The organism is Halomonas sp. 25-S5, assembly GCF_029889845.1.
Lineage (GTDB): Bacteria > Pseudomonadota > Gammaproteobacteria > Pseudomonadales > Halomonadaceae > Halomonas.
Map to the genome: position 1 here is coordinate 54,991 of NZ_JARANV010000015.1, position 42,484 is coordinate 97,474.

At 67.8% G+C, this 42,484-nt stretch carries 35 protein-coding genes, 4 tRNA genes and 1 riboswitch (1 of these 40 cut by a window edge); of the genes, 13 read left to right on the forward strand and 26 right to left on the reverse strand.

What is annotated here, in order from left to right:
* The 7 genes from OP498_RS11730 to uvrY form a co-directional block, all read right to left on the reverse strand.
* Positions 1–269, reverse strand: partial view of an FUSC family protein gene (locus tag OP498_RS11730; RefSeq protein ID WP_280553646.1) — the beginning only. Its footprint begins 892 nt before the window's first position; 269 of the gene's 1,161 nt are visible here — the first part of the coding sequence; it begins with the start codon at positions 267–269; its stop codon lies beyond the left edge, outside the window.
* Between the two features lie 58 nt (positions 270–327).
* Positions 328–414 (reverse strand) — tRNA-Leu (locus OP498_RS11735).
* Between the two features lie 33 nt (positions 415–447).
* Positions 448–521 (reverse strand) — tRNA-Cys (locus OP498_RS11740).
* A gap of 130 nt (positions 522–651) precedes the next feature.
* A tRNA-Gly gene (locus OP498_RS11745) sits at positions 652–726 on the reverse strand.
* A 61-nt stretch (positions 727–787) separates the two neighbouring features.
* On the reverse strand, positions 788–1,339 hold the full coding sequence (gene pgsA / locus OP498_RS11750) for a CDP-diacylglycerol--glycerol-3-phosphate 3-phosphatidyltransferase (RefSeq protein ID WP_280553647.1): 552 nt from the start codon (positions 1,337–1,339) through the stop codon (positions 788–790).
* A gap of 66 nt (positions 1,340–1,405) precedes the next feature.
* Positions 1,406–3,220, reverse strand: a complete 1,815-nt coding sequence (uvrC, locus tag OP498_RS11755) for an excinuclease ABC subunit UvrC (RefSeq protein ID WP_280553648.1) — start codon at positions 3,218–3,220, stop codon at positions 1,406–1,408.
* A gap of 68 nt (positions 3,221–3,288) precedes the next feature.
* Positions 3,289–3,936, reverse strand: coding sequence for a UvrY/SirA/GacA family response regulator transcription factor (gene uvrY / locus OP498_RS11760; protein WP_280548175.1), 648 nt, complete (start codon positions 3,934–3,936; stop codon positions 3,289–3,291).
* 227 nt (positions 3,937–4,163) lie between these two features.
* Between uvrY and OP498_RS11765 the strand changes: the two genes are divergently transcribed.
* The 3 genes from OP498_RS11765 to OP498_RS11775 all read left to right on the forward strand — a co-directional run bounded on the left by OP498_RS11765 (position 4,164) and on the right by OP498_RS11775 (position 9,167).
* Positions 4,164–4,239, forward strand: a tRNA-Ala gene (locus tag OP498_RS11765).
* 190 nt (positions 4,240–4,429) lie between these two features.
* A complete protein-coding gene (locus tag OP498_RS11770; protein ID WP_280553649.1) occupies positions 4,430–7,948 on the forward strand; it encodes a DEAD/DEAH box helicase in 3,519 nt (1,172 codons plus the stop codon).
* Between the two features lie 115 nt (positions 7,949–8,063).
* On the forward strand, positions 8,064–9,167 hold the full coding sequence (locus OP498_RS11775) for a DUF4236 domain-containing protein (protein ID WP_280553650.1): 1,104 nt from the start codon (positions 8,064–8,066) through the stop codon (positions 9,165–9,167).
* A 32-nt stretch (positions 9,168–9,199) separates the two neighbouring features.
* On the opposite strand, the gene OP498_RS11780 is transcribed toward OP498_RS11775, so the two are convergent.
* The 7 genes from OP498_RS11780 to argF form a co-directional block, all read right to left on the reverse strand.
* Positions 9,200–10,249 carry a proline racemase family protein gene (locus OP498_RS11780; protein WP_280553651.1) on the reverse strand — a complete coding sequence of 350 codons (1,050 nt, stop codon included), beginning with the start codon at positions 10,247–10,249 and terminating at the stop codon, positions 9,200–9,202.
* Positions 10,246–11,379 (reverse strand): zinc-binding dehydrogenase, encoded by a 1,134-nt coding sequence (locus OP498_RS11785; protein WP_280553670.1) that lies wholly within the window; start codon positions 11,377–11,379, stop codon positions 10,246–10,248. Before OP498_RS11785 ends, OP498_RS11780 begins: the two co-directional genes overlap by 4 nt.
* Before the next feature lie 133 nt (positions 11,380–11,512).
* Positions 11,513–12,316, reverse strand: a complete 804-nt coding sequence (locus tag OP498_RS11790) for a thiazole synthase (RefSeq protein ID WP_280553652.1) — start codon at positions 12,314–12,316, stop codon at positions 11,513–11,515.
* Positions 12,316–12,525, reverse strand: coding sequence for a sulfur carrier protein ThiS (gene thiS, locus OP498_RS11795; RefSeq protein ID WP_280548169.1), 210 nt, complete (start codon positions 12,523–12,525; stop codon positions 12,316–12,318). Before thiS ends, OP498_RS11790 begins: the two co-directional genes overlap by 1 nt.
* On the reverse strand, positions 12,522–13,619 hold the full coding sequence (gene thiO / locus OP498_RS11800; RefSeq protein ID WP_280553653.1) for a glycine oxidase ThiO: 1,098 nt from the start codon (positions 13,617–13,619) through the stop codon (positions 12,522–12,524). The genes thiS and thiO overlap by 4 nt, the downstream gene beginning before the upstream one ends.
* Positions 13,620–13,681: 62 nt before the next feature.
* Positions 13,682–13,804, reverse strand: a riboswitch (TPP riboswitch).
* A gap of 81 nt (positions 13,805–13,885) precedes the next feature.
* Complete coding sequence (locus OP498_RS11805; RefSeq protein ID WP_280548167.1) at positions 13,886–14,191, reverse strand: hypothetical protein; 306 nt, start codon at positions 14,189–14,191, stop codon at positions 13,886–13,888.
* Positions 14,192–14,556: 365 nt separating this feature from the next.
* Positions 14,557–15,477 (reverse strand): ornithine carbamoyltransferase, encoded by a 921-nt coding sequence (gene argF, locus OP498_RS11810; RefSeq protein WP_280548166.1) that lies wholly within the window; start codon positions 15,475–15,477, stop codon positions 14,557–14,559.
* Between the two features lie 191 nt (positions 15,478–15,668).
* On the opposite strand from argF, the gene grxD reads away from it, so the two are divergent.
* On the forward strand, positions 15,669–16,013 hold the full coding sequence (gene grxD / locus OP498_RS11815; protein ID WP_280548165.1) for a Grx4 family monothiol glutaredoxin: 345 nt from the start codon (positions 15,669–15,671) through the stop codon (positions 16,011–16,013).
* Between the two features lie 119 nt (positions 16,014–16,132).
* Here the strand turns inward: grxD and rnt are convergent, their stop codons facing one another.
* Positions 16,133–16,801: a ribonuclease T gene (gene rnt, locus OP498_RS11820; protein WP_280553654.1), complete on the reverse strand. Its 669-nt coding sequence runs from the start codon at positions 16,799–16,801 to the stop codon at positions 16,133–16,135.
* 143 nt (positions 16,802–16,944) lie between these two features.
* On the opposite strand from rnt, the gene OP498_RS11825 reads away from it, so the two are divergent.
* The 3 genes from OP498_RS11825 to OP498_RS11835 all read left to right on the forward strand — a co-directional run bounded on the left by OP498_RS11825 (position 16,945) and on the right by OP498_RS11835 (position 19,742).
* On the forward strand, positions 16,945–18,165 hold the full coding sequence (locus OP498_RS11825) for an argininosuccinate synthase (RefSeq protein WP_280548163.1): 1,221 nt from the start codon (positions 16,945–16,947) through the stop codon (positions 18,163–18,165).
* 81 nt (positions 18,166–18,246) lie between these two features.
* A complete protein-coding gene (locus tag OP498_RS11830; RefSeq protein ID WP_280548162.1) occupies positions 18,247–18,561 on the forward strand; it encodes an HlyU family transcriptional regulator in 315 nt (104 codons plus the stop codon).
* Positions 18,562–18,614: 53 nt separating this feature from the next.
* Complete coding sequence (locus OP498_RS11835) at positions 18,615–19,742, forward strand: DUF294 nucleotidyltransferase-like domain-containing protein (RefSeq protein ID WP_280553655.1); 1,128 nt, start codon at positions 18,615–18,617, stop codon at positions 19,740–19,742.
* A gap of 88 nt (positions 19,743–19,830) precedes the next feature.
* Here the strand turns inward: OP498_RS11835 and OP498_RS11840 are convergent, their stop codons facing one another.
* The 9 genes from OP498_RS11840 to metG form a co-directional block, all read right to left on the reverse strand.
* The gene (locus OP498_RS11840) at positions 19,831–22,557 is read right to left on the reverse strand and encodes a sensor histidine kinase (protein ID WP_280550489.1); all 2,727 of its coding nucleotides are present in this window, start codon (positions 22,555–22,557) and stop codon (positions 19,831–19,833) included.
* A 23-nt stretch (positions 22,558–22,580) separates the two neighbouring features.
* Positions 22,581–22,769, reverse strand: a complete 189-nt coding sequence (locus OP498_RS11845) for a hypothetical protein (protein ID WP_280550491.1) — start codon at positions 22,767–22,769, stop codon at positions 22,581–22,583.
* Between the two features lie 2 nt (positions 22,770–22,771).
* Complete coding sequence (locus OP498_RS11850; protein WP_280553656.1) at positions 22,772–24,841, reverse strand: exonuclease domain-containing protein; 2,070 nt, start codon at positions 24,839–24,841, stop codon at positions 22,772–22,774.
* Positions 24,841–25,212, reverse strand: a complete 372-nt coding sequence (locus tag OP498_RS11855) for a response regulator (RefSeq protein WP_280553657.1) — start codon at positions 25,210–25,212, stop codon at positions 24,841–24,843. Before OP498_RS11855 ends, OP498_RS11850 begins: the two co-directional genes overlap by 1 nt.
* Before the next feature lie 263 nt (positions 25,213–25,475).
* Positions 25,476–25,745 carry a hypothetical protein gene (locus tag OP498_RS11860; RefSeq protein ID WP_280553658.1) on the reverse strand — a complete coding sequence of 90 codons (270 nt, stop codon included), beginning with the start codon at positions 25,743–25,745 and terminating at the stop codon, positions 25,476–25,478.
* Positions 25,746–25,824: 79 nt separating this feature from the next.
* Entirely contained in the window at positions 25,825–26,580 is a 756-nt protein-coding gene (locus OP498_RS11865; protein ID WP_280553660.1) for a YdcF family protein, read from the reverse strand.
* Positions 26,581–26,704: 124 nt separating this feature from the next.
* Positions 26,705–27,340, reverse strand: coding sequence for an endonuclease III (nth, locus tag OP498_RS11870; protein WP_280553661.1), 636 nt, complete (start codon positions 27,338–27,340; stop codon positions 26,705–26,707).
* Between the two features lie 180 nt (positions 27,341–27,520).
* Positions 27,521–28,318: an RnfABCDGE type electron transport complex subunit B gene (locus OP498_RS11875; protein ID WP_280553662.1), complete on the reverse strand. Its 798-nt coding sequence runs from the start codon at positions 28,316–28,318 to the stop codon at positions 27,521–27,523.
* Positions 28,319–28,327: 9 nt separating this feature from the next.
* Complete coding sequence (metG, locus tag OP498_RS11880; RefSeq protein WP_280550476.1) at positions 28,328–30,370, reverse strand: methionine--tRNA ligase; 2,043 nt, start codon at positions 30,368–30,370, stop codon at positions 28,328–28,330.
* A 496-nt stretch (positions 30,371–30,866) separates the two neighbouring features.
* On the opposite strand from metG, the gene OP498_RS11885 reads away from it, so the two are divergent.
* On the forward strand, positions 30,867–31,244 hold the full coding sequence (locus OP498_RS11885; protein WP_280550473.1) for a hypothetical protein: 378 nt from the start codon (positions 30,867–30,869) through the stop codon (positions 31,242–31,244).
* Positions 31,245–31,477: 233 nt separating this feature from the next.
* On the opposite strand, the gene thiI is transcribed toward OP498_RS11885, so the two are convergent.
* A complete protein-coding gene (thiI, locus tag OP498_RS11890) occupies positions 31,478–32,953 on the reverse strand; it encodes a tRNA uracil 4-sulfurtransferase ThiI (RefSeq protein ID WP_280553663.1) in 1,476 nt (491 codons plus the stop codon).
* A gap of 211 nt (positions 32,954–33,164) precedes the next feature.
* Positions 33,165–33,446, reverse strand: a complete 282-nt coding sequence (locus OP498_RS11895; protein WP_280553664.1) for a hypothetical protein — start codon at positions 33,444–33,446, stop codon at positions 33,165–33,167.
* Positions 33,447–33,883: 437 nt separating this feature from the next.
* Here OP498_RS11895 and OP498_RS11900 point away from each other — a divergent pair, with 437 nt between their 5' ends.
* From OP498_RS11900 to OP498_RS11920, 5 genes are all read left to right on the forward strand, one after another.
* Positions 33,884–35,791: a TolC family outer membrane protein gene (locus tag OP498_RS11900; protein ID WP_280553665.1), complete on the forward strand. Its 1,908-nt coding sequence runs from the start codon at positions 33,884–33,886 to the stop codon at positions 35,789–35,791.
* Positions 35,792–35,881: 90 nt separating this feature from the next.
* Positions 35,882–38,053, forward strand: coding sequence for a type I secretion system permease/ATPase (locus OP498_RS11905; RefSeq protein WP_280553666.1), 2,172 nt, complete (start codon positions 35,882–35,884; stop codon positions 38,051–38,053).
* Positions 38,053–39,480, forward strand: coding sequence for an HlyD family type I secretion periplasmic adaptor subunit (locus tag OP498_RS11910; protein WP_280553667.1), 1,428 nt, complete (start codon positions 38,053–38,055; stop codon positions 39,478–39,480). Before OP498_RS11905 ends, OP498_RS11910 begins: the two co-directional genes overlap by 1 nt.
* Positions 39,480–40,085, forward strand: a complete 606-nt coding sequence (locus tag OP498_RS11915) for a response regulator transcription factor (protein WP_280550462.1) — start codon at positions 39,480–39,482, stop codon at positions 40,083–40,085. Before OP498_RS11910 ends, OP498_RS11915 begins: the two co-directional genes overlap by 1 nt.
* Positions 40,086–40,252: 167 nt before the next feature.
* Positions 40,253–42,484: retention module-containing protein (locus tag OP498_RS11920; RefSeq protein WP_280553668.1), on the forward strand; the 2,232-nt coding region annotated here is incomplete at its 3' end.

The window sequence follows — 42,484 nt, forward strand, 5'->3', positions numbered from 1 at the left end:
GGCAGCGGCAGCAGGATCAGCAGCAGGCCCCAGCCGGCACCGAGCAGGGTGCCCAGCAGGCGCTGGCGCCCCTTGTCGAGCACGCCGCCGATGTGCGGCAGGTTGCCCATCACCATGATGGTGCTGACCAGCGCCCAGCCACTGTGCTGGATGGCAAAGAACTCGATGACGGCGAAGGTGAGGCACAGGGCCAGCATGATGCGCAGCACATGCAGCTTGCGCCGATGCTGGTAATTGACGTAGGGGTCGCGCAGGCGCGGCAGAATCATGTCATGGCGTCCCGTTTGAGGGTCGCGCCCGACGCTTGCCGGAAGGGTGCGGGAAATCTGGTGCCCGGAGCCGGGCTCGAACCGGCACGGTGTTGCCACCGAGGGATTTTAAGTCCCTTGCGTCTACCAATTTCGCCATCCGGGCGGCACGGTTCCGAGCGGGCAGCTAGGGGGATGATGGAGGCTGGAGTCGGAATCGAACCGGCGTGCACGGAGTTGCAGTCCGCTGCATAACCACTCTGCCATCCAGCCTCATGAGTCGTGCCATTCGTGGGGAATGGAGCGGGAAACGAGATTCGATGGGGCTGCCATCAGTCGGACCGGCGCACCGGCTCGCGACCCTCGCAGTCGCACGCATTGACTCTTGTTACTTCTTCGAGTCTGGAGCGGGAAACGAGATTCGAACTCGCGACCCTCGCCTTGGCAAGGCGATGCTCTACCACTGAGCTATTCCCGCCTGACTCGAGAGCGAATTATACGGATAAGTCGGTGACTGTCAAACACTTTTCGCCACCCCCTCAGCGCATCGAGCTGCTCAGGTGCGGCCATGCCGACTTGAGGTAGAGGAACATCGACCACAGGGTCAGCAGCGCCGCCAGATAGAGGGTCGCCACGCCCAGCAGGGCCAGGGGAGTGCCGGGGGTGAAGGCCAACAGCACCAGCAGGGCGACCATCTGCAGGGTGGTCTTGACCTTGCCGATCCACGAGACCGCCACCTGGCCGCGCTTGCCCATCTCGGCCATCCACTCGCGCAGGGCCGAGATGACGATCTCGCGGCCGATGATCACCAGTGCCGGCAGGGTCAGCCAGATGGCCTCGTAGCGCTCGATCAGCAGGGCCAGGGCCACGGCCACCATCAGCTTGTCGGCCACCGGGTCGAGGAAGGCGCCGAAGGGCGTGGATTGATCCCAGCGCCGGGCCAAGTAGCCGTCGAGCCAGTCGGTCACCGCGGCCAGCGCGAACAGGGTGGCGGCCAGTGGCATGCTCCAGGCGAAGGGCAAGTAGAACAGCACCACCAACAGCGGAATGAAGAGGATTCTGGCCAGGGTGAGCAGGTTGGGTATGTTCATCGCGAGGTGCAGTCCTTGCCTTGGGAGATACCGGAAACCCCCTCATTCTATCCGTCGGGGCCCAACTCATCCATGCAGGGCGCGATGAATCGTCTCGGCCATTGTGGCGCTGATGCCGGGGACCCGGGCCAGCTCCTCGCGGCTGGCCTGCCTGACCCCCTGCAGGCCGCCGAAGAAGCGCAGCAGCTCGCGTCGGCGGCGCGGCCCCACGCCCGGAATGTCCTGCAGGGTGGACGTGCGCCGCGTCTTGTCGCGCCGTGCCCGATGGCCGGCGATGGCGAAGCGGTGCGACTCGTCGCGAATGTGCTGGATCAGGTGCAGGGCCGACGAGGCGCCGTCGAGGTCCAGGCGGCGATCGACGGTCTCGACGAACAGCGTCTCGAGCCCCGCCTTGCGCGTGGTGCCCTTGGCCACGCCGAGCAGGGTGACGCCGCTGACGCCCAGTTCGGCGAACACCTCCCGGGCCATGTTCAGCTGCCCCTTGCCGCCGTCGACGATCAGGATGTCCGGGCGTTCGCTTTCGCCCTCTTTGATCCGCTTGAAGCGGCGGGTCAGTGCCTGGCGCATGGCGGCATAGTCGTCGCCGGCGGCCACGCCCTCAATGTTGAAGCGCCGGTAGTCGGACTTGCGCGGCCCGTTCTCGTCGAACACCACGCAGGAGGCCACCGTGGCCTCGCCATGGCTGTGGCTGATGTCGAAGCACTCCAGGTGGCGGGGGGTGTCCTCGAGTTTCAGGGCCTCGCGCAGGGCCGCGAAGCGCTTCGAGAGCTGGGTCTGGCTGGCCAGTTGGCTGGCCAGTTGCTGTTCGGCATTGGTGCGGGCCAGCTCCCGCCACTGGGCGCGATGGCCGCGGACCTGGCCGGTCAGGCGAATGCGCTTGCCGGCGCGTTCGCCGAGTGCCCGGGCGATCAGGTCGGCATCCGGTACCGGGTGGCTGGTGATCACCTCCGTCGGAATCTCCCTTGCCTGGCCCAGGTAGAACTGGCTGATGAAATCGCCGAGCAGCGCCTCGGGGCCCAGGTCGAGCCCGTTGGCCGGGGCATGGTGCCGGGCCCCCAGCAGGCGGCCCTGGCGTACCGTGAGCACCGAGATGCACAGCGCCCCGGGGCGGCTGGCCAGGGCGAAGACATCGGCATCGCCGCCGCCGGTGTCGACGAACTGGCGCTGCTGCATCTGGCGCAGGTGCTGGACCTGGTCGCGCAGCCGGGCGGCTTCCTCGAAGTCGAGGCGCGCGCTGGCGGCCTCCATGGCGTCACTCAGCTCGCGGGTCACCGCATCGCTCCTGCCCTCGAGGCACATCACCGCATGCTCCAGATCGCGTCGATAGTCCGCCTCGCTGATATGGCCCACGCAGGGGGCGCTGCAACGCTGGATCTGGTACTGCAGGCAGGGCCGGGTGCGGTGGGCGAAAACGCTGTCCTCGCAGTTGCGGATACGGAAGATCTTCTGCATCAGCGACAGGCTCTCACGCACAGCGCCGCTGCTGGGGTAGGGGCCGAGGTAGCGGCCGTCGTCGCGGCGCACCCGGGCGCGCTTGTACTCCAGGGCGGGGAAGGGGTGGCGATCGGTGACGAAGACGAAGGGGTAGGACTTGTCGTCGCGCAGCAGGATGTTGTAGGGCGGGCGCAGCTCCTTGATCAGCGTCTGCTCGAGCAGCAGGGCCTCGGTCTCGCTGTTGGTTACCGTCACCTGGATATCGGCGATGCGGCCGACCAGGGCCTGGGTCTTGGTGTTGAGCGCCCCGCGAAAGTAGCTCGCCAGGCGTGCCTTGAGGCGACGCGCCTTGCCGACATAGAGGGTCTCGCCGTGCTCGTCGAGCATGCGGTAGACCCCGGGGGATTCGCTGACGCTGCCGAGGAAGTCGCGGGAATCGAAGCTCATGGAAACGGCGTGCCGGGAACGGGAAGCGGAACCCCCATTCTACCAGATCGGGACCCTCGGCAAGGCGCTCAGTCGGCGTCGCTGAAGCCGTCGACCAGGCCGTGGCGCAGGCCGAGGTGGGTCAGCTCCACGTCGGAGGTCACGCCGAGCTTCTCGAAGATCCGGTAGCGATAGGTGTTGACGGTCTTGGGGCTTAAGAACATGCGGTCGGCGATGTCGGCGACGCGCTGGCAGTTGACGACCATCAGCGCGACCTGGAGTTCGCGCTGGGAGAGCTGGTCGAAGGGATTGTCCGTCGCATCGATGCGCGACAGCACCAGCCGCTGGGCGATCTCGGGGCTGACATAGCGCTTGCCGCCGAACACGCAGTGGATCGCCTCGACCATCTCGTCGTGCTGGCAGCCCTTGCTGATGAAGCCATGGGCCCCGGCCTCGAGCAGGCGCTGGGCAAAGGTCTCCTCGATGAAGGCCGTCAACACCAGGATGCGGATGTCGCTGGCGAAGCGGTTTATCTTGCGGGTAGCCTCCAGGCCGCCGATCCCCGGCATGCGGATATCCATCAACACGATGTCCGGTTCGAGCTTGCGCGCCTTGGTGATGGCCTCCTCGCCATCGGCGGCTTCACCGACCACGCGGATCCCACGCTCGGCATTCAGCAGGTGGGCGATGCTGATCCGTACCAGGTGATGGTCATCGGCGACGAGAACCCTGATCAACGCAGACGCTCCTGAAAACGTGGTGGGTGAGTGCCGTTCCGAGACGGGTCCTGGCGAAGAGGTCGCCAACAAGCCGGCCGGCACGAAATCAGTCCCGTTAGGGTGGCACATCCCGTCCCTAAGAGGAATTGGCACGAGGCAGAAGAGTGAAATTGGTACCCCTGAGGTTGACGTTTCCGCTAGGACTGCGTAATATTTGCCTCGTTCTCGCAAGGCGGGAGCGGCGTGGGGCCTTAGCTCAGCTGGGAGAGCGCAACACTGGCAGTGTTGAGGTCAGCGGTTCGATCCCGCTAGGCTCCACCAACAAGACATCTAGAATCAGCCGCTTAGCGCACCCCGCTAGGCGGCTTTTTCGTGTGCCCGCCCTCGCTCGTGACGCGGTGCCTGATGATAGGCGGCATCCGGTATTTTGGTGGTAGCGCTGAGGCCTGTTGCGATTGCCTGACGTGTTCGGTCAAATGGCATCCTTGTATCAACACGTCGAGGAGCCTCCGTGTCAGATTCCCGCCTTGCCGATCACACCATGACGATGTGTCGTGCTCTCTATCAGACTGACTGGCAGAGCTTTTTCGATCCTGGAGCCCTTGAGCGCGGCAGACGCTATGCCAAGCAGGGCCGGGTGATGGATGGCCTTGGCCTGGAGCTCGACGCCGATATGATCGTGCTGACGGCACAGGTCATGGGCAGCCGGAAGCAGGCCTACCATACCGAAGTGGCGATATACGTGGACGTTTCCGATGATGCGCTCTTTAGCGACTGCAGCTGCCCGGTCGGCGTCGGTTGCAAGCATGCGGTGGCGCTGATCCACACCTTCCTGGACGAGATGGGTGAGGGGCCGGCAGCCCTGGCTGACGTAGCGTCGGCGCAATCTGCGCTGCCCGAGTCGGCCGGAACTCCCGACAATAGTGACAAGCTGGAGCGCAGCTGGGAGGCCTGGTTGGCGCAGTTGGAGAACCCGCCAGGCCCTGTACTGGACGGAGAGCGTATCGGTGAGGAGTATCGGCTGGGGCTGTTCCTGGATACCTCGACCCGTTTTGCCATCGAGCCGGTGCTCAAGGTGTTGCCGGTGTGGCTGCGCCCCTCGCGTCAAAGCAAGCGCGGCAGTGGGTGGGTTTCACCGCGGGTGATCGAGGCGCGTAGTGCGGGGGAGCTGGTACCAGCGCCCGAGGCTGGTTGGAACCCCGAGCAGGAAGAGGCGCTTGACCTGCTGCTGCACGGTGAAATCGACACTCTCTGGGGAAGTGACCATCGCCAGTGGGCGGTGGTATCGCACGCCTTCCAGGCGCGCGCCCTCTGGTCGCTGCTGGACAGCGAGTTGCCGCCGCTGCTGTTCTTTCGCAAGCAGACCGGCCAGCAGCTCGAGCCGGGCCCCGGCTGCCGGCTGGCGCCGAGCTGGCAACCCGATGCTCAAGGCGTGCAACACCTGCGGGCCGATACCGATCCGGAGGGGCTGCTGTCGGCGGATGCGATCATGGCCAGGGCAGGGCGTGAGCTCTGCTATCTCGATTCCGAGCGTGGCCGTTTCGGCCGCCTGGAGGGTGACCCTGAGCTGCTGGTGAGGCTGCGTCGATCGCCGCCATTGCCGCCCGAGATGAGCGAGTGGTTGGGCGAGCGGCTGCGCGGGACGTCGGCGCTGGCTAGCCAGTTGCCGGCGCCGAAGCGGGTCGAGGAGCGCGTCCTGGAGGACGTTTCACCGCGTCTCAAGGTCACCATGCGGGTAGCGGAAGGGCAACTGGGCTTCCGCGACGGGGTGCCACTGCCGCGCTGGATCCGTGTAGGTGCCGGGGTCGTGAGCTTCGACTACGACGGCGTTGAGGTGGCCCCCGAGGCGGGTGATACCGCTCAGGCCTTTCGCGATGGCCAGCGGCTCACCATCCAGCGCGATCCCGAGGCGGAGGTGGCGCTGATTCACGGCCTGCCACCGGGCATGGTGACCCTGGAACGGTTGCATGAGATCGAGGCGGTGCCGGCCTATCTGGATCTGCCGCCCTGGTCGCTGTTGCTGCCCACCCGCGGCGAGCCGCCGGCCAGCGCCGCCGAGTGGCCGACCCATCTGGCAGGAACAGAAGGCTGGTGGGAGATGCTTGCCAGGCTGCGCGAGGCGGGTTGCCTGGTTGAGCTCAGAGAAGCGTTCCCCCCGGAGCCGCGCTATCTCGAGCCGGAGGCCTGGCACGGCGAACTGGAACCGGCCGGCAACGGCTGGTTCGATCTGGCGCTGGATATCGAGGTAGAAGGCCAGCGCATGAACCTCCTGCCGATCCTGCGCCATCTGCTCAAGGATCCGGATTTTCCGCTGGAAGCGCCGCGAGACGAACCCCAGGAGGCGAGTTGGGCGTTGGCACTGGATGACCAGCGCCGCTTGGTATTGCCGCTTTCCCGGCTGCGGTCGCTGATGGCGCCGATTCTCGACTGGCTGAATGATGAGAGTGACCCTGAGGCGGCGCTGCAGCTGCCGGTGAGCGCGGCCGAGCGGATCGCGCCGCTGGCCGAGCACGAGCGCTGGGCGGGGCGCGAGGATGTGGCGGCGCTGGCCCAGCGGCTCAAGGCACTGCCGGCCAGCTTGCCGGCGCCGGCAGGCTTCATGGGCGAGCTACGCGACTACCAGGCCCGCGGCATCGCCTGGCTGCGCTTTCTCTCCGAGCTCGGCACCGGCGGCATCCTGGCCGACGACATGGGCCTGGGCAAGACGGTACAGGTGCTGGCGCATCTGCTCGACGAGCGTGTCCGCGGCGCGCTGGAAGGGCCGGTGCTGGTGGTGGCGCCGACCAGCCTGGTGGGCAACTGGTGCGCCGAGGCGGCGCGCTTCGCCCCGGGGCTGGAGGTGCTGGCCCTGCAGGGCGGCAAGGCCCAGCGCCAGCATCAGATCGAGAAGGCGCTGCCTCACGCCGACCTGGTGGTGACCACCTACCCGCTGCTGATTCGCGATGTGGCGCGGCTGCGCGAGATGGCGTTCGGCCTGTTGGTGCTGGATGAGGCCCAGGCGATCAAGAACGCCGCCAGTCAGACCGCACGCGCCGTGCGCGAGCTCGACGCGAAACGGGCGCTGGCGATGACCGGTACGCCGCTGGAGAACCATCTGGGCGAGCTGTGGGCCCAGCTCGATGCGGTGGCGCCAGGGGCGCTGGGCAGCCAGCAGTGGTTCGGCCAGCATTTCCGCACGCCCATCGAGAAGGAGGGCGACGTGGCGCTGAGTCAGCGTCTCTCGCGGCGCATCGCGCCGCTCATGCTGCGCCGTACCAAGCAGCAGGTGCTCACCGAGCTGCCCGACAAGACTGAGAGTTGCCGCGAGATCACCCTGGCCGGCAGCCAGCGCGAGCTCTACGAGAGCCTGCGCCTGGCCCAGCATCAGCGGGTCCAGCAGGCCATCGCCGAGCGCGGCCTGGCCGGTTCCGGCATCGTGATGCTCGATGCGCTGCTCAAGCTTCGCCAGGTGTGCTGCGACCCGCGGTTGGTCAAGCTGGAGAGCGCGCGCCAGACGAAGCGCTCGGCCAAGCTGGAGCAGCTGCGCGAGCTGCTGCCGCCGCTGATCGAGGAGGGGCGGCGCATCCTGGTCTTCTCGCAGTTCACCGAGATGCTGGCACTGATCGGCGAAGCCCTGGAGAAGGATGGCATTCCCTTCACCTCCCTCACCGGCGACACCCCGGGCAAGACCCGTACTCAGCGGGTGGCGCTCTTCCAGCAGGGCGAGATTCCGGTGTTTCTGATCAGTCTCAAGGCCGGCGGGACCGGCCTCAACCTCACTGCCGCGGATACCGTGATCCACTACGACCCCTGGTGGAACCCGGCAGTGGAGGCCCAGGCCACAGGTCGCGCCCACCGCATGGGCCAGCAGAACCCGGTGTTCGTCTACAAGCTGGTGTGCGCCGGCACGGTGGAGGAGCGTATTCTTGAGCTGCAGGCGCGCAAGGCCGATCTCGCCGCCTCGATCCTGGAGAGCGGCAGCGAGCGTAGGAGCGACGGCCCGCTGTTCGACGAGGAGGACCTGGCGCTGCTGTTTGCGCCGGCGGTGTAGCAGGTCAGGCCCCCGGCTTCGTTGCTAAGTGCGTGCCTGGCCGACATCCACCGTTACGCACGATGAACAGTGCAGTACCCTGTAGCTCGGGTCCGGTCATCAGGGAGAGGCCATCGTGGGGTATCGCTTCCAGCGTCACATTCGTCTCGCACCCGGTGTGCGACTCATTACCTGCAAGCTGCGTCCCGGGCACTCGGTCGGACCGCCCGGCATTCGCCTGCAGCTGGCCACTGGTGAGGGGGCCGAAGGCCTTCCGGTGCAGCTCGATATCGCCGCCAACGGGGAGATCCGCTATCGGCATCCCGATGGCCGACGGATCCCCGACGCTGAGGCCCGAGCGCTGCGGCGCCATGGCGAGGCGAAGATCCGGGAAGCGCTCGAGTCGCACTGCGAACAACTTAATGCCGATCTCGACCGGCTCGGCCGCCTGCACGAGCAGACGCCGCCACCAGGGGCCGCCGGCTATCAGCCGCGCAGCTACCCGGTGTCTCCCCCCTCGCCGGTGACCCTGGAACAGCCCGACTGGCGGCATGCCCTCTGGCCGGCTGCCCGGGTACGGCTCGATCGGGAGAACGCGCGCCGCGAGGCATCGCATGCGCAGGCCTATCGTGCCTGGGAATGGGAGAAGGCCGAGTTCGATGCCCGCGAGTTCGAGCGTCAGCAGCGCGAAGAAGTGGCGGCCTGGGACGATCCCGACGCCATGCAGCAGACGCTGGTCGAGCGGCTGGATGAGCTCGCCTGGCCGCGTGAGACGCTGGTCGACTTCGACCTGAGTGATGACTGTCGCACCATTGTCCTGGACATCGATCTGCCGAGCGAAGAGGAGCTGCCCGACCGCTACTGGACGATGCCCGCCAAGCGCCTCAAGCTCTCGCCGCGCAAGCTCGGCGTCACGCGGCAGCGCGAGCTCTATCGGCGTCACGTGCACGGTGTGGCTTTCCGCGTGCTGGGCACGGTCTTCGCCCGGCTGCCGCGAATCGAACGCGTGCTGCTCTCCGGCTATCGCCGGGTCAAGGACCCGGCCAGCGGTGAGCTTCGGGGCCAGCACCTCTTCAGCGCCAAGGTCACCCGCGAGGCGTGGGAGCGCGTCGACTTCGACCGACTGGCGCGACTCGACCCGGCCCAGGCCTTGGCGGTCTTCCCCCTGCGGCGCGAGATGACCCAGTCCGGCACCTTCCGCGATATCTCGCCCTTCGAGCTCGACTGGCGCCGGCGCTGACGCCGGCCAGTCTGTCGCCCGCCGGGCGGCGTTCACTCGGACGAGGCCTGGCCGGCGCTGAGGATATGGTGCAGGCTGGCGCACGCCACCAGGGGGTCGTCGCAGTTGACCACGATGTCGGAGCGGGCCAGCACGTAGCTCTTGCCGGTGATGGTGTTCTCCACGACCGTATGGGTCCCTTCCTGTCGCGTGCCGGTGAACTCGCCGATGAAGCCGGTTTCGCGCAGCGAGACGGTTTCCAGCTTGTCACCGGGCTCGATGGTGCCCTCGTGGCGCATCAGCGCCAGGCGCGCCGAGGTGCCGGTGCCGGTGGTGCTGCGGCAGATCACGCCGGGATGCACGTAGGTGGTCGAGCGGGAGCGGTAGAAGTCGTCGGCGACCTGTTCGACGGGGCCCATGAAGTGCAGGAAGGGCAGCGGACCCACGTCGCCCAGGGTGTAGTGGGAGAAGCCGCGCTCGGCCTGGATCGCCTCGACGATCCGGTGGGCGCAGTCGGCCAGCTCCCGCTCCTCGTCGCGGTTGAGGTGGAAGCCCAGTTCGGCGGCGTCCACCAGGGCGTAGAAGCCGCCGCTGTAGGCGACGCTGTAGGTGACGTCGCCGAGGCCGGGCACATGGATGCTGGCGCGGTAGGTGTCGATATAGCTGGGCAGGCCGCCACAGGTGATCGCCTCCACCACGCCGTTCTCGACCAGGGCCTCGATCTGCACCAGTCCTGCCGGCGACTCCAGCTTGAAGCGCTGGCGTCCCTCCTGCTTGGGCACCAGGCCGCTCTCCAGCACCGCCGTGGCGGTGCAGATGGTGTTGGAGCCGGAGTAGATGGGGTAGCCCATCACCTCCATGATGATGTAGCCCACCTCGGCGGCCGGGTCGGTGGCGGGCACGAGCAGGTCCACTGACATCTCGGGAATGCCGTAGGGTTCCTCCAGCAGCAGCCTGCGCAGGCCATCGGCGTCGTCGCGCAGGTAGTGCATCTGGTCACGCACCGTGGTGCCGGGGAGGGGCTCGATGCCGCCGACCACGATCCGGCTGACATCGCCGCCGGCATGGGTGTCGATCAGTTGCAGGGTCAGTTCCTGGCTCATGAGTGTCCCTCGAGGGCGAAGGGCGCGCCATGCTCGTCCCACTGGCGGTCGGGGACGATCACGATCTTGCCCAGGAAGTTGCTGCCGCGGCTGACGAAGTAGCGCTCGGCCTGGTGGAGGTCGGAGAGCCTGAAGGCGGCGTGCAGTACTGGCCTGAGCCCGCCGGAACGGATCCAGGCGATCAGCTGCTCGGCCTCCTCGCGGGTGCCGTGGGAGACGCCGAAGATCTGCACCTGGTAGAGGTAGATGCGTGTCCACAGGATCTCCGAGATGTTGCCACCGCTGGCGCCGGCGATGGAGAGCCGCGGGTAGGTGGTGCGCGCCTTCATGTCCTGGATCATGGTGTCGATGAAGCGGTCGGTCATCTCGCCGCCGACCAGGTCCATCACCGCGTCGATGGGCGCGCCCCCGGTGGCCTCGAGCACCCGTTCGGCGAAGCCCTCGAGGTCGCCGCGGTCGATCACCGCCTCGGCGCCCAGCGCCTTCAGCGCCGGTGCCTTCTCCTGCTGGCTCACCGCGTAGGGAATCGCACCGACGATGCGGCACAGCTGGATCAGCGCGGTGCCCACGCCGCCGCTGGCCCCGCTGACAAGAATCCGTTCTCCCGCACTCACCCGAGCCGACGTCATCATATGGTAGGCGGTCTGGTAGGAGCACATGCCCAGGGCGGCGAGTTCGGCATCGGCAAGCTCGGGGTTGGGCACGTGGTGGAACTGGTCCGAGGGCACGGCGACGTATTCGGCGAAGCCGCCGTCGGCACCGTGGCCGTAGTAGTCCGGGGTCAGGTTGATGTCGCGCCGGGCATCCGGGTAGAGGTTGAAGTCGAGCAGGCCGCGCTCACCGATCCGCGAGGCCTCGACCCCCTCGCCTACCGCCACCACGCGCCCGGCGATGTCGGCGCCCTGGATGCGCGGGAAGGTCAGGGTCGGCTCGCCGCCCATGGCAAAGGAGGTCACCTCGCCTTTCTTCACCGGGTAGAGCCCCTCGCGGGCCTTGCGGTCGGTGTTGTTCTTGGCGGTGGCCGTGACTTTCACCAGCACCTCGCCGGGTCTCGGCCGCGGGGTCGGCACGTCGTCGTGGTAGACCAACGTGTCGACGTCACCATGCCCGGTCAGCAGCATGGCGGCCATGGTTGCGGGAAGGGTCTGGCTGCTCACTGGGTGCCTCCTTTCGTCTACGGGGTCGACTGGGTTAGACGATAGCAGACTTCCCCGTCCCGACGTCATCCCCCCGGCGGCGCGTGCGGAGGGGAGCAGCGCCAAGTCAGCCGTCGTCGCGGTGCCAGAAGGGCTGTCCCACCGTCGGCGTGCTGGGGCTGGCGGTCTGGCGCTGCTGCATCAGCCCGGCCAGGTAGGCCTTGCGGCCGGCGCGGATGGCCTCGGCGAAGGCCTCGGCCATCAGCGGCGGGCGATGGGCGCGGGCCACGGCGGTGTTGATCAGCACGCCGTCGAAGCCCATCTCCATGGCTTCGGCGGCCTGGGATGGCGCGCCCAGGCCGGCATCGATGATCAGCGGCACGGCGAGGCGCTGGCGCAGGGTCTCGAGGGCGTAGCGGTTCATCAGCCCGCGACCGGTGCCGATGGGCGAGCCCCAGGGCATCAGCGCCTGGCAACCGGCGTCGCGCAGGCGCTGGCAGAGCACCAGGTCGTCGGTGCAGTAGGGCAGCACCTTGAAGCCCTGGTCGATCAGTTCCCGGGCCGCCTCCAGCAGACCGAAGGGGTCCGGCTGCAGATTGTAGTCGTCGCCGATCACCTCGAGCTTGATCCAGGGCGTGTCGAAGAGCTCGCGGGACATCTGGGCCAGGGTGATGGCCTCCCGGGCCGAGCGGCAGCCGGCGGTGTTGGGCAGCAGCCGGCAGCCGCTGTCGCGCAGGATCTGCCAGAAGGCGTCGCCGTCGCCGGCGGCGGGGTTCTGGCGGCGCAGGCCCAGGGTGACCATCTCGCAGCCTGAGGCCCGGATCGCCTCCTGCATCACCGTCGGCGAGGGGTAGAGGGCGGTGCCGAGCAGGAAGCGACTGGCGAAGGCCTCGTCGTAGAGCGTCAGGGTGTCGTCGTGTAGCGCGTCCATCAGCCACCTCCTACCGGGGCCACGATATCGATGCGGTCGTCGTCCTGCAGGACCCGCCCGGCATAGGCGGAGCGGGGCACGAACTCGCCGTTGACCGCCACGGCGACCCGGCGGTCGGCGTAGTGCCAAGCGTGCAGGGCGTCGGCGAGCGGAGTGCCGGCGGGAAGGCGGGCGGTCTCGTCGTTGAGGCGCAGGGTGATCTCGTTCATGCAGTGGCCTCCTGCGGCGGGTGTGCCGCCAGAGTGTCGGCGAAGGGCCGGTCGCCGTGGCCCCGGATCCCGGCCAGCAGGTGGCAGACCACGGCCGGGGCCAGCAGGTAACCGTGCCGGAACAGGCCGTTGGCGGTGATCAGCCCCTCCTGGTGGGTGACATGGGGCAGGTTGTCGAGGAAGGCGGGACGCAGGTTGACCCCCTGCTCCAGGATGCGCGCCTCGGCGAAGGCCGGGGACAGGGTGTAGAGGGCGCTGCCCAGCTCCAGCGAGGACTGCAGCGACATGGGCGAGCGGTCCTCGCTCTCGATCTGGGTGGCCCCGATGACGAAGCGATCCCCCGGCTTGGGCACCACATAGAGCTGGTAGCGCGGGTGCATCAGCCGTACCGGCCGCGAGAGCCGGATCTCGGCGGTCTGCACGTGCAGGGTCTCGCCGCGCACGCCGCGCAGGCTCGGGTGGCGCTGCCGGGCGCCGGTGCCTCGACAGTCGACGACCAGGTCGAAGCGCCGGCGGCCGTTGGCGGTGACGACCTCGCCGGGGAAGGTCTCCACCGGGCAATGGGCATGGCACTCCCCGCCCAGGGCGCGGATCTCGTCCAGCAGGCGGGTGAGCAGGGTACGGTTGTCCAGGTGGGCCTCGTCCGGCAGGTAGAGGCCCTGGCGGAAGCCGGGGGCCAGGTCGGGCTCCAGCCGATGGATCTCACTGGCGTCGAGGGCCCGGCAGGGTGAGCCGCCGCCCAGCGCATGGTCGAGGTCGCGGCGGAACTGGGTGAGTTCGCCCAGGTCCTGGGGGTGCGCCACCATCAGGCTACCGTGCTGTTGCCACAGCGATGGGGCGTCGAGGGCCTCGAGCCACGTCGGCCACTGGGCCAGGGCGAAGCGGCCCATGTCGTGGACGCAGCGCTCGGAGATCGCCGTCTCGCAGAGCGGGGCGACCATGCCGGCGGCGGTCCAGGCGGCGGCGGGCGGGGTGTCCAGGTCCCCGGCGTCATAGAGGGTGACGGCGTGGCCGTCGGCGAGCAGCTGCCAGGCGACCAGGCGCCCCAGCAGGCCGGCACCGGCGACGGCGATGTGATCGGTGGTGGGTGTCAAGTTAGCGGCCATCCAGCGGGAGACATGGCTGACCAGGCGGCATAATGGAAGGAGGCGGGCAGGTGCGCCACGCGCTTGTTCCCTCCGCAGGCATCAACCTGATCAGGTTCAACGGGTTCGGCCGTACCGATCTCAGCCCCCGTGCACGGCTTGCTGCGCGTACCGGGGCTCCCCGACAAGTCCTGCCAACTTAACCAAAGATGCCCGGGCACGCAATCTCGTCGCGTGCCCGGGCATCAATCAGTGTGGATGGCGTCCACTCCGGCTCAGGCGCAGTCGGCGGCCCCCTCGCCGAACATGTCGAACAGCAGCTCGCGGCCGAGGCCGGTCAGCACGAAGCGCTGCTGGTCGTTCCAAGTGGCGGCCTGGCTGGTCTCGAGGATGTGCTGGCAGGGCGCCCAGTCACGGTCGGCATCGCCGAGCGCCTTCAGGGCGGTGCGATCGAGGCCGCGGTGCGGGACGGTGACCGTCTCGAGGACATGCCCCTGGCGATAGAGCAGGGCGGCCATGTTGGAGAGGCACTGGCGCAGGCTACGCTGCATGCCGGTGGTACTGGGGGTGTCGTGTGTCATGCTGCCGCATCTCCTTGAGGGATTATGCTGCAGCGCATTATACATGCGACGAAGGTCGATGTCATACCAAGGTCTAAGATGTTCTGGTCTGCCGCAGACGGTGGCAATGCTCGAGGCTATTCCGGCGACAGGCCCCGGAGCGCCGGACCGTCGGGGAGGCGCTGTGAACCCCTCCATGGGCGCTACCGACGCCCTGCGGCGCTCTCGCGTCCTGCTCCGCTTGCAGGGCCGGTGCTGGCCATCCATGGCCAGCCCGTTCGAAGCAATGCTTCTCACCCCTGGCGTAGGACCTCCCCTACGACCTGTCCCCGGCGCCTCTCGCTTCAGTTAACTGCAATTGCCCTGCTAAGACGCTATCCCCCATCTCAGCCTTCCACTCGCCCCAGCAGCAGGAATTCGATCAGCGCCTTTTGAGCATGCAGGCGATTGCCGGCCTCCTGCCAGACCACCGCGCGCGGGTCATCGAGCAGGGTCGTGCTGATCTCCTCGCCGCGGTGGGCGGGCAGGCAGTGCAGGAAGAGCACGTCGTCCTTCGCCCGGTCGAGCATCGTCTCGCTCACCTGGAAGCCGGCGAAATTGGCCTCGCGCCTGGCCTGCTCCTCTTCCTGGCCCATGGAGGCCCAGACGTCGGTGGTCACCAGGTCGGCTTCAGCCACGGCCTGCAGGGGGTCGCGAAGGATGCTCACCCGGTCGCCGGCGGCGGCGAGGATGTCCTGGCGCGGCTCGTAGCCTTCCGGACAGCAGATGCGCAGCTGGAAGTCGAACTGCCGGGCGGCGTTGATCCAGGAGTGGCACATGTTGTTGCCGTCGCCGATCCACACCGCGGTGCGGCCCTTGACGCTGCCGCGCAGCTCGGTCCAGGTCATTACATCGGCGAGCAGCTGGCAGGGGTGGTAGTCGTCGGTGAGGGCGTTGATCACCGGCACCTTGCTGGCGGCGGCATACGCCTCCAGGCCCTCGTGGGAGAAGGTACGGATCATCACCGCGTCGACCATCTCCGCGAGCACCCGCGCGGTATCTGCGATGGGTTCGCCGCGGCCGAGCTGGGTGTCGCGGGGCGAGAGGAACAGCGCATGGCCGCCGAACTGCGCCATGGCGGTCTCGAAGGAGACCCGGGTGCGGGTCGAGGACTTCTCGAAGATCATCGCCAGGGTGCGGTTGGCGAAGGGCGTGTAGGTCGGCCCGTGGGTCTTCAGGCCGTTCTTGATCGAGATGGCGCGCTGGATCAGGTAGCGCAGCTCGTCCGGACTGAGGTCAAGCAGGGTGAGGAAATGGCGGGTGGCCATGGTGTCGCTCCACGGGAAAAAACGACCATCCTAGCCAGCCCACGGGGGATGCGCAACGCGACCGTCATCAGTAGAATGGCCCTCATCCACAAGGCCGACCAGCATACTCGGGTATTGCCCGGGCGCTTGCCGGCCTCGAACTATCGAGGCCCGGGCCATCGAGACCCGGCCACACGAGAAAGGGAGATGTCATGAGCACCACCGTCGAGAACATCCAGCGCCAGATCGGCGAGAACCCCATCCTGATCTACATGAAGGGCACCCCCCAGCTGCCGCAGTGCGGCTTCTCCGCCCAGACCGTCCAGGCCCTGATGGCCTGTGGCGAGCGCTTCGCCTTCGTCAACGTCCTGGACAACCCGGACATCCGTGCCGAGCTGCCCAAGGTGGCCAGCTGGCCGACCTTCCCGCAGCTGTGGGTCGAGGGCGAGCTGGTCGGCGGCTGCGACATCGTGGTCGAGATGCATCAGAACGGCGAGCTGGAAAAGCTGGTCAAGGAAGCCGCCGCCAAGCACAACCAGACTTCGTCTGGAGCTTGAAGCCATAAGCTTGAAGCTTGAAGAAAAAACACCCCCGTAGCAGTGCTGCGGGGGGGGTGCTATTGGGGGCAAGCTTATGCTGCTTTCCAGCTTCCAGCTTCCAGCTTCCAGCTTACGGCTTACGGTTCCTCGTCCAGCCCCTGCTCCTTCTGGGCCAGGGCCCAGCCGCCCAGGTCCTTGTAGCGGTTGACCATGGCACAGAACAGCTCGGCGGTGCGCTCGGTGTCGTAGCGCGCCGAGTGGGCGGCGCTGTTGTCGAACTCGATGCCCGCGGCGCGACAAGCCCGGGCCAGCACGGTCTGGCCATAGATCAGGCCGCCGAGCGATGCCGTGTCGAAGCTCGAGAAGGGATGGAAGGGGTTGCGCTTGATGCCGCAGCGGTTGACCGCCGCATTGAGAAAGCCGTGGTCGAAGGCGGCATTGTGGCCGACCAGCACGGCCCGGGTGCAGCCATGGGCCTTGATGGACTTGCGCACGGGTCGGAAGATCTCGCCCAGTGCCTCGGCCTCGCTGACGGCCACCTGTCGGCGCAGCGGGTCATCCAGCCGGATCCCGGTGAAGTCCAGCGCCGACTGCTCCACGTTGGCCCCCGCGAAGGGGGTGACATGGTAGGCATAGGTGGCGTCGGAGATCAGGTTGCCGTCCGGATCCATGGTCAGGGTGACCGCGGCGATCTCGAGGATCGCGTCGCCCTCGGGATTGAATCCGCCGGTTTCCAGGTCCACCACCACGGGCAGGAAGCTGCGGAATCGCTGCGCCATGAGTTCGCGGGCGATCGCCTCGCTCATGCACCCCTCCTTGTCTGGGCCATCGTGTCTCGAAACCGCGAAAGTCTAGCAGCTTGCCCTCCGCGAGTCGCGTCGCCGGTATTCGCTGCAGGCTCGGCGCGCTATAATCGCCCCTTCGAGAACGTTACTAGAGGAGCCTCAGCATGTCCGATGTCAAGAAGGTCGTGCTCGCCTATTCCGGCGGCCTGGACACGTCCGTCATCGTCAAGTGGTTGCAGGAAACCTATGACTGCGAGGTCGTGACCTTCACTGCCGACATCGGCCAGGGCGAGGAGGTCGAGCCGGCCCGTGCCAAGGCCCAGGCGCTGGGCGTCAAGGAGATCCACATCGAGGATCTTCGCGAGGAGTTCGTGCGCGACTACGTCTACCCGATGTTCCGCGCCAACACCCTCTACGAGGGCGAGTACCTGCTCGGCACCTCCATCGCACGCCCGCTGATTGCCCGTCGCCTGATCGAGATCGCTAACCAGTCCGGCGCCGATGCCATCTCCCATGGCGCCACCGGCAAGGGCAACGACCAGGTGCGCTTCGAGCTCGGCGCCTACGCGCTCAAGCCAGGCGTCAAGGTGATCGCGCCGTGGCGCGAATGGGACCTGACCTCCCGCGAGAAGCTGATGGCCTACTGCCAGCAGCACGACATCCCGGTGGACTTCTCTTCCAAGAAGAAGAAGTCGCCGTACTCGATGGATGCCAACCTGCTGCACATCTCCTACGAGGGCGGCATTCTCGAGGACCCCTGGGCCGAGGCCGAGGAGGACATGTGGCGCTGGAGCGTGTCGCCGGAGGCCGCGCCGGACACGCCCACCTATATCGAGCTGACCTTTGATCACGGCGACATCGTGGCCATCGACGGCGTGCCGATGAGGCCCCACGAGGTGCTCGAGAAGCTCAACATCCTGGGCGGCGACAACGGCATCGGCCGCCTCGACATCGTCGAGAACCGCTATGTGGGCATGAAGTCCCGCGGCTGCTACGAGACCCCGGGGGGCACCATCATGCTGCGCGCCCACCGCGCCATCGAGTCGCTGACCCTCGACCGCGAGGAGGCGCACCTCAAGGACGAGCTGATGCCCAAGTATGCCGAGGTGATCTACAACGGCTACTGGTGGAGCCCGGAGCGCCGCATGCTGCAGGCGGCCATCGACGAGACCCAGAAGAACGTCTCCGGCGTGGTGCGCATGAAGCTCTACAAGGGCAGTGCCACCGTGGCGGGCCGCAAGTCCGACGCCTCGCTCTTCGACGAGTCCATCGCCACCTTCGAGGACGATGCCGGCGCCTACGACCAGAAGGATGCCGAGGGCTTCATCAAGCTCAACGCCCTGCGCCTGCGCATCGCCGCCGGCAAGGGCCGCAAGCAGGACTGAGACCGACCTGCATGCCTTCCTCGACGCCGGCCTGCCGCCGGCGTCGTCGTGTCGAGGGCTGCCACAAGCGAGGAGAGCACCATGTTCAAGAAACTGTTATCCGGCCTGTTCGGCGGTGGCGAGGGCAAGTCCGGCAACGCCGCGGCCGCCGAGCCGGTGGAGTACAAGGGCTATTTGATCATCTCCGAACCCGCCGATCAGGGCGGCCAGTACCGCGTCAGCGGCTGGATCCGCAAGCCGCTGCCTGCCGCCGACGGAGAGGACGGCGAGATGCTCGAGCATCGTTTCGATCGCTCCGACATGCTGCCCGGTCGCGAGGCCTGTGACGCCTTGATGATCAGCAAGGCACAGCGCTTCATCGACGAGGTCGGCGACGAGATGTTCTCGCCGCGCTGAGACTCGCTTTATACTTCAGGACATGCCGATCCGTCCCGTGACCCGGAGTCGCCATGCGCCTGCTGCACCGCTTCTCGCCCTGGCGAGAACTCTTCGCCACCGATGCGCTGCCAGACCCCGGCGGCTGGCCGTCGCTGCTGGCCCCCCTGGGCCAGGCCTTGGTGAGCCTGGGGCCCGCTCCCTCCCTGGCCGAGGCCCACGCCTGGCAGGGCCAGCTGGTGGAGGCCCTGGACCGGCTCGATCTGCCCGCCTGGCGCATCAGCCAGCTGATCAGCGACCACAACGACTGGCTCTATCGGCGCGCCATCACGCTCTCCCTGGAGGAGATGCGCGGCCTGGGCTGGGGGGCGCCGCCGGTGGCCTGCTGCGTGCTGACCCTCGGTTCGGGGGCGCGCCATGAGAGCCTGCTGGCGCCGGACCAGGACAACGCCATGATCATCGCCGACTACCCCGACGAGCGGCATACCGAGATCGACGGCTACTTCCAGTCCCTGGGCGAGCGCTTCACCGCGCGCCTCGATGCGGCCGGGATCCCGCTCTGCCAGGGCCATGTCATGGCCCGCTGGCCGATGTGGCGCAAGCGGCTCTCGGAGTGGGCGGCACAGCTCGAGATCTGGACCGCGGAGCGCCGCGTCAAGCGGGTCCAGCAGGCCAATATTCTGCTCGACTTTCACCCGGTCCACGGCAACGCCGCACTCGCCGAGGCCCTGGCCGATCGGGTGGCCCGGCTGCTGCCGGGCGCCCACCTCTTCCTCGATGAGATGGCGAGCCTGCTCGATGAGCTGCCGCTGGCCCTGGACCGGCTCGGCCGGCTCAGCGGCGACGGCGAGGGTGCCCCCCATGAACGGGCCATCAACCTCAAGCGCCAGGGAATGCTGCCGCTGGTGAATGCCGTGCGCCTGCTGGGCGTGCGCCACGGGGTGCGCCCGCCGGATACCCGCTCGCGACTGGTGGCGCTGGTGATGCAGGAGGCGCTCGACGCCGAGCACGCCCGAGCCCTGACCGCGGCACACGAGCGGCTGCAGGCGCTGATGCTCGACGAGCAGCGCCGGGCCCTGGCCGAGGGGCGCAGCCCCGATGGCTGGGTGGACATCGCCCGCCTGGGTGAGGAGCAGCGCCTGCTGCTGCGCCATGACCTGCTGCAGATCCGCGCGCTTCTGAGAATCGCGCGCAAGCCGTAACCGGGCTTCGCCCGGAGCTGTAAGCTTTAAGCTGTAAGAACAAACCCTTGCTATCACATAGCTGAGCGGCAGCACTGCGGCTTACGGCTTACGCCGGCGCTTCCGGCAACTCCATCACCAGGCAGGCACCGCCCAGCCGCGGCGCCTCCTCGACCCACAGTCGCCCCCCCAGGTGGGCAACGATGCCGCGGCTGATGGGCAAGCCCAGGCCGCTGCCGCGGGGGCGACCGCGGGCCTCGCCACCGTCCTGTCGCTGGATCTGGTGGAACTTCTCGAAGACCCGCTCACGCTCGTCCTCGGCGATGCCGGGGCCGTTGTCCTCCACGGCGAGGCGGTAGTGATCCTTGTAGCGCTCGAGGCGCAGCAGTACCTGCGGGTCGTCGTCGTCGGCAAACTTGCCGGCATTGTCGAGCAGGTTGATGATCACCTGTTCCAGACGGTCCGGATCGCCGATGACCGTCGCGGTCTCCGGCACGATCTCGACCTCCAGGGTCACCCCGCGGTTCTCCTGCAGTCGGTGCACCGCATCCACGCCGTGGCGGGCCAGGGTCACCAGGTCCAGGCGCCGGGGCTCCAGGGTCAGGCGGCCGCTCTCGAGTCTTGCCAGGTCGAGGATCTCCTCGATCAGCCTCGAGAGCCGCTGGCTCTCGCGCACCACCACGTCGAGGAAGTGGTGGCGCTTCTCGTCGGGCAGGTCGCTGCTGTCGCGCAGGATCTCGGCAAAGGCGCGAATCGAGGTGAGGGGCGTGCGCAACTCGTGACTGACCATGGCCACGAACTCGTCCTTGAGGCGGTCGAGCTCGCGCAGGCGCTCATTGGCCGCGCGCAGCTCCTCGCTGGTGCGTGCCAGCTCCCGGGACTTCTGTTCCAGGCGACGGTTGACCTCCAGGGTCTCGGAGGTGGTGTCGAGGATGCTGAGGATCGATTCGAGGTTCAAGGCCTCGCCGCGCACCACCGAGTCGATCAGTACCCGCGCCGAGGCGCTGCCCAGCGAACCGGCCAGGGCCTGTTCGGCGCGGGCGGTCAGCCCCGGCGGCGCGGGCTGGCTGTCGTCGGCTTCGTCGGGGTGGGTGGCGAAGACGCGGGCGGTGGCGGCGCCCCCCAGGTAGCGATCGAGCAGGGCGCGCAGTTCGCCACGCGTGGTCTGGCCCTGCCACAGCGAGGTCTGAACCAGGCCGGGGTGCATGGCCTCGGTGAACAGCGCCGCCTGGGTCTGCTCCAGCGGTGACTGGCGGGTGAACAGCGAGATGCCCACCAGCAGGCCGACATTGGCGGCCAGGCTCCACAGCAGCGAGTGGGTATAGATGTCCCAGCCCTCGAGCCCGAACAGCGCATAGGGCCTCAGCCAGGCGAGCCCCCAGGGGCCCCGGTCGAGGAAGCCGGCCTCCAGCCAGCCGGACTGGGCAAAGCCCGGGATCAGCAGGGTCCAGGCCCAGATCAGGAAGCCTGCGCTCATGCCCAGTCCGGCCCCCAGTCGGTTGGCGCCCCGCCAGTACAGGCCGATCAGCAGCGCCGGGGCGAACTGGCAGGCGGCGGCGAAGGAGACCAGGCCGATGGTCACCAGGCTGTAGGCGTCGCCGATCAGCGCATGGTAGAGGTAGCCGAGCAGCAGGATCAGCAGGATGGCCACTCGGCGGATGCGCAGCAGCCAGCCGGCGAGCTCGCCCCGGGTGCTCAGGTGGAGGTGGCGCGAGCGCAGCAACAGCGGCATCACCAGCTGATTGCTGACCATGGTCGACAGGGCGATGGTCTCGACGATCATCATGCCGGTGGCGGCCGAGAGTCCGCCGATGAAGACCAGCAGCGGCAGCCCATCTAGCCCGGCCGAGAGGGGCAGGGTGAGCACGAAGCTGTCCGGGTCGCCGCTGGCGTCGCCGAGCAGCAGCCCGGCCAGGGCGATGGGGATCACGAACAGGTTGATCACCAGCAGGTAGAGCGGGAATAGCCAGCTGGCGCGCTTGAGGTGTCGCTCGTCGACGTTCTCGACCACCAGCACCTGGAACTGCCGCGGCAGGGTGAGAAAGGCCAGGAAGGCCAGCACCAGCATGCCCACCCAGCCCAGGGCACCGCCGGGCACGGCCTCCAGGCTCATCAACCGGGTCAGTTCGGGCATGGCGCCGACCCGGGCGAAGAGCTCCGCCGGGCCGTTGAAGAGCACGAACACGGTGAAGACCCCCACCGAGAGGAAGGCCACCAGCTTGACCAGCGACTCGAAGGCGATGGCCGCCACCATGCCCTCGTGGCGCTCGCTGGCGTCCAGGTGGCGCGTGCCGAAGAGGATGATGAATACCGCCAGTACCAGGGCGACCCAGAACGACTTGTCGGCCCAGAAGCTCTCGTCGGCCAGGCGCAGCTCGGCGGCCTGGGGGTAGTTGACCAGCACCGCGTGGCTGACGGTGATGGCCTTGAGCTGCAGGGCGATATAGGGAGTGATGCCGATCAGGGCGATCAGCGCCACCAGCGCCCCCAGGCTCGAGCTCTTGCCGTAGCGGGCGCTGATGAAGTCGGCGATGGAGGTGATGCGCTGGGCACTGGCGATGCGCACCATCTTGCGGATCACGAAGGGGGCCATCAGCATCGCCAGGGTCGGGCCCAGGTAGATCAGCAGGAAGCTGGGGCCATACTGGGCCGCGCGGCCGACGCTGCCGTAGAAGGTCCAGGCGGTGCAGTAGACGGCAATGGAGAGCGCATAGACGGTGGGCGACCCGATCAGCGAGCGCCCCTGCTCGGCGCGGCGATCCCCCCAGGCGGCGATGATGAAGAGCAGCGCCAGGTAGCCGAAGGCCACGGTCAGGACCACGACGCTGCTTCTCATGGCGTGTCAGCCTGCATCCGGGGTCACTCCTCGTGATGGTGTTCCATCAGCCAGGCCATCAGGGCGATTACCGCGGCCCAGGCCAGGAACAGGTAGGCCACCAGCCAGGCGGGGGCCGTCGGGGCATGGTCGGCGATCAGCAGCAGGGGCGGGGAGAACAGCAGGGCCGCCAGCACGATCAGCGCGACCAGGCGCTCCTTCAGGCGCGGCATGTTCACGAGGCGAAGGCGTCCTGCTTGTCGAAGGCGCTGGCCTGCAGCGCCAGCGCCTGCTCCAGCGTCTCGATGCCACGCGCCTCCAGCCGGGGCAGCAGCGAGAGCCACAGCTCCGCGGTGACCCGGGCGTCGCCCAGGGCGGTATGGCGGGTGCCGGGCGGAAAGCTCAGGTCATAGCGGTCGGCCAGGCTGTCCAGGTCATGGCCGTCGAGGCTGTCGTCGAGTGCCCGGGAGAGCAGCAGGGTGTCGAGCACCGGCATGTCGAACGCGATGCCGCCGCCGGGGGGCTGGATGGCCAGCAGGTCGAAGGCGGCATTGTGGGCCAGGATCACCGCTTCACCGATGTAGTCGCGAAAGCGCGGCAGGGCCACGTTGAGCGGGGGGCCCCCGGCCACGTCGTCATCGGTGATGCCATGGATGGCGGTGCTGGCCGGCGGGATGGGCCGTCCCGGGTCGACCCGCAGGTCGAAGGTGTCGCTGGCCAGCAGTCGCGCATTGACGATGCGGCAGGCGCCGATGCTGACCACGGTGTCGCCGCGGCGCAGCTCCAGCCCGGTGGTCTCGGTGTCGAAGGCCACGACCTCCAGGGTCTTCAGGGGCCGGGCCGCCAGTTCGGCATCCGGCGGGGGCATGTCGGCGATGCCGAAGTCGTGGAATTCCGGGCGCGGCGGGGTGCGCGGGCGCGGCGCGCCGACCCGCTCGGTGGCCGGCAACGGTAGGCGCAGGCGGGCATGCTCGCCGTCCTCGTCGGCGATGCTCCAGGCATCGCTGGTGTGCTGGCGCAGCACGTCGCCGACCCGGGGGGCCAGGGGCAGGGCGTCCAGGCGCTCGGCGCGCCACTCGTCCAGTACCTTCTCGCCGAGCGGGCGCCCGCGCCAGATGAGGTCCAGGTAGACCCGGCGGTTGCCCAGGCACACCTCGCCCTCCAGCACGGCCTGGCCGGAATGTGTTGCCAGGCGAGGGAGCAGCGAGTCGAGCAGCGCCAGCAGGGCCGGGGCGTCGCCCTTCAGCCAGGCGGGCATGCCGATGGGGGTGATGCGCAGCGACGCGTTGCCCTGGCGCTCGCCGAGGGCCGCCCAGAGATCATTGGACCACAGCGGGACCAGGCGCTCGCCCTCGCGGTGCATGTCCTCCATCAGCCGGCCCATGCGCTCGAGCTGGGCGGCCAGCGCCCGGCTCTCCTCGTCGATCACCGCCTCGAGGCGCTTCCCGAGCTCGCCGGCCGCGGCATCGTCGCGCACGCCGACCAGGGCGTCGGCGGCACTGGTCAGGCTGGCGCTGTGGCGGCGCAGTACCGGCAGCATCTCGGCGATGTCGGCACGGGCCCCCATCTCGCTGGTCCAGGCCGCCGTGGTGTCGGTCAGGGTCAGCAGTGTCTCGTGGTGGCTGTCGGGGACGCGGCGCAGCACCACGTGCAGCCAGCGCTCGTTGCAGGGCACCAGAATCTCCCGCGGCGCCCCGTCGTCGGGCAGCTGGCTCAGCGCATCCGCCAGGCTGGAGATCGGCAGCAGGGCATCGAGGCGCTTGCCGAGGCCCAGGCCGGGATGGCCCTCGAACAGCGTCTCGGCGGCCTGGTTGAACAGCAGCACCCGCCGGTGGTGGTCGCAGAGCAGCAGCGGCGTGTCGAGCACCTGGAGCAGGGTCTCGAGCTCCTGGCGGATTCGGGCGGCACTGCGCGCGCCCTCGGCATGGGCGGTGGCCAGGCGCTCGCGGTCGGCCCGCCAGGCCTCGCGAATGCGCATCAGGTCGGGGCCGAGCCCCCGCAGCCAGCCCTCGGGCGGGTAGTCCTGGCGGGCATCCGGGTTAGCCACCAGGCGGGCCAGCTGGACCTGCAGGTGTCGCAGCGGGGTGAACAGCTGGCGCTCGAGCAGCAGGCCGACCAGGAAGATGGTGCCGCCCCCGGAGAAGCAGCCCAGCCACAGCAGCAGCCGCGCCGTGCCCTCGAGACCAGCGAGGCCGTCCAGCCACAGCGCGAACACGGCGCCGCCGAAGATACTGATGCCGCTGAGCAGCAGCCACAGGCCGATCAGCCGCTGGCGGCGGGGCAGGCGGGAGCCATGCTTGGCCATCAGGACACCTCGGCGAGCAACGTCTTGACCTTCTCGACCAGCGCCTGGGTCGAGAAGGGCTTGGTGACGTAGTCGTCGGCGCCCAGGGCCAGGCCCTTCTCGCGCTCCACCTCGCGCCCATGAGCCGTGAGCATGATGATCGGCAGCCGGGCATGGGCGGGGTCGTTGCGCAGGCGCTCGAGGACGTCGAAGCCGCTGATGCCGGGCAGGCTGATATCCAGCAGGACCAGGTCCGGGGGCGACTCGGCGATGCGCGACAGGGCACTCTCGCCATCCTCGGCGGTGTCTACCTGGAAGCCGGCCTGCTGCATCAGGAATTCCAGGGACAGGACGATGTTGGGTTCGTCGTCCACCACCAGCACCTTGGCCATGGTGCCCTCCTATGAGTGTGCGGTCGTTTATGCATGGTTACCGATCAGTCTAGTGGCCGGCCGGGTGGTGGCAAAGACGACCTTGGCAGGAGGCGCACGAGCGCTACCGTTTCTGGCTGCACCATGCCGAAGGCTCCGCCATGCCGCCGCTGGTGATGCGTCTGCTGTTCGCCTCGCTCGGCAAGCCCCCGGTACCGGCGCTGGCCCGGCCCCTCGGCCGGCTCTTCGCCCGAGGGGTGGAGCAGCAGTTGCTGGGGCCGTGGCTACTTGCGGTGCCGCCCGCGTCTCGGACCCAGCGGCCCCAGCCACAGCCAGACCTGCAGGATCACCAGCACCGGCAGCCACCAGGCCGGCGCGCCGGTTACCCAGTTGAGCACCAGGTGGATGAAGAAGGCGGTGATGCCGGCGACGAGGCCCACCAGCGGGAAGAGCAGGGGGCGTTCGCGGCCGGGCCAGCGCGTCAGCCGGCACAGCGAGCCGACAAGGGCACCGAAGGCGGCGGCCAGGGAGAAGGGAATCAGCAGGTCCAGCATGTCGAGCCTCGTGTCGAGAAGGCGGAACGTAGCGGCCAGCCTAGCGCCTCAAGGCAGGCATGGCGCTTCGACATTGGGGTCAGTCACCGCGTCGCAGCAGGTGGTTGCGCAGGGCCAGTTCGGCCCGCCCCAGCCACTCGTGCAGGGCGCGGCTGCTCTGGTGGAGGTGGTAGGCACGCGGGATAATGGCCTGAATACCCGGCGGTGGGGCGCTTGCGAATTCGGTCGGCGCGGCCGTGACGGACAGGCCGGCGCGCTCGAATTCCGACACCGCCCTCGGCAGGTGCCAGGCCTGGGAGACCAGCGCGACATGCTCGATACCCTCGCCCCCCAGCATCTCGGCGGTGTAGCGGGCGTTCTCGGCGGTATTGCGGCTGCGCCCCTCCATCCAGCGCACGGGCACCTCGAAGACGTCGCGCAGCGCCGCCGCCATCAGGCTCGCCTCGGCGCTGTGCTCGTCATGCACGCGCCCGCCGCTGACCAGAATCGGCAGCCGGGTCTCTCGGTGCAAGTGGGCGCCATAGGCCAGCCGGCGCCAGCTGGCATTGGAGGGGGTATCGCCCCAGCCGAACTCCGGCGAGGCGTAGTCGCGTCCGCCACCGAGGATCACGATGGCCTGGGCCTGGCGAAGCTGGGCGGGGCTGGCAAGGGCCGGTGGTTCCAGCCCCTGGCGCAGGGCGTGGCTCACCAGCGGGGTGGAGAGGGCCAGCAGGCTGGCCAGCCCCAGGGTGACCAGCAGGCCGCCGCTCAGCCGGCGAGCGCCCAGGACCAGGCCGGCGAGGATCAGCAGGGCATTGATCACGGGCGGCAGCAGGAGATACTTCAGGGCTTCCATGGGCGGGTCTCGTTGGCGGTCATGCGGCTAGTGAACCAGCCGGCGGGCACTTGTGCCAGCCAGAGCGCTCACTCCGGCGGGTCGCGAGGCATGCGGCGCCGCGGCAGGCCAGCGTGGGCGCCGGTCACAGCTCGGTCTTCTCCGGGTACTCGCAGAGGTCCTCGATGATGCAGCTACCGCAGCGGGGCTTGCGCGCCAGGCAAGTGTAGCGCCCATGGAGGATCAGCCAGTGGTGGGCATCCTGGCGGAACTCTTTCGGCACATGGCGCAGCAGCTTCCTCTCGACCTCGACCACGTCCTTGCCCCTGGCGATCCCGGTGCGGTTGGCCACGCGGAAGATATGGGTATCCACGGCGATGGTGGGCTCGCCGAAGGCGGTGTTGAGGATCACGTTGGCGGTCTTGCGGCCGACGCCCGGCAGGGCCTCGAGGGCCTTGCGGGTGCGGGGCACCTCATCGCCGTGCTGCTCGACCAGGATCCGGCAGGTCTTCATCAGGTTCTCGGCCTTGGTGTTGTAAAGGCCGATGGTCCGGATGTGCGCCTTGAGGCCGTCGAGGCCCAGTTCAAGGATCGCCTGGGGCGTGTTGGCCACCGGGAAGAGCCGGGCGGTGGCCTTGTTGACCCCCACGTCGGTGGCCTGGGCCGAGAGCAGCACGGCGGCGAGCAGCTCGAAGGGTGTGGTCCAGTGCAGTTCGGTGGTCGGCTCGGGGTTGTGGTCGCGCAGCCGCGCGAAGATCTCGTGGCGTTTCTGGGCGTTCATCGCATTCCCCGGCAAAAGCGAGGGGCGCCGGGGGCAGGGTGAAGAGGAGGTCCTACGCCAAGGATGGCGTCGGTAGCGTACAGGGATGTATTCACAGCGCCTCCTCGATGGTCCGGCATTCCGGGGCCTGCCGCCGGATCAGCCCCGAGCGGTAAGCAGTCAGTCTAAGTCTCGAATCATTTAAGAGCGCTTAGCGCCTTTCAGCGCCTTTCGCGCTTCAGCAAGCAGCCGGCTAGCGCTATCGACCTGCCCCCGGGCCGCCTCGACCGCGCTGGCCTCGCCCTGGCGCTCGGCGTGGGCCAGCTGCTGCCTGGCCCGGCGCAGGGCCTGTTCGGCGGCGTTGACGGCCATCTGACCCTGGCGCTGCGGGCCCGGGCCGGCAGCGCTGCCCGGCCCCGACCGCTGGCGCTGCCGAATCAGCCGCTTCTGGCGCTCCACGCGCCTCTCCCGGGCCTCCCGGGCCAGGCGCTGCTGGCGGGCGCGATGGCGGCGACGACCCAGCGTGGCGCGGCGTGCCAGGTAGGCGTCGCGCTCTTGATCGGTTTCGGCGGCTTCCCAGGCGGGGTGAGGCAGCAGGTCGATGCAGTCCACGGGGCAGGGCGCCACGCACAGCTCGCAGCCGGTGCATTCATCGACGATGACCGTGTGCATGCGCTTGGATGCCCCCAGGATGGCATCCACCGGGCAGGCCTGGAGGCACTTGGTGCAGCCGATGCACTCGGCCTCGCGGATCCACGCCACCAGCGGTGGCTGGGCGGGCTCGGCCAGTGGCTGCGGCGCGCGACCGGTCAGCGCCGCCAGTCGCGCCACGGTGACGTCGCCGCCGGGTGGGCAGCGATTGATGGCCTCGCCGTCGACGATGGCCTCGGCATAGGGGCGACAGCCGGGCTGGCCGCACTTGCCGCACTGGGTCTGGGGCAGCTCGGTATCGATGGCCTCGATCAGCGCGGCCCGGGGGCGGGCATCGGTCTCCGTCACGGCGGCGCCTCAGCGCACCCGCTGGCCCGGCTCGGCGCCGGAATCGGGGCCGAGCAGATAGATGCCGTCGTCGTTGCCGGCGGCGAGCACCATGCCCTCGGACACGCCGAAGCGCATCTTGCGCGGCGCCAGGTTGGCGACCATCACCGTCAGCCGTCCCTCCAGGGCCTCCGGGGCATAGGCGGCACGGATGCCGGCGAAGACGGTGCGGGTCTCGCCGCCCAGGTCCAGGGTCAGCTTGAGCAGCTTGTCGGCCTTCTCGACATACTCCGCCTGGGCGATGCGGGCGATGCGCAGGTCGACCCTGGCGAAGTCGTCGAAGCCGATCTCGTCACCAATGGGCTCCTCGGCCAGGGGGCCCTTCGCCGTCTCCTTGAGTTTCTGTTCTTCCACCAGGTCCTCCTTCGATGCCGCCATCATGGCATCGATCTTGTCACGCTCCACACGGGTCATCAGCGGCTTGAACTTGGCGATCTCGTGGTCCACCAGCAGGGTGTGGCGGCTGTGCCAGTCGAGGGTGTCGAGCCCGAGGAAGGCGCGGGCCTGCTCGGCCATGGCCGGCACGACCGGCGCCAGGTAGACCATCAGCTGGCGGAACAGGTTGATGCCTACCGAGCAGATCTCCAGCACCTCCTGTTCGCGGCCCGGCTGCTTGGCCAGCACCCAGGGCTCGGCCTCGGCGATGTAGGTGTTGGCCTCGTCGGCCAGCTCCATCACGCGGCGCATGGCGCGGCCGAACTCGCGGGCCTCGAAGTCCTCGGCGATGGCGTCACCCGCGGCGATGAAGCGCGCCACCCTCTCGGGCTGGCTGCAGTGGCCGGCGAGGCGAGAGCCGCCGAGCTTCTTGACGAAGCCGGCGCAGCGGCTGGCGATGTTGACCACCTTGCCCACCAGATCGCTGTTCACCCGTGCCGCGAAGTCCTCGAGGTTGAGGTCCAGATCGTCGACCCGCGAGGTCAGCTTGGCGGCGAAGTAGTAGCGCAGGTACTCGGGGTTGAGGTGGTCGGCATAGGTCGCGGCCTTGATGAAGGTGCCGCGCGACTTCGACATCTTGGCGCCGTTCACCGTGACGAAGCCATGGCAGTTGACCGCCGTGGGTGTCCGGAAATCGGCGCCGTGCAGCATGGCCGGCCAGAACAGGGCGTGGAAGTAGACGATGTCCTTGCCGATGAAGTGATAGACCTCGGCGTCGGAGTCGAGTGCCCAGTAGGCGTCGAAGTCCATCCCCTTGCGGTCGCACAGGTTCTGGAAGCTGGCCAGGTAGCCGATCGGGGCGTCGAGCCAGACGTAGAAGTACTTGCCTGGCGCGTCGGGGATCTCGAAGCCGAAGTAGGGGGCATCGCGGGAGATGTCCCACTCGTTGAAGCCCGACTCGAACCACTCCATCAGCTTGTTGCGGATCTGCGGCTGGACATGGTCATCGTCGATCCAGGCCTTCAGGAAGTCGGCGAAGTCCGGTAGCTTGAAGAAGAAATGGGTGGAGCTTCTCACCTCGGGCGCGGCACCGGAGATCGCCGAGACCGGCTCGATCAGCTCCGCCGGCGTGTAGGTGGCGCCGCAGGCCTCGCAGTTGTCGCCGTACTGCTCCTCGGCCTTGCACTTCGGGCAGGTGCCCTTGATGAAGCGGTCGGCCAGGAACAGGCCCTTCACCGGGTCGAACATCTGCTCGATATCGCGAGTGGCGATATGCCCCTTGTCGCGCAGCCGAGTGTAGATCAGCTCGCTGAAGTGGCGGTTCTCCGGGGAATGGGTCGAGTGATAGTTGTCGAAGGCCACCCCGAAGCGGGAGAAGTCGGTCTGGTGGTCGCGGGAGACCCGTTCGATCAGCGCCTCGGAGGTGATGCCCTCCTGCTCTGCACGCAGCATGATGGCCGTGCCGTGGGCATCGTCGGCACACACGTAGTGGCACTCATGCCCGCGGCTCTTCTGGAAGCGCACCCAGATGTCGGTCTGGATGTACTCCAGCAGGTGGCCCAGGTGGATGGCACCGTTGGCGTAGGGCAGGGCGCTGGTGACCAGGATCTTGCGCGAGGCGCGGGCGGTGTTCGACATGGCGGCTCAGGGTATCCTGTTGAAAATCAGGCCACGATTGTAGCCATCTTCGCGCATGGCTGCATCCGCGCCGAGCGCCCCGCCGACCCGGAGAAGCGCGTCGAGGATCTCGGCTCCTACTGCGTCGAGGTCAGCGAGACCTGGAACGCCCACGGCACCACCCCGGACGGCAAGAGTCTCTGGGCCAAGGACACCGCGCGCCGCGTGGTGCCCTGCGAGTGAGCAATCACCCGTCCCATGCCCCGCATGGGCCGGAACCTTTTGGCCTCCCGACATCAGTGATGCTTCCGCCGATTGCCCGCCCCATCCCGAGGCTGGCGGGGTGTGGTTGGGCGAATTCACGACAAGATAACGTCGTGCCAAAATTGTCTCACCGCGTGGGGTGGCCGCCGCTACACTCAAGAGCGTACTAAATCCTTCGTTCTTGAGGGTGTTAAAGATGTCAACCGCTAATCAAGTGTCCAGGGATCACTCGACTCCCGAAGTGACCCCCGAAATGACTCACGCGGCGCCTCACTCTACCGTCACCGCTTTGCCGGCGGGTGTCGCCGAGGCCTCGCAGCCGGTGTTCGACTGGTGGATGCATCATTGGATGGACGCCTCGCATCCGCTGGCCAGGCTGCAGCGTGCCTGGATGGAATCCGTGCTCGAGGCCGTAGAGGTCGAGGCCGAGTTCCTGAATGCCTACGCGATCTCGAATGCCAAGGTCTGGAGCTGTCTTGCCGATGCCAAGTCTCTCTCGGATTCCGCTTCCTTGCACAGCTGTTACCACGAGGTCGCCAAGGACATGGCCAACGCCCACCTCTCGCGTCTCGGTCGGGTGGCGGAACTCCCCGAGGACTTCCAGCAACGGCTCTGGGAAGAGATCTGCTAGCGGCTGAGCACCAGCAACCTGGCCAGGGTGGCCGGGCGATCACGGCTATCGACAGCGGCGGGCGGGGAAGGCGGTTGTCTTCCTCGCCCGTTTGCTCGTAGGGAGTGCCCGCCCATGTGCCACCCCGGCAAGATCCGCCTGCAGATGGCATCTTTTTGTAGTGTCGCCGGATGCCGGAAAAAGTGGCTCAGCCGGGCAGAGAACATCTCCGCGAGCGCCGCTCGTGCGGCGGCTCAGGAGGCGTAACGAAGCACGCCGAAGTGGGACATGCCGCGATCCATGAGGTGCAGCGCCTGCATGCGGCTCATCACCCCCTGGTCACAGTAGAGCAGGTAGTCGCGGTCGCCGGGCAGGGTCACTGCCTGGTCCTGCAGCTCGTAGAAGGGAATCGCCAGGCAGGGCACCTCGGGAAGCTCGAGCGGTGCTGCCTCGCGCTCGTCCGGGGGGCGGATGTCGATCACGCTGACCGCCGGCATCCGGGCCAGCGTGGCCAGCGAGTCGATGACGGTCACCTCGCCGGGTTGCCGCTGGCCCTCCAGCAGGCGGTTGGCGCGGGTCACGGTGGCGGCCTCGATGGCGGCATCGAGTACCGTGAAATCGAAGTCGGCCTCGGCGGCGAGCACCTTGTCGGTGGGCGCCCGGGTGTGGGGGCGGCGCGAGATGACCCCGCAGTATTCGGGCATCCGTTCGGCGAAGCGCGCCGTATCGATCCGGCGGGCCGTGTCGATGATCTCCTGCTTGTCCTCGGTGACCAGTGGGCGCAGGATCGGCAGCTTGCTGGCCGCGTCGATCAGCGCCAGGTTGGTGAGGGTCTGGCTGGAGACCTGGGCGATGGCGTCCCCGGTGACCAGTGCCGGGATGCCGGAGCGGGCGGCCACGCGGCTGGCCACCCGCACCATCATTCGCTTGAGAATCACCCCCATCAGGCCATCGGGAATGCTGCGCAGGATCTCCGCGACCACGCCCTCGAAGGGCACCGAGGTGAAGTCGACGTTGTGGGACGCGCTGTAGCGCTGCCAGAGGTGGTGGGTGACTTCCCGCACGCCGGTCTCGTGGGCCGGGCCGCCGAGGTTGAAGAACAGGTAGTGGGTCTTGATGCCGCGGCGCAGCATCCGCCAGGCCGCCACCGGCGAGTCGAACCCTCCCGAGACCAACGCCAGGGCCTGGCCCTGAACCCCCAGCGGGTAGCCTCCCAGGCCCGGCCGGCGCGAGCGGATCAGCTGCAGCCACCGGTGGGTCAGTTCCACCGACACCACGACCTCGGGGTGCTTCAGGTCGACCCGTGCCGAGGGCTCGGCCGCGAGCAGGGCGCTCCCCAGGTGGCGCTCGAGATCCATGGAGGAGAAGTCGTGGTCCCCCCGGCGCTTGGCCCGGACCCGGAAACGATGCCCGGCGATGGCCGCCTTCCAGTGCGGCACGATCCAGGCGGCGGCCTCGTCGAGTGAGGTGCAGCGCACCGTCTCGGTGGCCAGCATCTCGTGGATGCCGGGGATTCGGGTCAGGGTGTCCTCCATCTCCGCTATACGGCCGGCGGGAAGGGTGTCGGGCAGGCTCACGAGCAGAGCGTCCCAGCCGCTCTTGACGCGCACGCCTTCATCCAGCTGGCGCAGGGTGTTGCGCACATTGCTGGCCAGGCAGCGGATCATGTGCTGGCGGACGGAGCGGGACTTGATGGTGATCTCAGGGTGGAGCTTGAGCAGATAGGTCATTCGACAGGAACAGCAGCAACAATGTGTGCTGCATTCTACCAAGGGCGGGCGGCCAAGGGCAGGTCTGCCCGTAACTGGGGACGTGGAGGCCGCTTTAAGCCACTCTTTCGCTTTAAGCCACTCTCTCCCGAAAGAACTCTCTTGAAAGCCCTCTCCCGGCTCGGTGGCCGGGGGAGAGGGCAGAGCACAGCACAGCGTGGCGGGCCGGGCGTCAGTAGAGCGCCTGCTCCTCCTTGACCACTTCCCTGAGCAGCTCAAGGAAGAGCCGGTCGGCCTCGGAGTGGTCCTGGGGATCCTCGGGGATGTGCACGCTGGTGGTGTCGGAGATCTGGTTGGCGATCCGCGCCATCACATCTCCCTCACCGGGCTCGCCGAGCTGGCGGCGGGTGATCTCCAGTGACTGCTCGAGGATCTTCGGGTCCTGCAGAAGTTTCTTGATGAAGCCCCGCAGCTCCTTGATCACGCGGGTCTTCTGGATTTCCGATGAGGCCATAGACGTTCTCCTTGGGTGACCATGCCGTTTCGGGGACCGGTCAGACGATACCACGTTTGCCGCCGGGCGTGGCTTGCCGGCGCGGTTGCCGTAGCGGCCGGGGCGGTGCCGCCTTGTCGGTCTTGTCCTACATCAAGCGTCGATCTTCTCCTGCCCGCTTAGCGCTCTTCAGCAGTGGACAAATTCTCTTGTTCGGTTACGCTGGATTACAAAGCGACACCTCATGAAATGGCATGAGGTGTCTGACGCTTTCGACCGATCCTGAGCCTGGCCGATGGGGCGCCTCGGGAGGGTCGACATAGGAAGTCGGGAAGGGATGCGCCATGGGACTGCGACGTCGACCCATGGGACCCGCCACAACAAGAAGACCATCTCATTTCCTGGCAGGTCTGGTTTTCAGAACACCGGGCCATTAGCCATCATGAAAGGGAACACCCATGAAACGCACGACTGACGCATCTAGCAGCCCCTTTGTTCGTCGCCTTGCTGGCTCTCTGGCTCTGGGGACTTCCCTGGCACTGTTGCCGCTCGTCTCGGCCGTGGCACAGACGCTGCCGGCGGGACTGGCGGCCCCGGGAAGTGCCGACCTGCGCCAGGTGGTCCAGCAGGCGATCACGACCAACCCCGAAGTGCAGGCCGCATGGAGCAACTTTCGCGCTGCCGGTAATGATATCGGGGTGGCGCGCGGCAACTATCTGCCCAGCGTCGATGTCTCGGCCGCTATCGGGAGGGAAGACCGAGAACTCGACAGTCGCGGCAGCTACGACACCAGCTATGCTGAACTGACCATCACCCAGATGCTCTGGGACGGCTTCGCCACGGCCAGCGAGGTCGAACGCCTCGACCGCGCCGAGCTGGTGCGCTACTACGAGTTAATTGGGGCCAGTGAGAAGACCAGCCTGGAGGCGACTCGCGCCTACCTGGATGTGCAACGCTACCGCGAGTTGGTGCGCCTGGCCCAGGATAACTACCGTGAGCACCTGCGCGTCTACAACCAGATCGAGGCGCGCGTGATCTCCGGGGCGGGGCGTCGCGTCGACCTGGAGCAGATTAGCGGCCGCCTGGCGCTGGCTGAGTCGAATCTGATGACGGAGGCCTCCAACCTCCACGACGTGACCGCGCGCTATCAGCGTATCATCGGCGACCTGCCGGCGGAGAACCTGGCCCCGGCCCCGCAGATGGACGAGCGTCTGCCGGCGGATGTGAACCGGGCACTGGACCTGGCTTTCCAGGGCAACCCCGAGTTCCATGCCGCCATCGAGAACATCGAGGCCTCACGCGCCGAGCAGCGCGGGACCCGCTCGGCCTTCCAGCCGCGCCTCGACCTGCGTGGCCGCACCGGCACCTACGAGAATGACAGCGGCAGCTTCGATGCACTCACCAATGGTGAACGCCGGGATCGCCACAGTATCGAGCTGGTGGCCAGCATGAACCTCTACAACGGCGGCAGTGACCTGGCTTCCTTCCGTGCCGCCAGCAATCGTGTCGAGCAGGCCGTGAATCTGCGCGAGAAGGCCTGCGTCGACGTGCGCCAGACCACCCAGATTGCCTACAACGATACCCAGCGCCTGCGCGAGCAGCTGCAGTACCTCAACGAGCATCGCCAGTCCATCGACCGGGTGCGCGGCGCCTACGCGCAGCAGTTTGACATCGGCCAACGTACCCTGCTCGACGTCCTGGACAGCGAGAACGAATATTTCGAGGCCAGTCGCGCCTACGCCAATGCCCGCTATGATGTGGCGCTGGCAGACGCTCGTACCTTGGCCGCCATGGGTCAGCTGATGCAGACGCTGGAGGTGCGTCGAGACGACCTGCCGACCCTGGCCGAGCTGGGCAGCGACGGGGTAGAGATCAACCCGGACGTGATCTGTCCGGCCCAAGGCCCTCAGGGCTTCACCCTGGCCGACTTCACCGGCGGCATCGAGGCCCCGGCCCGGGCGCCGGACGTCATTCTCTCGGCCGATGCCCTGTTCGAGATCAACAGTGCCGAGCTCTCCGCCGAGGCGCGTGGCGAGCTCGACGGCCTGGCGGCCGAGATCCGTGGCATGACCAACCTCGCCCGGGTGTTCATCGCCGGGCATGCCGATATCACTGGCTCCGATGCCATCAACGACCCGCTCTCCCAGGCGCGCGCTGACAGCGTGGCGGGCTACCTGGTGAGCCAGGGGGTCGAGCGGGGGCTGATCGAGACGCGCGGCTATGGCTCGCGGCAGCCGGTGGCCAGCAATGCCACGGTGGACGGACGCCGCCAGAACCGTCGCGTCGAGGTGACCCTGGAGCGTGTCGGCGAGAACCTGGATCTCAGTGGGAGCGCCTTCAATGGCAGCTATGCGGTGAGCGGCTGACCCATGACGCATCACGCCGGCAGGCGCGGTCTGCCGGTCTGTTTCGCCCTGCCGTGATCACGGCAGGGCGTATCGATTCTCGAGGTGGTTGTGTCGCAGAAAGAAGATCTGGACCCGGGCCCGGGTCCCTCCCGGTCGGCGGTGCATGACGAGCTGCTCGAGTGCCTGCAGACCATCGCGCAGGTCCATGGCCATGCGGTCACGGCCGAGTCGCTGACCGCCGGCCTCCCCCTGGAGGAGGGGCGCCTGACCCCGGGTGTCTTTGCCCGCGCCGCGTCCCGTGCCGGGCTCACCGCCCGGATCATCCAGAGCCGCCTGGTGCAGCTCAATCCCGCCCTGTTCCCCGCCGTGCTGCTGCTCGAGCCGGGACGCGCCTGCGTGCTGGTGGCCCTCGACCTCAAGGCGCGACGCGCCCGGGTGATATTTCCCGAGCTGGGGGATGCCGAGACCGAGGTGAGCCTGGATGGCCTGCAGGCGAGCTACAGCGGCCAGGCCATCTACGTGCGGCCGCGCTTCCGCTTCGATGTCCGCGGGCCCGAGGTCAACCGGCAGCGTTCGCGCCACTGGTTCTGGGGTGTGATCCGCGAGAATCGCAAGCTCTATCGCGACGTCATCGCCGGCTCGGTAGTCATCAACCTCTTCGCGGTGGCGATGCCGCTGTTCGTGCTCAACGTCTACGACCGGGTGGTGCCCAACCACGCCACTGAGACGCTGTGGGTGCTCTCGGCGGGGATCTTCATCGTGCTCTGCTTCGACCTGGCGCTGCGACTGATGCGCAATGCCTTCGTCGACCTGGCGGCGAGTCGTGCCGACGTCAAGCTCTCGTCGTCGATCATGGCCCGGGTGCTGGGGCTGCGCATGGAGGCGCGACCGGCTTCCACCGGCTCCTTCGCGGCGACCCTGCAGTCCTTCGAGTCGGTACGCGCCTTCATCGGCTCGGCCACGGTGGTGGCCCTGGTCGACCTACCCTTCGTGCTGATGTTCGCGGCGATCATCGCGCTGATCGGCCCGCCGCTGGTCATCCCGGTGCTGGTGGGTATCGTCTTCGTGCTGCTCTATGCCATGGCCGCCCAGGGCAAGCTCCATGAGCTCTCCGAGACCACCTGGCGAGTAGGCGCCCAGCGCAACGCTACCCTGGTCGAATCGCTCTCGAACCTGGAGATGGTCAAGACGCTGCGGGCCGAGAGCCGCATCCAGGGGACCTGGGAGAAGGCCTCGGCCTTCCTGTCGCGCACCTCTGCCCAGCTGCGCCTGGTCAGCTCCTCGGTGTCCAGCGTGGCGCTATGGGCCCAGCACAGTGTCGCCGTGTGCGTGATCATCATCGGGGTCTACCAGATCATCGAGGGCAACCTGACCCAGGGGGGGCTGATCGCCGCCTACCTGCTGTCGTCGCGGGCCATGGCCCCGATCAGCCAGGCCGCGGCGCTGCTGGCGCAGTACCACCAGTCCTCCACGGCCCTGCAGTCGCTCAATGCGGTGATGGAGCGGCCGGTGGAACGCCCCGACGGCAAGACGTTCATCGACCGCCCGGTGGTGCGTGGTGAGATCCGTTTCGACAAGGTATCGCTGCGCTATCCCGAGGCGGAGCGCGAGGCACTGCATGACGTCTCGGTGACCATCGAGCCGGGCGAGCGGGTGGCCCTGCTGGGGCGCGTGGGCTGCGGCAAGACCACCCTCAACAAGCTGCTGCTGGGGCTCTACCAGCCCACCGCCGGGGCGGTGATGATCGACGACGTGGACATTCGGCAGTTCGATCCCCTGCAGCTGCGCCGCCATATCGGCTATGTGCCTCAGGATGTCAGCCTGTTTTTCGGCTCGTTGCGCGACAACATCATCGCCGGTGGTGGCAGCGACGGGGTCGATGACGAGGCACTGCTGCGCGCCATCAAGCTGAGCGGCCTCGACAGCCTGGTCAATGCGCATCCCCAGGGGGTCGACCTGCCGGTAGGCGAGCGCGGCCAGATGCTCTCCGGCGGCCAGCGCCAGTCCGTGGCCATCGCCCGGGCGCTGGTCCATGACCCGCGCATCCTGCTGCTCGACGAACCCACCAGCGCCATGGACCATGCCAGCGAGGAGGCCTTCAAGGCCAACCTCAAGGCCTACGGCCAGGGCAAGACCCTGATCGTCGTCACCCACCGCACCTCGTTGCTGTCGCTGGTCGATCGCATCCTGGTCATCGATGCCGGCAAGGTGGTCGCCGACGGGCCGCGGGACAAGGTGGTGGAGGCCCTGCGCAAGGGCCAGATCGGGAGGGCCAGCTGATGGCAGCCCCGGACAAGACCGCCGAGCAGCAGGGCTTCGAGGCCATCGGCCGCTTCTCCGAGGCGGGTGGCAGGCCCTTCCGGCCCTTCATCGACCGGCTCTTTGCCAAGCGCGTCACCGCGGCACACCTGAGCCGCGACTGGGCGAGCGACGCCGACTGGGCCCGCCTCCAGCAGGACCCAATCCGCGCGCGCGGCTTCCTCTACGTGGTGGTGCTGGCGGTTGTCGCCCTGCTGGTGTGGGCCAGCTTCGCCTCCATCGACGAGGTGACCCGCGGCACGGGCCGGGTGATCCCCTCCAGCCAGCTGCAGCGGGTGCAGTCCTTCGATGGCGGGGTGGTCCAGGAGATCCTGGTCGAGGAGGGGCAACGCGTCGAGGCGGGGGAACTGCTGATGCGCATCGACCCCACTCGCTTCGTCTCCAACTTCCGCGAGAACCGGGCCAAGGCACAGTCCCTCCAGGCGCGTGCCGAGCGGCTACGCGCGCTGGCCACTGGTTCGCCGTTCAGCCCCTCGGACGAGCTGGTCGACAAGGCCCCCGAGATCGTCGACCAGGAGCGCGAGCTCTACCAGAACGGCCTCGACAAGCTGGCCGAGGAGAAGAGCATCCTGCAGGAGCGCCTCTCCCAGCGGCGCGCCGAGCTCGAGGAGGCCCAGTCTCGGCGTGACACCGCCGCCAGGGAGCTTTCCATGGCCAGTCAGGAGCTCAACCTCACCCGGCCGCTGCTGCAGTCCGGCGCCGTTTCCGAGGTCGAGGTGCTCAGGCTCCAGCGGGAGGTCTCCCGGGCCAGCGGCGATCGTGCCCAGGCCGCGTCCCAGGTGGAGCGCCTGCAGTCGGCGATCGAGGAGGCCCAGGCCCAGCTTCGCGAGGTGGAGCTGGACGCGCGAAACGAGTGGCGCAGCGAGCTCTCGCGGACGTTGGGCGAGCTGGCGGCCCTCGATGAATCCAGCACCGGCTTGCAGGATCGAGTGCGGCTGTCGGAGATCCGCTCGCCGGTGGAGGGCGTGATCCAGCGCCTGAATGTCACCACCCTTGGCGGCGTGGTCCAGCCGGGGCAGGAGGTGGTCGACATCGTGCCCACCGACGATGCCCTGCTGGTGGAGGCACGCATCGCCCCGCAGGACATCGCCTTCCTGCATCCCGGACAGCCGGCGACCATCAAACTCACCGCCTACGACTTCGCCATCTACGGTGGGCTCGAAGCCGAGCTCGACCACATCAGTGCCGATACCATCACCGACGACGAAGGCAACACCTTCTACCTGGTGCGGGTGCGCACGGCAGAAGACGCCCAGACGCATCAACGGCTGGACGTGATTCCGGGCATGACCGCCCAGGTGGACATCATGACGGGCAAGCGAACCGTGATGCAGTACCTGCTCAAACCCGTGCTGCGGGCCTGGGACAATTCCATGGGAGAACGATGATGGCACAGCTCTTTGTCTGTCACGGGCCTGACGAGAACCCGCGCTGGCGCGCAGCCTTCGGCGAGGCACGCCTGGTCATTCCACAGCAGGCGCGCGCCCAGGCTGGGCGCGGCGACGGCGTGTGGATCATGAGCAACCTCGAGGGGTGGCTGGGCTTGGTTACTCTGCTCGTCGGCCGCGGAGCTATCGTCAACGTACTAAGCTATGCGCCCAGCTCGCTGGAGGCCCTTCAGGCACTGAACGCTGGCGCCCGGGGCTATGCCCATGCCCTGTCGCCACCCGAGTTGCTGCGGCAGATGGAACTGGTGACTAGCCACCAGGGGATCTGGGTCCTGCCCGAGCTGTTGGCCCAGGTGATGGGCGGCGCCTACCGGGCCCTGGGGGGTGAGTCGCATCAGCAGGATGAGGCCCTCTCTGTGCTGACCCATCGCGAAAGGGCCGTAGCGCTGGCCGTGGCGGAGGGGCAGAGCAACAAGGAGGTCGCACGCCGGCTCGAGATCTCAGAACGGACCGTCAAGGCGCACCTCGGCGCCATCTTTCGCAAGCTCGGCGTGCGCGACCGGCTGCAGCTGATCCTTCGATTTGCCCAGCGGGAAGCCGTGTGAGACTCCGCGGCTCCTGACCATGCCGTTGGCTTGACGCATGTCAAAGGCAGGGCCCGTCCCTGCCCAAGAGTACAATATTCCTCCCCCGGCACCTGGCCTAGCCTAATGATATAAACCGTCCTTCCGTGGGCGGCATCACACGCGTTTCGTACGCAGGGAGTCATCTCATGACCATCGCAACCATCATCTCCATCAGCGGCCAGGCCTGGGCACGCGACGAGGCCGGCAATCTTCGCGAACTGCGGGTGGGTGACACCCTTCAGGAAGGCGAGACGCTCGTCACCTCGGACAATGGCCGGGTGCAACTTGACTTCGGGGACGGCCTTGACCCCACCGTGATCGACGGGGGGCAGGAGGTCGTCATGACTCCCGACCTCGATACCGAACAGCCGGTGGCTGCAGAGGATGCCAGCGTCCAGGATGCCGATCTCGAGGCTCTGCTCACGGCCCTCGATGAAGGCGAGGGGGATATTCTCGAAGACCTCGCTGCCACCGCGGCCGGTGCCGGGGGCGCCGGCGGTGAAGGCGGCGGGCACGACTTCGTGCGTCTTGCGCGGATCACCGAGAACGTCAATCCGCTTTCCTACGAGTACGGCCTGGCGTCCCTCGGCGCGATTCCCGATGTCGAAGGGCAAGCCATCGAGGAACTGGCGCCGGATGAGCCGGACTCCTTCCCGACCGTCGACACCATCGACCTCGACGGCGATGGCGACATGGTCTGGGAGTCGGCCCTGCCGGACGGCAGCGGCGGTGGCTCCCTGACGACGTCGGGCACGTTCCAGATCGACACCGGCACCGACCTGCTGGCGCTGATCGAGGTGCAGGATGCCGCCGGCAACTGGATCGGGATCGGCGCGGACGGCACCCAGGTGACCGGCGCCTACGGCATCCTGACAGTGAATACCGACGGGAGCTGGTCCTACACCCTGACCCAGAGTGCCGACCACCCGGCGCAGGGCGAGACCGGCGAGGTCGACCAGCTGGCCGACACCTTTGCCGTGCGGGTGACCGACGATGATGGCGATGTCTCCGCGCCCGCCACGCTCGCCATAGATATCAACGACGATGCCCCGACGGCCCAAGATGACACGGCTAGCCTCCAGGAAGACGGCGAGATTGACGTCGTCAGCGGCAACGTGCTGACCAATGACGCCTCGGGCGCCGATGCGCCGGCGAGCTTCGTGGGCTGGGGCGACAACAGCGCCGCTCTGGCCGAGCTGGGCAAATACGGCACCCTGACACTGGACGCAAACGGCGACTACCGTTTCGAGCTGGACAACAGCGATCCCGATGTCCAGGCGCTGAGCGCCAGTGACAGCGTCAGCGAGACGCTGAGCTACACCATGGCCGATGCCGACGGTGATACCAGTCCGGCCAGCCTGACCATCAGCATCAGCGGGGCCGAGGACAGCGCCCAGGTCACGGTAGCGGCCGAGGGAGCCGACAGCACCGTCTATGAAGCCGGCCTGTCACCGGATGGCTCGGATGCCGCAAATGACAGCGAGACCGACACCGGCAGCTTCGGCGTCTCCGCCACCGATGGCATCGCCAGCGTCACGGTAGGGGGGACCACCTTCACCCTGGCCGAGCTGCAGACGTTCACCAGCGCCTCTCCCTCCTCGGTGATCGACACCGGCGAAGGCTCGCTGGTCATCACCGGCTACAGCACCACTGAGGGTAACCAGAGCGCGACCCTCAGCTATGCATACACCCTCGACGCGAGCCAGACGCACAGCGTCCAGGGCAATGATCGGGTGAGCGACAGCGTCGCGGTCTCGGTGAGCGGGACCGGCGGCTCGAGTGCCAGCGGCACGCTGACCATCGACATCGTCGATGACGTGCCGCAGGCCGCGAACGACACCCCGCTTGTGCTGGTCGAGGATGGCGCGACCGATACCGTCAGCGGCAACGTGCTGGCCAATGACGCCTCGGGCGCCGATGCGCCGGCGAGCTTCGTGGGCTGGGGCGACAACAGCGCCGCTCTGGCCGAGCTGGGCAAATACGGCACCCTGACACTGGACGCAAACGGCGACTACCGTTTCGAGCTGGACAACAGCGATCCCGATGTCCAGGCGCTGAGCGCCAGTGACAGCGTCAGCGAGACGCTGAGCTACACCATGGCCGATGCCGACGGTGATACCAGTCCGGCCAGCCTGACCATCAGCATCAGCGGGGCCGAGGACAGCGCCCAGGTCACGGTAGCGGCCGAGGGAGCCGACAGCACCGTCTATGAAGCCGGCCTGTCACCGGATGGCTCGGATGCCGCAAATGACAGCGAGACCGACACCGGCAGCTTCACGGTGTCGGCCAGTGACGGCATCCAGAACGTGGTGATCGGCGGGACCACCTTCACGCTGGCCCAGGTCCAGGCATTTGATGGCTCGCAGACAGTAAGCACC

Coding starts and splice junctions, on each gene's coding strand:
- pgsA (WP_280553647.1), bottom strand. CDS start 1,339: ATGAACATACCCAACCTGCTCACCCTGGCCAGAATCCTCTTCATTCCG.
- uvrC (WP_280553648.1), bottom strand. CDS start 3,220: ATGAGCTTCGATTCCCGCGACTTCCTCGGCAGCGTCAGCGAATCCCCC.
- OP498_RS11780 (WP_280553651.1), bottom strand. CDS start 10,249: ATGAGCCAGGAACTGACCCTGCAACTGATCGACACCCATGCCGGCGGC.
- OP498_RS11785 (WP_280553670.1), bottom strand. CDS start 11,379: ATGGCCGCCATGCTGCTGACCGGGCATGGTGACGTCGACACGTTGGTC.
- OP498_RS11790 (WP_280553652.1), bottom strand. CDS start 12,316: ATGGACGCGCTACACGACGACACCCTGACGCTCTACGACGAGGCCTTC.
- thiS (WP_280548169.1), bottom strand. CDS start 12,525: ATGAACGAGATCACCCTGCGCCTCAACGACGAGACCGCCCGCCTTCCC.
- OP498_RS11805 (WP_280548167.1), bottom strand. CDS start 14,191: ATGACACACGACACCCCCAGTACCACCGGCATGCAGCGTAGCCTGCGC.
- argF (WP_280548166.1), bottom strand. CDS start 15,477: ATGGCCACCCGCCATTTCCTCACCCTGCTTGACCTCAGTCCGGACGAG.
- grxD (WP_280548165.1), top strand. CDS start 15,669: ATGAGCACCACCGTCGAGAACATCCAGCGCCAGATCGGCGAGAACCCC.
- rnt (WP_280553654.1), bottom strand. CDS start 16,801: ATGAGCGAGGCGATCGCCCGCGAACTCATGGCGCAGCGATTCCGCAGC.
- OP498_RS11825 (WP_280548163.1), top strand. CDS start 16,945: ATGTCCGATGTCAAGAAGGTCGTGCTCGCCTATTCCGGCGGCCTGGAC.
- OP498_RS11830 (WP_280548162.1), top strand. CDS start 18,247: ATGTTCAAGAAACTGTTATCCGGCCTGTTCGGCGGTGGCGAGGGCAAG.
- OP498_RS11835 (WP_280553655.1), top strand. CDS start 18,615: ATGCGCCTGCTGCACCGCTTCTCGCCCTGGCGAGAACTCTTCGCCACC.
- OP498_RS11840 (WP_280550489.1), bottom strand. CDS start 22,557: ATGAGAAGCAGCGTCGTGGTCCTGACCGTGGCCTTCGGCTACCTGGCG.
- OP498_RS11845 (WP_280550491.1), bottom strand. CDS start 22,769: ATGCCGCGCCTGAAGGAGCGCCTGGTCGCGCTGATCGTGCTGGCGGCC.
- OP498_RS11850 (WP_280553656.1), bottom strand. CDS start 24,841: ATGGCCAAGCATGGCTCCCGCCTGCCCCGCCGCCAGCGGCTGATCGGC.
- OP498_RS11855 (WP_280553657.1), bottom strand. CDS start 25,212: ATGGCCAAGGTGCTGGTGGTGGACGACGAACCCAACATCGTCCTGTCC.
- OP498_RS11860 (WP_280553658.1), bottom strand. CDS start 25,745: ATGCTGGACCTGCTGATTCCCTTCTCCCTGGCCGCCGCCTTCGGTGCC.
- OP498_RS11865 (WP_280553660.1), bottom strand. CDS start 26,580: ATGGAAGCCCTGAAGTATCTCCTGCTGCCGCCCGTGATCAATGCCCTG.
- nth (WP_280553661.1), bottom strand. CDS start 27,340: ATGAACGCCCAGAAACGCCACGAGATCTTCGCGCGGCTGCGCGACCAC.
- metG (WP_280550476.1), bottom strand. CDS start 30,370: ATGTCGAACACCGCCCGCGCCTCGCGCAAGATCCTGGTCACCAGCGCC.
- OP498_RS11885 (WP_280550473.1), top strand. CDS start 30,867: ATGACTCACGCGGCGCCTCACTCTACCGTCACCGCTTTGCCGGCGGGT.
- thiI (WP_280553663.1), bottom strand. CDS start 32,953: ATGACCTATCTGCTCAAGCTCCACCCTGAGATCACCATCAAGTCCCGC.
- OP498_RS11895 (WP_280553664.1), bottom strand. CDS start 33,446: ATGGCCTCATCGGAAATCCAGAAGACCCGCGTGATCAAGGAGCTGCGG.
- OP498_RS11900 (WP_280553665.1), top strand. CDS start 33,884: ATGAAACGCACGACTGACGCATCTAGCAGCCCCTTTGTTCGTCGCCTT.
- OP498_RS11910 (WP_280553667.1), top strand. CDS start 38,053: ATGGCAGCCCCGGACAAGACCGCCGAGCAGCAGGGCTTCGAGGCCATC.
- OP498_RS11915 (WP_280550462.1), top strand. CDS start 39,480: ATGGCACAGCTCTTTGTCTGTCACGGGCCTGACGAGAACCCGCGCTGG.